The 57671-nt window shown below is 61.9% G+C and carries 52 protein-coding genes and 1 pseudogene (1 of these 53 only partly in view); 6 read left to right on the plus strand and 47 right to left on the minus strand.

Annotation, left to right across the window (positions count from 1 at the left end; genetic code table 11):
• The 4 genes from arc to thiS all read right to left on the minus strand — a co-directional run.
• Nucleotides 1-351: the 5' end (the start) of a proteasome ATPase gene (gene arc / locus AB1555_14155; GenBank protein MEW6247837.1), read on the minus strand. It extends 1323 nt beyond the left edge of the window; only the first 351 of its 1674 coding nucleotides appear in the window; it begins with the start codon at nt 349-351; its stop codon lies off the left edge, out of view.
• 298 nt (nt 352-649) lie between these two features.
• Nucleotides 650-1282, minus strand: a complete 633-nt coding sequence (gene thiE / locus AB1555_14160) for a thiamine phosphate synthase (GenBank protein ID MEW6247838.1) — start codon at nt 1280-1282, stop codon at nt 650-652.
• 92 nt (nt 1283-1374) lie between these two features.
• Nucleotides 1375-2160: a thiazole synthase gene (locus AB1555_14165; GenBank protein MEW6247839.1), complete on the minus strand. Its 786-nt coding sequence runs from the start codon at nt 2158-2160 to the stop codon at nt 1375-1377.
• A gap of 71 nt (nt 2161-2231) precedes the next feature.
• Entirely contained in the window at nt 2232-2492 is a 261-nt protein-coding gene (gene thiS, locus AB1555_14170; GenBank protein MEW6247840.1) for a sulfur carrier protein ThiS, read from the minus strand.
• A gap of 131 nt (nt 2493-2623) precedes the next feature.
• Here thiS and AB1555_14175 point away from each other — a divergent pair, with 131 nt between their 5' ends.
• The gene (locus AB1555_14175; GenBank protein MEW6247841.1) at nt 2624-3085 is read left to right on the plus strand and encodes a helix-hairpin-helix domain-containing protein; all 462 of its coding nucleotides are present in this window, start codon (nt 2624-2626) and stop codon (nt 3083-3085) included.
• Between the two features lie 34 nt (nt 3086-3119).
• Here AB1555_14175 and AB1555_14180 read toward each other — a convergent pair whose 3' ends face one another.
• From AB1555_14180 to ffh, 11 genes and pseudogenes are all read right to left on the minus strand, one after another.
• Nucleotides 3120-4466, minus strand: coding sequence for a S41 family peptidase (locus AB1555_14180; GenBank protein MEW6247842.1), 1347 nt, complete (start codon nt 4464-4466; stop codon nt 3120-3122).
• 26 nt (nt 4467-4492) lie between these two features.
• A complete protein-coding gene (locus tag AB1555_14185; GenBank protein MEW6247843.1) occupies nt 4493-5692 on the minus strand; it encodes a peptidoglycan DD-metalloendopeptidase family protein in 1200 nt (399 codons plus the stop codon).
• Nucleotides 5689-6588, minus strand: a complete 900-nt coding sequence (ftsX, locus tag AB1555_14190; protein ID MEW6247844.1) for a permease-like cell division protein FtsX — start codon at nt 6586-6588, stop codon at nt 5689-5691. The genes AB1555_14185 and ftsX overlap by 4 nt, the downstream gene beginning before the upstream one ends.
• On the minus strand, nt 6585-7253 hold the full coding sequence (gene ftsE / locus AB1555_14195) for a cell division ATP-binding protein FtsE (protein MEW6247845.1): 669 nt from the start codon (nt 7251-7253) through the stop codon (nt 6585-6587). Before ftsE ends, ftsX begins: the two co-directional genes overlap by 4 nt.
• Before the next feature lie 117 nt (nt 7254-7370).
• The gene (locus AB1555_14200; GenBank protein ID MEW6247846.1) at nt 7371-7757 is read right to left on the minus strand and encodes a YraN family protein; all 387 of its coding nucleotides are present in this window, start codon (nt 7755-7757) and stop codon (nt 7371-7373) included.
• Nucleotides 7758-7806: 49 nt separating this feature from the next.
• Entirely contained in the window at nt 7807-8439 is a 633-nt protein-coding gene (locus tag AB1555_14205; GenBank protein ID MEW6247847.1) for a ribonuclease HII, read from the minus strand.
• A gap of 180 nt (nt 8440-8619) precedes the next feature.
• Nucleotides 8620-8949, minus strand: a pseudogene (gene rplS, locus AB1555_14210) (50S ribosomal protein L19).
• A gap of 4 nt (nt 8950-8953) precedes the next feature.
• Complete coding sequence (gene trmD, locus AB1555_14215) at nt 8954-9745, minus strand: tRNA (guanosine(37)-N1)-methyltransferase TrmD (GenBank protein MEW6247848.1); 792 nt, start codon at nt 9743-9745, stop codon at nt 8954-8956.
• Nucleotides 9735-10268 (minus strand): ribosome maturation factor RimM, encoded by a 534-nt coding sequence (rimM, locus tag AB1555_14220; GenBank protein MEW6247849.1) that lies wholly within the window; start codon nt 10266-10268, stop codon nt 9735-9737. The genes trmD and rimM overlap by 11 nt, the downstream gene beginning before the upstream one ends.
• Before the next feature lie 82 nt (nt 10269-10350).
• Complete coding sequence (gene rpsP / locus AB1555_14225) at nt 10351-10635, minus strand: 30S ribosomal protein S16 (protein MEW6247850.1); 285 nt, start codon at nt 10633-10635, stop codon at nt 10351-10353.
• Between the two features lie 113 nt (nt 10636-10748).
• On the minus strand, nt 10749-12095 hold the full coding sequence (gene ffh, locus AB1555_14230; protein MEW6247851.1) for a signal recognition particle protein: 1347 nt from the start codon (nt 12093-12095) through the stop codon (nt 10749-10751).
• 359 nt (nt 12096-12454) lie between these two features.
• Here ffh and AB1555_14235 point away from each other — a divergent pair, with 359 nt between their 5' ends.
• Entirely contained in the window at nt 12455-12715 is a 261-nt protein-coding gene (locus tag AB1555_14235; protein ID MEW6247852.1) for a DUF4321 domain-containing protein, read from the plus strand.
• Between the two features lie 3 nt (nt 12716-12718).
• Here AB1555_14235 and uvrB read toward each other — a convergent pair whose 3' ends face one another.
• Nucleotides 12719-14716, minus strand: coding sequence for an excinuclease ABC subunit UvrB (gene uvrB, locus AB1555_14240; GenBank protein MEW6247853.1), 1998 nt, complete (start codon nt 14714-14716; stop codon nt 12719-12721).
• A 158-nt stretch (nt 14717-14874) separates the two neighbouring features.
• Between uvrB and AB1555_14245 the strand changes: the two genes are divergently transcribed.
• The 3 genes from AB1555_14245 to groL all read left to right on the plus strand — a co-directional run bounded on the left by AB1555_14245 (nt 14875) and on the right by groL (nt 18177).
• Nucleotides 14875-15876: an RNA polymerase factor sigma-32 gene (locus tag AB1555_14245; GenBank protein ID MEW6247854.1), complete on the plus strand. Its 1002-nt coding sequence runs from the start codon at nt 14875-14877 to the stop codon at nt 15874-15876.
• A 254-nt stretch (nt 15877-16130) separates the two neighbouring features.
• Entirely contained in the window at nt 16131-16445 is a 315-nt protein-coding gene (locus AB1555_14250) for a co-chaperone GroES (GenBank protein ID MEW6247855.1), read from the plus strand.
• A 97-nt stretch (nt 16446-16542) separates the two neighbouring features.
• The gene (groL, locus tag AB1555_14255; GenBank protein ID MEW6247856.1) at nt 16543-18177 is read left to right on the plus strand and encodes a chaperonin GroEL; all 1635 of its coding nucleotides are present in this window, start codon (nt 16543-16545) and stop codon (nt 18175-18177) included.
• A gap of 88 nt (nt 18178-18265) precedes the next feature.
• On the opposite strand, the gene AB1555_14260 is transcribed toward groL, so the two are convergent.
• Nucleotides 18266-19969: a hypothetical protein gene (locus tag AB1555_14260; GenBank protein ID MEW6247857.1), complete on the minus strand. Its 1704-nt coding sequence runs from the start codon at nt 19967-19969 to the stop codon at nt 18266-18268.
• A gap of 164 nt (nt 19970-20133) precedes the next feature.
• Between AB1555_14260 and AB1555_14265 the strand changes: the two genes are divergently transcribed.
• Nucleotides 20134-22392, plus strand: coding sequence for a hypothetical protein (locus tag AB1555_14265; GenBank protein ID MEW6247858.1), 2259 nt, complete (start codon nt 20134-20136; stop codon nt 22390-22392).
• Nucleotides 22393-22401: 9 nt separating this feature from the next.
• On the opposite strand, the gene AB1555_14270 is transcribed toward AB1555_14265, so the two are convergent.
• The 30 genes from AB1555_14270 to urtA form a co-directional block, all read right to left on the minus strand.
• Nucleotides 22402-23205, minus strand: coding sequence for a CBS domain-containing protein (locus tag AB1555_14270; GenBank protein MEW6247859.1), 804 nt, complete (start codon nt 23203-23205; stop codon nt 22402-22404).
• 123 nt (nt 23206-23328) lie between these two features.
• Nucleotides 23329-24744 carry a multiheme c-type cytochrome gene (locus tag AB1555_14275; GenBank protein MEW6247860.1) on the minus strand — a complete coding sequence of 472 codons (1416 nt, stop codon included), beginning with the start codon at nt 24742-24744 and terminating at the stop codon, nt 23329-23331.
• 103 nt (nt 24745-24847) lie between these two features.
• Entirely contained in the window at nt 24848-25885 is a 1038-nt protein-coding gene (locus tag AB1555_14280) for a cytochrome b N-terminal domain-containing protein (protein MEW6247861.1), read from the minus strand.
• Nucleotides 25882-26391: a ubiquinol-cytochrome c reductase iron-sulfur subunit gene (locus AB1555_14285; protein MEW6247862.1), complete on the minus strand. Its 510-nt coding sequence runs from the start codon at nt 26389-26391 to the stop codon at nt 25882-25884. Before AB1555_14285 ends, AB1555_14280 begins: the two co-directional genes overlap by 4 nt.
• Nucleotides 26392-26478: 87 nt before the next feature.
• Nucleotides 26479-27645, minus strand: a complete 1167-nt coding sequence (locus AB1555_14290) for an ammonium transporter (protein MEW6247863.1) — start codon at nt 27643-27645, stop codon at nt 26479-26481.
• Nucleotides 27645-27878, minus strand: a complete 234-nt coding sequence (locus tag AB1555_14295) for a hypothetical protein (protein ID MEW6247864.1) — start codon at nt 27876-27878, stop codon at nt 27645-27647. Before AB1555_14295 ends, AB1555_14290 begins: the two co-directional genes overlap by 1 nt.
• A 256-nt stretch (nt 27879-28134) precedes the next feature.
• The gene (locus AB1555_14300) at nt 28135-28479 is read right to left on the minus strand and encodes a PilZ domain-containing protein (GenBank protein ID MEW6247865.1); all 345 of its coding nucleotides are present in this window, start codon (nt 28477-28479) and stop codon (nt 28135-28137) included.
• A gap of 535 nt (nt 28480-29014) precedes the next feature.
• A complete protein-coding gene (locus AB1555_14305) occupies nt 29015-30925 on the minus strand; it encodes a response regulator (GenBank protein ID MEW6247866.1) in 1911 nt (636 codons plus the stop codon).
• A gap of 151 nt (nt 30926-31076) precedes the next feature.
• Complete coding sequence (locus AB1555_14310; protein MEW6247867.1) at nt 31077-32399, minus strand: ammonium transporter; 1323 nt, start codon at nt 32397-32399, stop codon at nt 31077-31079.
• 80 nt (nt 32400-32479) lie between these two features.
• A complete protein-coding gene (gene cynS / locus AB1555_14315; protein ID MEW6247868.1) occupies nt 32480-32920 on the minus strand; it encodes a cyanase in 441 nt (146 codons plus the stop codon).
• 42 nt (nt 32921-32962) lie between these two features.
• Nucleotides 32963-33838: an ABC transporter ATP-binding protein gene (locus AB1555_14320; GenBank protein ID MEW6247869.1), complete on the minus strand. Its 876-nt coding sequence runs from the start codon at nt 33836-33838 to the stop codon at nt 32963-32965.
• Between the two features lie 33 nt (nt 33839-33871).
• On the minus strand, nt 33872-34753 hold the full coding sequence (locus AB1555_14325) for an ABC transporter permease subunit (GenBank protein ID MEW6247870.1): 882 nt from the start codon (nt 34751-34753) through the stop codon (nt 33872-33874).
• A 222-nt stretch (nt 34754-34975) separates the two neighbouring features.
• On the minus strand, nt 34976-36304 hold the full coding sequence (locus AB1555_14330; protein ID MEW6247871.1) for a CmpA/NrtA family ABC transporter substrate-binding protein: 1329 nt from the start codon (nt 36302-36304) through the stop codon (nt 34976-34978).
• A gap of 34 nt (nt 36305-36338) precedes the next feature.
• Nucleotides 36339-37532: a sigma 54-interacting transcriptional regulator gene (locus AB1555_14335; protein MEW6247872.1), complete on the minus strand. Its 1194-nt coding sequence runs from the start codon at nt 37530-37532 to the stop codon at nt 36339-36341.
• Between the two features lie 264 nt (nt 37533-37796).
• Complete coding sequence (glnA, locus tag AB1555_14340; GenBank protein MEW6247873.1) at nt 37797-39206, minus strand: type I glutamate--ammonia ligase; 1410 nt, start codon at nt 39204-39206, stop codon at nt 37797-37799.
• 56 nt (nt 39207-39262) lie between these two features.
• Nucleotides 39263-41950 (minus strand): [protein-PII] uridylyltransferase, encoded by a 2688-nt coding sequence (gene glnD, locus AB1555_14345; protein MEW6247874.1) that lies wholly within the window; start codon nt 41948-41950, stop codon nt 39263-39265.
• Nucleotides 41950-42288, minus strand: a complete 339-nt coding sequence (locus tag AB1555_14350) for a P-II family nitrogen regulator (GenBank protein MEW6247875.1) — start codon at nt 42286-42288, stop codon at nt 41950-41952. Before AB1555_14350 ends, glnD begins: the two co-directional genes overlap by 1 nt.
• Nucleotides 42289-42664: 376 nt before the next feature.
• The gene (locus AB1555_14355; protein ID MEW6247876.1) at nt 42665-44056 is read right to left on the minus strand and encodes an ammonium transporter; all 1392 of its coding nucleotides are present in this window, start codon (nt 44054-44056) and stop codon (nt 42665-42667) included.
• Entirely contained in the window at nt 44053-45831 is a 1779-nt protein-coding gene (locus AB1555_14360; GenBank protein ID MEW6247877.1) for an NAD+ synthase, read from the minus strand. The genes AB1555_14355 and AB1555_14360 overlap by 4 nt, the downstream gene beginning before the upstream one ends.
• A 257-nt stretch (nt 45832-46088) precedes the next feature.
• Nucleotides 46089-47012, minus strand: coding sequence for an urease accessory protein UreD (locus tag AB1555_14365; GenBank protein ID MEW6247878.1), 924 nt, complete (start codon nt 47010-47012; stop codon nt 46089-46091).
• An 18-nt stretch (nt 47013-47030) separates the two neighbouring features.
• Complete coding sequence (gene ureG, locus AB1555_14370; protein MEW6247879.1) at nt 47031-47714, minus strand: urease accessory protein UreG; 684 nt, start codon at nt 47712-47714, stop codon at nt 47031-47033.
• Between the two features lie 71 nt (nt 47715-47785).
• Nucleotides 47786-48472 carry an urease accessory UreF family protein gene (locus AB1555_14375; GenBank protein ID MEW6247880.1) on the minus strand — a complete coding sequence of 229 codons (687 nt, stop codon included), beginning with the start codon at nt 48470-48472 and terminating at the stop codon, nt 47786-47788.
• Nucleotides 48473-48565: 93 nt separating this feature from the next.
• Nucleotides 48566-50290 carry an urease subunit alpha gene (ureC, locus tag AB1555_14380; GenBank protein ID MEW6247881.1) on the minus strand — a complete coding sequence of 575 codons (1725 nt, stop codon included), beginning with the start codon at nt 50288-50290 and terminating at the stop codon, nt 48566-48568.
• Nucleotides 50287-50769, minus strand: a complete 483-nt coding sequence (locus AB1555_14385; GenBank protein ID MEW6247882.1) for an urease subunit beta — start codon at nt 50767-50769, stop codon at nt 50287-50289. The genes ureC and AB1555_14385 overlap by 4 nt, the downstream gene beginning before the upstream one ends.
• Nucleotides 50770-50817: 48 nt before the next feature.
• Entirely contained in the window at nt 50818-51120 is a 303-nt protein-coding gene (locus AB1555_14390; GenBank protein ID MEW6247883.1) for an urease subunit gamma, read from the minus strand.
• Nucleotides 51121-51585: 465 nt separating this feature from the next.
• Nucleotides 51586-52305, minus strand: a complete 720-nt coding sequence (gene urtE, locus AB1555_14395) for an urea ABC transporter ATP-binding subunit UrtE (protein MEW6247884.1) — start codon at nt 52303-52305, stop codon at nt 51586-51588.
• Between the two features lie 64 nt (nt 52306-52369).
• Nucleotides 52370-53137 (minus strand): urea ABC transporter ATP-binding protein UrtD, encoded by a 768-nt coding sequence (urtD, locus tag AB1555_14400; GenBank protein ID MEW6247885.1) that lies wholly within the window; start codon nt 53135-53137, stop codon nt 52370-52372.
• A 96-nt stretch (nt 53138-53233) separates the two neighbouring features.
• Entirely contained in the window at nt 53234-54355 is a 1122-nt protein-coding gene (gene urtC / locus AB1555_14405; GenBank protein ID MEW6247886.1) for an urea ABC transporter permease subunit UrtC, read from the minus strand.
• Nucleotides 54356-54478: 123 nt separating this feature from the next.
• Nucleotides 54479-56044 (minus strand): urea ABC transporter permease subunit UrtB, encoded by a 1566-nt coding sequence (gene urtB / locus AB1555_14410; protein ID MEW6247887.1) that lies wholly within the window; start codon nt 56042-56044, stop codon nt 54479-54481.
• A gap of 201 nt (nt 56045-56245) precedes the next feature.
• Nucleotides 56246-57613, minus strand: a complete 1368-nt coding sequence (gene urtA, locus AB1555_14415; protein ID MEW6247888.1) for an urea ABC transporter substrate-binding protein — start codon at nt 57611-57613, stop codon at nt 56246-56248.
• Between the last annotated feature and the right edge of the window lie 58 nt (nt 57614-57671).

A 57671-nucleotide genomic window follows, 5' to 3' on the forward strand; every position in this document is an offset into this window, starting at 1 on the left:
TTCGTTCAGGATCACTTCCTGCCCTTTGCGCAACTCCTTGCTCTTGATCGACGGATGAATGCTGACCTTCATCTTCCGGCCGGACACGTACACGTTTGCCGTGCCGTCTTTGTTCACGCTCGAGAAGATGGCGTAGGTGGAGGGCGGCGCGGTGAGTTTGTCCACTTCGGCCCGCAACGCTTCGATCTGAGCCTTCGCTTCCTGCAGCGTGGCGGCCAGTTTTTCATTTTGCCTGGTGGCTTGCTCGAGTTGATAACGGGACTGATAGAGGCGGCGCAGCTCCTCCTCCATCGACTGGATCTGGACGCGGAGTTTTTCGACTTCGCGAAGGTGCTCGTCGTTCTTATGCATGGCCTCCAAATCTCCGTCGGACAAACGCTTTGTAATTTTCTTCACGGAATCGCGGAGGGACCGCAGTCGGCTCCCCTTGGACTCGGCCATTGCAGCACTGTTTCGATCGCTCGAAACCCTTACCAGATCACGATGCGCGAATCTGTCGCGATTCTATCATCCGCTTCCCACACGGTCAACTGCGCCGCGTAACGGCGCGATGGAATCAGCGCGCGCCGCGCAGCGCGACTCACTCCTTCCCGCCACGCCGGAGTATGACCGGCCGCGCAGAAGCGAGACCCGCATCCGTCGCTCGCCTTCACACCGAAGATGTCACGGCGTTCGCGAGCCGACGGACGGCATCGCCGACATCTTCGGCTCCGAGCACGGCTGAAATGACCGCGACGCCGAATGCGCCGGCCCGCCGGACTTCAGACGCCCGCGGCGGCGTGATGCCTCCGATGGCAAAGACCGGAATCCGACACCGACGGCAGGCGTCCTCGAGCGTCCCGATCCCGATCGGCGGTCCGTACCCGCGCTTCGACGGCGTGTCGTAGATCGGGCCGAGCACGGCGAAGTCGGCGCCGTCGGCCTCGGCCCGCACCGCCTCGTCGGCCGAATGAGTCGAGACGCCGATCAACCGCTCCGGTCCCAGGATCCGGCGCGCGGCGGCCACCGGCAGGCTGCTGGCCCGCAGATGCACGCCCGCGGCTTCCACCACGTTCACAAGATCGACGCGGTCGTTGATGAATAATTTCGCTCCACGCTCCCGAGTGAGCGTATGGACTTCTTGTGCGAGTGCGAGAAGCGCGCGCGTGCCGAGGTCCCGCTCCCGCAACTGAACCGCGGACACTCCCGCGTCGATCGCCTGACTGAGCAGAGGAACCAGGGGACGACCGCCGGTCTGCAGGCGGTCGGTGAGCAGATAGAGGCGGAAATCAACGGAAGGCATGAGAGACACGCGAGGTGTCAGGGGTTGGGCGTGAGGTGACATTCCAGCTTCCTCTCACGCCTAACGCCTTACGCTTCACGCTTCACGAGGGGTCACAGCATGCCTTCGATCGGGCTGCTGGCGGTGGCGTACAGCTTTCTGGGGATCCGTCCGGCCTTATAGGCCAACCGGCCGGCATGAACGGCGTATTTCATCGCTTCGGCCATCACGATCGGATCTTTGGCGCCGGCGATCGCCGTGTTCATCAACACCGCATCGGCGCCGTATTCCATCGCCAAGGCGGCGTCTGACGCCGTCCCGACCCCGGCGTCGACGATCACGGGCACGTTCACCGTTTCCAAGATGATCTTGAGATTGTAGGGATTCCTGATGCCGAGCCCGGACCCGATCGGCGCGGCGAGCGGCATGACGGCGGGGCATCCGATATCCACCAGTTTCTTGGCCACGACCGGATCGTCGTTGGTATAAGGCAACACGATGAATCCTTCTTGAATGAGAATCTTGGCCGCTTCGATCAACCCGGCCGTGTCGGGAAACAACGTCCGTTCGTCCCCGATCACCTCCAGCTTCACCAGGTCAGAGACCCCGGCGGCTCTGGCCAAGCGCGCGTACCGTACCGCGTCCTCAACCGTATAACAGCCGGCCGTATTCGGAAGAATCGTGTATTTCTTCGGGTCCAGATAGTCGAGCAAGTTTTCCTTCGACCGATCGGTGATGTTGACCCGTCGCACCGCGACCGTCACCACGTCGGCTCCGGACACCTCGATGGCTTTCTGCGTTTCGATGAAGTCCTTGTACTTCCCGGTCCCGACCCAGAGTCGCGACTTGAATTCACGGCCGGCGATGATAAGCCGGTCACCTCGGTCTTCTGATCGCATGATTTTCACCTGTTCATGTTCGCATTATTAGGTACAGTAACGTTCAGCGTTCAGCTTTCAGCAATCAGCCGTCAGCGCAAATCCCATCCGCTGAGTGCCGACCGCTGATGACTGACTGCTCCCCCTCCGATAAAGCTGATGATTTCCACGCGATCGCCGTGCTGCAACCCGCGGCGTTCGAACTCCTGCCGGTCCACTATCTCAAGGTTCACTTCGACGGCTACCCGATCCGGCCTGATGGCGAGTTCGCGCAGCAAGTCGGCCACCGTTTGCCCGGAATTCACCCTGCGCACCTCGCCGTTTACCCGGATTTCAATGTCTGCATCCGTCATGGACCGTCGTGTAATCCTAGGTGACGCGCAAACCGCTTGTCAACAAACAGGCGGGCTGGAAGGACGACCGACTATCCGCTAGGATAGGGAGCCATTACGACCTTCCACATACGCGTGAAGATCTCCACATCATGTCGGAGAACAACCGTCGGCTCAGTTCACTGTTCCATTCGATCGCGGACCTACTCGCCGCGCATCGGGCGAACCCGTATCGAATCCGGGCGTACCGTCGCGCCGCCGACTCGGTCGCCGCTCTCCATGAAGACATCGCGGACATCGCGCAGCGGGGAGAGTTGAAGGAAATACCGGGGATCGGTCGAGACCTGGCGGCGAAGATCCGTGAATACCTTGCCACCGGCGCGATCCGGTCGTACGAGGATCTGAAAACCCCTTTGCCGGACGAGGTCGCCGATTGGTCAACGTTGCCGGGACTGTCGGAATCGGCGGTCAGTTATCTCTATTTCCGTCTGGGGATTCGGACGCTGGCCGATCTCGAATCCCTGGTCCGGTCCCATCTGCTGCGGACACTTCCCGGCCTGACCGTGCGGGAAGAGGAGTTGCTGAACGCCATCCGGGCGCGCCGACTGGACTGACGCGAACCGGCGGCAGCCTATCCTCGCGCCCGCCTCAGGTGGACGGTCGCAGCTCTTTGAAGATCTTCCAAGTCTTGAGCAACTCGACGGCCTTCTGGAGCTGCACGTCATCTTCCAGGGAAGTTTCCGTGCCGGGGTCTTGGCCGGGGTTCGACCCCCCCGAGCCGTTCTTGCGCGTCGGATCGTCGGGTGTTTTTGGTTGGGGCAGCGATTCTTTGCCCGCGGAGGGCTTCGCTTTGGGGTTCCCCTCCTCCTTCTCGGAGGCCTTGGCCACCGTCGTCGGCTGCGGCTTCACGATGATGTCGGGCGTAATCCCGGTCGACTGGATGGATCGTCCCTTCGGCGTATAGTACTTCGCAGTGGTGAGCCGCAACCCCGATCCGTCCCCGAGCGGCAGAATGGTCTGGACCGAACCCTTGCCGAACGTGGTGGTCCCCACGATGACCGCCCGCCCCCAGTCCTGGAGCGCGCCGGCCACGATCTCCGAGGCGCTGGCTGAGCCCTCGTTCACGAGCACGATCATCGGAGAGTCGTCGATCGGCTCCTTGATCCGGGAAAAATATTCGTCCTTGCGCCCATCGCGCCCTTTGATATAGACGATCAATTTGCCGTTGCCCACGAATTGCTCGGAGACGTCCACGGCCGTCGTCAGCAACCCGCCGGGATTGTTCCGCAGATCGAGAATGGTGGACTGCAGCTTCTGCTCCCGGAACTGCTTGAGGACACGGCTCAGGTCTTTCGCCGTCGATTCCTGAAACTGCGTCAAGCGGATATAGCCGATGTTGTTGTCGATGACCTTGGACTTCACGCTTTCGATTTTGATGATATCCCGGACCAACGTGAACACCAACGGGTCCTGGACGCCGTCGCGCTGGATCGTCAAGCTGACTTTCGTCCCCTTGGGCCCGCGCATTTTCTGCACGGCGTCCATCAGCGTCAGATCCTTGGTCGGCTCGTCGTTCACCTTGGTGATGAAATCGCCGGCCTTGATGCCGGCCCGATAAGCGGGAGTCCCTTCGATCGGGGCGATCACCGCCAGGCGGTTGTCTTTCACCCCGATCTGGATGCCGACCCCGCCGAACTCGCCTTTGGTCTCGACCTGCATCTCCTTGTACATTTCGGGCGTCATGTAGGCCGAGTGCGGGTCCAGTGTGGCAAGCATGCCGCGGATGGCGCCCTGCACCAAGTCCTTGACTTTCGTTTCTTCGACATAGTGTTTCTGAATCTGGGTCAGCACTTCGGAGAAGGTCTTCAACTCCTCATAGGTCTCCGTGGCGTGGCCGGTCCGTTCCCAGCCTTTCCCGATCAGCACACCCATTAAGAGTGCGACCACGACCATTGGCCCCAGATACCAAGATCGACGCCGCAGTTGCTGTTCCATAGTCATGTGTTCCTTTCCCTTGAAGGCTACGGTCGTTTCGCCAACCACAGGAGCGGATCGACAGGTTCCGCTCCTTCGCGCAGTTCAAAATAGAGCGTATTCTCTCCCGTCATTCCGGTATCGCCGGTCTCCCCGATCGTCTGCCCCGCCTCGACCCGTTCGCCGACGCCGGCCAGGATCTTGGAGGCATGGGCGTAGAGGGAAAAAAATCCGTTGGCATGGTCTAGGATAATGACAAGCCCGTACCCTTTCAACCAGTCGGCGTACGCAACCGTGCCGCCCATGACCGCCCGAATCGTACTCCCTTCCTGGGTTCGAATTTCGATCCCCTTGCGCTGAATGTACGTCTCGAAGGTCGGGTGTTTCTGCCGCCCGAAGAACGAGACGACTTGGCCGTCGGCGGGCCAGGGCAGAGTCCCCTTGAATCCCCGAGGCGCCAGCCCCCCGGCGGGCGGGCGGGCCGCCGCCGCTTTGCGGCGTTGCTCCAATTCCCGCAGGAGGCCGTCCACCCGGGCCGCCGACCGCTCCAGCTCTTCGACCGCCCGCTCATACGACTCTTTCTGCTGCGTGATCTTCGCTAGCAGTACGCGCTTTTCCTTCTGTAGCTCCCGGATCTCGTTCAGCTTGCGCTCCGTGCTTTCCTTATACGCCGCCAGTCCTGCCCTGGCCTCGGCGCGCTGACGTTCCGCCTGCTCGGTACGGGCGACATCCGCGCGATAGGTTTTCATCACCTCGTATTCCCGACGGGACACGGCCGACAGGTACTGAAAGCGCCGCTGCAAATCGCCATAGGAGTCGGCGCCGAGCAGCGCCTTGAGATACCCGAATCGCCCTTCGGTATATTGTACACGGAGTCTGGCGAGAATGGCGTCCCGGCGCTCATCGATCCTGGACCGCAGGTCGGCCAACTGCGCGTTGATCTCTTCCAACTCCCGATCCTTTTTTTTGAGCTTGCGGTCGATCTCCTGCCGTTCCTGACGATAGCGCATGAGCCGTTCGTCGAGGGTCTGAATACCCTGCAAGATCGACTCCCGCTGCTTCTCGGCTTCGTCCGCCCGCTTCCGTTTTTCCTCGATCTTACCCTTGAGCTGCTCCAGGGTTTTGCGTTCCCGCTCGATCTTTTGCGTGATGGGATCGTGTCGCTCCTTCTCGGCCGGAAGCGGCGGAGCCGCGATCACCGTCCACGCGAGCGCAATGGCGACCGGAACTGCAGGTCGTAGCCTCACGATCGCGTCTCCCCGAACCTCGACAGCGAGACGAAGCTGCCGGCAAACCCCAGCAGCACGCCCGCCAGCACGAGCAGCAGACAGAGATGAACGGGGAAGAAACTCAACCAGGATTCCACCTTCAGAAAGCGACCCGTCGATTCAACCTGGTGCCGGACGAACTCGAACCCCGCCTTCAAGATCGCCAAGGACAACGCGCTGCCGAGGCCGCCCAGGAAGGCCCCCTCCAGGAGATAAGGAATTCTGATAAACGCCCGCGTGGCCCCGATCAGCCGGAGGATTTCGATCTCGTCTCGGCGCGTGTACAGCGTCAACCGGATCGTGTTGGCGATGATCGTCACGGACGCGGTGGAGAGAATGACGCCCGCGGCGATCGCCGCCAGCTCGATGTGGCGAATGATGCGCGCCAGCGTCTCGATCAAGTCCCGGCTATATTCGACCTGGGCGACGCCGGGGAGCGTCTGGATGCGCTCCGCCCACCGTTTCACCGAGTCCGACGAGCGGAATTGCGGAGCCAACGTGATCTCGAAAGACGCCGGCAGCGGGTTCTGGCCCAACCCTTCCAGCAGATGGGATTCGGACGGAAATTGGGCTTGAAACTCGGCCAAGGCCCGCTCCTTGGAGACGTAGGTCAGCGACGCCACCGCCCGGTCCGCCTTGAGGCGTTGTTCGAGCTCGGACAACGTCTCTCCGGCGAGACCGTCGTCAAGGTAGACCATCACCCTGATGTCTTCCTGGAGGGAGCCCGCGACGGTGCGCAGATTGACGTAGAGCAGCAGAAACACCCCGACGCACGCCAGCGTGAACGCCGTGGTCGCCACCGCGACCACGGTGGTCGTTCGATTGATGCGCACATTGGCGAAAGCCTCTCTGAGGAGATAGAGCGCCCGCCTCATGTTCCGAGCCGCTGGTCCGCGACCAGCTTGCCCTCCATCAGCGTCACGATCCGCCGGTTGACCTGTGCCATGACCTGGGGATCGTGGGTCGCCACCATGACCGTCGTTCCTCGCGCATTGATCAACTTGAACAGCTCGATGATCTCGCTCGTCAACTCCGGGTCCAGGTTGCCGGTCGGCTCATCCGCCAACAGAATGATCGGACCGTTGACGATCGCGCGCGCGATACAGGCGCGCTGCTGCTCTCCGGCCGACAGGCTGCGCGGAAATTGCTCTCTCTTGTGATCCACTCCGACGGCTTTCAGCGCTTCCGTGACCTTGCGCCGAATCTCAAACCCCGCGGTTCCCTGCACCATCAGCGGCAGCGCCACGTTCTCAAACACCGTCTTCTTCGGCAACAACCGGAAATCCTGAAAGACAATCCCTATTTTCCGCCGCAGATACGGGATCTCCGACGCCCTCAACTTGGCGACGTTCCGGCCTTGAACCAAAATTTGCCCTTCATCCGGTCGCTCCGCAGCGATGAGCAGCTTCAACAAGGTCGACTTCCCCGCCCCGCTGGCGCCCATGAGCACCACAAATTCGCCCTTCTCGATTTCAAGACTGACATTGGAGAGCGCCGGCCGCCGGTCGTAGTATTTGGAGACATGGAAGAGTTGGATCATCTTGAAGCCACGGCGCGAGGCGAGTGGCAAGCGGCGCGAGGAGATCTAAAGCAGAGGCTGAACAGCGGCTTTTCTCCGCCACCCCAGGCCCCTCGCCGCTCGCCTCTAGCCATCCATTTACCACCGCAGATCCTCGCCGGGCACCTCGAACGCACTTTCGATGTGTTGGATCTGTCCGTCTTCATGTTCTCCATCCTGCAGAAGCACGACGTCGAACCGACAAGCCGGCTGTCGCAACCGGTGCCGAGCGAGATACTGCGCCGCCAGCCGCACGAGGCGCATCCGCTTCCGCTCATGCACCGCATAGACCGCCCCTCCGAAGGCGGACGTTCGACGAGCTTTGACCTCGATGAAGACCAACACAGGGCCGTCCTGCGCCACGAGATCGATTTCGCCGCCCGAAGACCGAACGTTCCGGGCGAGGATCCGATATCCCTTCCGTCGCAAGTACCGTTCGGCTTCCGATTCGGCATGCTGGCCGAGGCTGCGTCGCCCGTCGTTCATCTCGATCCGTGAGAACCGCCGGCCTCCCGCGCCCGATGCGTCTTTACATTCATATGCGGAGAGCGGAAGTCCGTCCCGCCAGACAGTCCTGGACAGGACGAAAGGTCCGACGATGGATCTCGCATGGCCCGTACTCCGCAAGCAACCGCAGATGCTCCGACGTGCCGTAGCCCTTGTGGGCCAGAAAATTATACTGCGGATAGGCCCGATGATAGTCGGCCATCAGACGATCTCTGGTGACTTTGGCGACGATCGACGCCGCCGCGATGGAGAGGGATAACCCGTCGCCCTTGATGATCGGACGCTGCGGCAGCCCCACGAGCGGAAGCGCCACGGCGTCGATGAGGAGAAAATCCGGAGACGGGTCGAGCGCGCAGACCGCGCGCGCCATAGCCAGCCGGGTCGCCTCCAGTATATTCAGAGCATCAATTTCGCGCCCGCTAGCCGAGCCGATGCCGACGCCGACCGCGCGGCGGAGAATGTCCTCGCACAGTCGTTCCCGCTCGGACGCGGGAACCTGTTTGGAGTCGTTCAGACCGGGGACCCGACAACGACAGGGAAGGATGACGGCGGCGGCCACAACCGGACCGGCAAGCGGTCCTCGGCCGGCCTCATCCAGACCCGCGATGCGGCGGTAGCCGCATCGCCGAGCCTCCGCCTCAAATTCGTCGGTGGGTCCCACCGATGGGATACTCCAGACCGGCAACGCCGGAAACGGGCGGCGCCGCGAGGACGATCGTCGAGTCGAACGCTTTCAGCCCTTGACGGCTGCGACCGGCTCCGGTTCGGCGACGGCTTCTGCGGAGCCGGGGGAACGGGCCCCGCTTCCGGGAGATTTGGATTCCCCCGAAAACTCCCGCTCCTCGACTTTCGCCGTCTTGCCCTTCTTGTGCCGCAGATAATACAGCTTCGCCCGGCGCACCTTGCCTTGACGGACTACATCGATACGCGTGACGACCGGCGAATGGATCGGGAAAATCCGTTCCACCCCGACACCGTATGAAATTTTCCGTACCGTGAAGGTCTCGCTGTTCAACGACCCCTTCCGGCCGATCACCACGCCTTCGAAAACCTGGATGCGTTCTTTTTCGCCTTCGACCACTTTCGCATGAACGCGAACGGTATCCCCGATCTCGAAGTTGGGCACCGTCTTCTTGGTCAGCGATCGTTGGATCCGTTCCAACCGATTCATGGCGCTATCCCTCCTCCCCGCACCGCACCGGCGCCGCTTTGGCGCTTGCGCGGACGATTTCATCAAGCAATCGTTGATCTTCTTCGTTGAAGACTCGGTCCCGCAGCAGGTCCGGACGCTTCAAATAGGTGCTCCGCAAGGCTTCACGCCGCCGCCAGATCCTGATCGCCTCGTGGTGCCCGGACAGCAACACCTCGGGCACGGTCAGTCCACGCACCTCCGGCGGCCGTGTGTACTGAGGATAATCCAACAACGAATCGGCGAACGACTCGTGCGCCGCCGACTCCGGATCGCCCAATACCCCGGGCACCAGCCTGGCCGCCGCGTCGATGATGACCAACGCCGGCAGCTCTCCCCCCGTCAGCACATAGTCTCCGAGCGACACTTCCTCGGGGTTTAACCCCAAGCGAACCCTCTCGTCGATGCCTTCATAATGGCCGCAGAGGAAGACGAGCCGTCGCCGCTCGCCCGCGAGGTTTCGAGCGTAGTCCTGCGTGAACGGTCGTCCCTGGGGCGTGGGCATGAGCACACGAAGGGCGACGCTTCCGTCGCCGGCTTGGCCGTATTCCTCCCGGAGCGCGTCGACGGCGCGGAAGATGGGCTCAGCCTTCATCACCATACCGGCGCCACCTCCGTACGGGACATCGTCGGCAACCTTGTGCCGATCGAACGTATAGTCACGCAGGTTACGGACACGGACTTCCAACAGACCTTTCTCTTGGGCCCGTTTGAGGATGCTCTGGCCCAGTACAGGCGTCACCATCTCGGGGAACAAGGTGAGAATGTCACACCGCATCCTGATACTCCACAAGTCCCTCCATCGGACGGATCGTCATGATCCGGTCGGCGACGTCCACCGACGCCACGACATCCGTCGTCGCGGGAATCAGAACCTCCCGGCCCTGCCGGCGGACGACAAGGACATGGTTTGCGGGCAATTCCCATACCTCTTCGAGTGTTCCCAGGGGTTCGCCCAGTTCGGTCTTGACCTGCATGCCGATGAGGTCATGTTCGTAATATCGACCCGCAGGCAAGGCGGGGCTTTCGCTCCGAGGAATTTGAATCAGGCCGCCGCGAAACGCCGCGGCTTCTTCCGGCGTCGTCAGCGCCTCGAAACCGATGATATATGACCCGCCACCGGTTCGTACCCTTTTCACCGCGGTTGCGAGCACCTGTCCGGACGGCGAGCGCAGAATCGCCCGGGAAAGCGTTTCGAATCGACCGGGAACATCGCTCAACGACCGCACCCGGACTTCGCCGCGAACGCCGAACGGCTTCTCGATTTTGCCGATCGTGACAAGATCCAACGAGTCATTCATCGCCGGCTCCGGCGAGTCGCTGACAATCAACAGCTATCGGTCTTCAGCGTTGATGGCCAAGCGGTGGCCGCTGACCACCTTTTTACGACGCCTTCTTTGCCGCGGCTCGTTCACTTTCGAACTGCTGCCAGACTCCGGAACGACGGAGCAGGGTTCGGACCGTCACGGTCGGCTGGGCGCCCTGTTTGAGCCACTTGAGCACCCGATCCTGCTTGAGTTCCGGCAAGGCCGGATTTTTCAATGGGTCGAAGGTGCCCAAGATCTCCAGGAACCGTCCGTCCCTGGGCATCCGCGAATCCGCCGCCACGACTCGATAGAACGGACGCTTATGTCGGCCGGCCCGCGCCAATCGCAAATGAACCGCCACGTGAATTCCTCCTCGAGATTAGGATTGAAGTAAGATGGCTATCAGACTTCAGCCGTCAGTTTTCAGCGGAGATTCTTTCATGCTGACAGCCGACCGCTGACAACCTGCTCGTGTCACATCGACCGCATCAACCGCGCGAGATGCCGCCGGCTTCCTGCGCCGGTCATCGCCTTCATCATTTTTCGCGCGGTCAGGAACTGCTTCAACAATCGGTTGACCTCCTGCACGCTGGTCCCGCTGCCCCGGGCGATGCGCTTTTTTCGGCTTCCGTTAATAATGGTGTGGTCACGGCGCTCCCGAGGCGTCATGGAATCGATCATCGCGACCACGCGCTTCAATTCCCGCTCCGGCAACCCGTCCTGCGCCAGATCCTTCAACCGCTGACCGCCCGGCAACATGCCGAGGATCTGCTCGAACGATCCGATCCGATTCACCTGCCCGAGCTGCTCGCGAAAATCCTCCAGCGTAAAACCGCCGCCGGTCAGCTTCTTCTCAGCCGCCTCCGCCTGTTCGCGCGTGTAGGCTTCCTGGGCCTTCTCGACGAGCGACAGGACGTCCCCCATGCCCAGAATGCGCGAGGCCAGCCGGTCCGGGTGAAACGCTTCCAGCGCATCCAGTTTCTCCCCTACACCGAGGAACTTAATCGGTTTGCCGGTCACCGCACGAATGGAGAGCACTGCGCCGCCCCTCGCGTCTCCTTCGACCTTCGTCAGAATGACGCCCGTCAACCCGACCCGCTGGTCGAATCGGCTCGCCATGTTCACCGCGTCCTGACCGGTCATCGCATCGGCGACCAACAACACTTCATGCGGTTCCACCGCCTGCTTGACCGCGGCCAACTCGGCCATCAACTCGTCGTCGACGTGCAACCGTCCGCCGGTGTCCAGGATGACCAGGTCGTAGCCCTGGTCACGGCCCCGCTCGACTCCCTCCCGGCAGATTCGCACCACATCGGCCTGAGACGCGTCGGCTTGGTCGAACCGATGGACGTCGACGCCCAGATCACGGCCCAGGATAGCCAACTGATCGCCGGCCGCTGGCCGCCTGGGATCGGCCGCAACGAGCAAGACCCGCCGGCCTTGCTGCTTGAACAGTCGCGCCAGCTTGCCGCACGTCGTCGTCTTCCCGGCGCCCTGCAACCCGACCATCATCACGATCGTCGGCGGAACCGAGGCGAGGCTGAAACCGGATTTCTCCCGGCCCATCATCTCGCGCAACTCGTCCCAGACGATCTTCACCACCTGATGGCCGGGCGTGAGACTCTGCAGCACCTCCCGGCCGACCGCCTTCTCGCGGACCCGGTCGATGAATTCCTTGACGATCTTGAAGTTGACGTCCGCTTCAAGCAGCGCCAGCCGGACTTCTTTCAGCGCCTCCGCGATATTCTGTTCGGTCAGGACACCATGACCGCGGAGCTTGCGAAGAATCTTATCGAGTTTTTCACTCAGCGCGTCGAGCATGAGCAGGAACCGTTGGAGACCAGCTTGGACGATGCGTCCGGTAGGGCTTCGATCGCCTCGAAAGATTTACAAAAAGAGCATCGGGGCAGTCTAAACAACGGCCCGGGAAGAAGTCAAGGTATTCTCTGTGTGAAGGCGTGTCTTCGCCGGCCAAACCGGCTTCGGCGTCGGACGGGAGTCGGGACCTCTCTTGAGCGCGAGGAGCGACCGAAGCCGTCGTTCCTCGGTCGCTTCGCGTGGGACTCGTTCTTCGCACGAGGCCGACCTCGGTCCATTTTATTGACTTCACCCAGGGGTTTCGCTATGGTGCCAGCCGCCGGCTCCGTGCGACTACGCAGACCGAAGCCAGGAGGGGAGGGATGAGAAAGTCACCGTGGGTGCTGATGATCTTTATCCTCGTCGGAGGATTGCTCGGCGGCATTCTCGGAGAGATTCTGCACGTCATGGCCCCGCACGGAGCCATTCAAAACATTTTCTCGACCGCTCTCACTCCCGGAATCAACCCGCCGGTGACGGTCGATCTGGTGTTGCTCAAGATTACGATGGGCTTCACGATCAAAATGAACCTGCTGACGTTCCTGGGTATTTTCCTGGGCATTTACCTCTACAAACAGGTCTGAGTCTCACGGCTTGACCTCGAGCTCTTTCATCCTCAAGGCCCGGATCCGGTTCCGCAGTTCCGCCGCCCGTTCGAACTCCAATTCCTTGGCGGCCGCTTTCATGTCCGCTTCCAGACGCCGGATGAGTTGCTCGACGTCGCGCTCCTCCTGATAGACGGCTTCGGGCTCGGCTGCCAGGTCTCGCGTGAGATAGTCCATCTGAGCCACCGCGTACTCCAGCGACGGGATGCCCTTCTTCACGCTTTCCGGCGTGATGCCGTGCGCCTCATTGTACTCGGCCTGAATCCTCCGCCGCCGCGCGGTCTCTTCGATCGCTAACCTCATCGAATCCGTGACCGTATCACCGTACAGAATCACGCGGCCTTCGACGTGCCGGGCCGCGCGGCCGGCGGTCTGAATCAGCGACCGGTGCGACCGCAGGTAGCCTTCCTTATCCGCGTCGAGGATCGCGACGAGGCTGACCTCCGGAATATCCAGCCCCTCGCGCAAGAGGTTGATTCCCACCAGCACGTCGAACACGCCGCGCCGCAGATCGCGCACGATTTCGGCCCGCTCCAACGTTTTGATGTCGGAGTGCAGATAGCGAACTTTGACGCCCAGATCATGGTAGTACTCGGTCAGGTCTTCAGCCATCCGCTTGGTCAGCGTCGTGACCAACACGCGATTGCCTTTGGCGGCTTCCGCCCGCACTTCGCCCAGCAAATTGTCCACTTGCCCCTTTGCGGGACGCACCTCGATGACCGGATCCATCAAGCCGGTCGGCCGGATGATCTGCTCGACCACCTCCCGGCCGGCATGTTCCAGTTCGTATGGTCCCGGCGTCGCCGACACGTAAATGACCTGGTTCAAGCACCGTTCGAACTCCTCGAATTTCAGCGGCCGGTTGTCGATCGCCGACGGCAGCCGAAACCCATAGTCCACGAGGGTCTTCTTGCGCGAATAGTCGCCTTCGTACATGCCTCCCACTTGCGGAATGGTGGCGTGCGACTCGTCGACGATCAGGAGAAAATCCTTGGGGAAGTAGTCCAGCAACGTCGGCGGCGGCTCGCCCGGCGCGCGACCGCTCAGATGCCGTGAATAGTTCTCGATCCCGTGGCAGTAGCCCATCGCCCGTATCATCTCCAAATCGAAGCGCGTCCGTTGCTCGATCCGCTGGGCCTCGAGCAACTTGCCCTCCTGCTTGAAGAACGCGATCCGTTCCTCCAGTTCCTGTTCGATTCCGCTCAAGGCACGCTCGTAACGGTCCGGCGCGATCAGGTAGTGGGTATTGGGGTAGATCGGCACCTTCGGCAACCTGCCCAATGACTCGCCGGTGAGCGGATCAATCTCGTGAATCGCATCCACCACGTCGCCGAACAGCTCGATGCGCACCGAGACGGCGTCCGAGGAGGCCGGAAAGACCTCGATCACGTCGCCTCGCGCACGGAAGGTCCCACGGTGAAAATCGGTATCGTTGCGCGCATATTGAATCTCCACCAACTTGGACAGGATCTGTTCGCGCCGGATCTCCATGCCTTCTTCGAGATAGAGCAGCATGCCGTGATAGACCTCCGGCGAGCCGAGGCCGTAGATGCACGACACCGACGATACGATCACCACATCGTTCCGCTGCAACAGCGCCGTGGTCGCCGCGTGCCGCATCTGATCGATGGCGTCGTTGATCGACGCATCCTTCGCAATGTAGGTGTCGGTCTGGGGAATGTAGGCTTCCGGCTGGTAGTAGTCGTAGTAGCTGACGAAATATTCGACCGCATTGTGCGGGAAAAACTGTTTGAATTCCTGGTAAAGCTGTCCCGCCAAGGTCTTGTTATGGACGAGCACAAGCGTCGGCTTCCGCACCCGTTCGATCAGGTTCGCCATCGTGAACGTTTTGCCGGAGCCGGTGACGCCGAGCAAAACCTGGTGCTTCTTTCCGGCCTTGACCCCGGCGGCCAATTTCTCAATCGCCTGGCCCTGATCTCCGCACGGCTTGAACGGCGCCTCGAGCTTAAACGGCTGCATATCCCCGATCTCCTCCGGAACCCATCTTAGCAAATCACATGACCCGTGCGCGAACCCGTGGCCATGAAGACTTGTCGCCGGTTGAACTTTGTCCTCCGACCCTGTTCTGTTTATAATGTTCGAACGTGCGCGCGCACGGCGAGAGCGCATAGGGATCGATGAGCGAATCCGAACCGCAGATTCAGCAGGACACCTGGGAAGCCGAGGACGGCGAACCGGCGGGCACCGATATCGCTGAAGAAGGCGTCTTCCCCGAGCCGACCGGGTCATCTTCCTCTCAGGAGCGCGACCACGCCGAAGCGACGACGTCTCTCGTCCCGGTCACGGCGCTGCAACAGTATCTGGCCGAAGTCCGGCGCTATCCCTACCTGACCAAAGAAGAAGAACTCCGGCTCTTTCACGAGTACCGCGTGATGGGCAGCCGCGAAGCCGCCGTCAAGCTCATCCTTTCCAATTTGCGTGTCTCCGTGGCCATCGCCGCCGAATACCTCCATACCGGCGCCGACCATATGGACCTGATTCAGGAAGGCAACGTCGGCTTGATGCAGGCGATCAAGAAATTCGATCCGACCAAAAACGTCCGCTTTTATGCCTATGCCGCCTGGTGGGCCCGCGCCTATATTCTCCGCTATCTGCTGAACAACTTCCGCCTCGTGAAGGTCGGCACGACCCAGGACCAGCGCAAGCTCTTCTACAACCTCAAGAAGGAGAAAGCCAAACTGGAGCGGGAAGGCTTCGTGCCGGACGCCAAGCTGTTGGCGGATCGCCTGAACGTCCGAGAACGGGACGTGATTGAAATGGATCAACGGCTGGGCAGTTGGGAATTGTCCCTGGACCAGCCGCTGGGCGAGGACAAAGACGGCACGCTGCTCGACATTCTGCCCTCACAGGATCAGCCGGCGGACGAGCAAATCGCCGATACGGAACTCAGGGCGCTCTTTCGGCGGAAATTGGCTGAATTCATCAAGACTCTGGACGAGCGAGAAGAGGACATCCTGCGGAACCGCGTCCTGTCCGAGACCCCTCTGACCCTGGAAGACCTCGGCGCCAAATATGGAATCACCAAAGAGCGGACCCGGCAGTTAGAGGCTCGGATCATCAAGCGCCTCCGCGACTACATCAAAAAGGAGGTGAAAGACTTCGATCGGTTACGCGCCTGAGTCTCCCGGACTAATCGCCACCATTCTTATGCAATTTCAACGACTTAGAGTCAAGGACTCACGCGTTGCGGTGGCCGCCAAGAAATTCTGGCCCCGCCCCCTTGACTTGCCTCCGACCGGCGCTATCTCTCCTAGCAAATTTTGCTAGCCGCCGCCTCCTCTGGGGAGGCGGAATCCGCTTTTTAAACAACCGGCTTCAAAAGCAGTAGTCGCGACCAATCGCAGACCAAAACCAACAGGAGGAGGGTGTTCGTATGGCCACGGAGACCAAGGAGAAGGAAAAGAAAGCCTCGACCGCAGCGAAGAATTTTCAGCCGCTCGGCGACCGTGTCTTCATCACATACACGGAGGAGATGGAGCGGACCGCGGGCGGCATTTACGTGCCGGACTCCGCAAAGGAAAAGCCCCAGAGAGGCATCGTGCAGGCCGTTGGGAAGAAGGTCGAGAACGTGAAGGTCGGCGATCACGTATTGTTCGACAAATATTCCGGAAGCAAGCTGCGGATCGACGACGAAGAATGCCTGATCATCAAGGAAGAAGACATTCTGGGCGTGTTCACCAATACCTGAGCCTGGACGTTGCCCCGTCACGCGCGAACCGTTGTCCACAATGACACACTGAGACACACTGAATAATCAACGATAACGACGCAGAGGGAGGATCACGATGGCAAAGCAATTACTGTACAGCGAGGCGGCGCGGGCCGCGATCCTGAAGGGGGTGAATCAGCTCGCCGACGCCGTGAAGGCTACGCTCGGCCCCAAGGGTCGGAACGCGATTTTGGACAAGAAGTTCGGCGCGCCCACCATCACAAAGGACGGCGTCACCGTCGCAAAAGAAATCGAGCTGAAGAACCCGTATGAGAACATGGGCGCCCAGCTTGTCCGTGAAGTCGCCAGCAAGACCAGCGACACGGCCGGTGACGGCACCACGACCGCGACCGTGCTAGCCCAGGCGATCTTCCGCGAGGGCGTCAAGAACATTACCGCGGGCGCCAACCCGATGGAGATCAAGCGGGGCATCGACCGAGCGGTGGAAGCGGTGGTGCAGGAGCTCAAGAAGCTCAGCAAACCCTGCCAGACGAAGACTGAGATTTCTCAGGTCGGCACAATCTCGGCCAACAATGATCAGACCATCGGCGACCTGATCGCCGAGGCCATGGAGAAGGTAGGAAAGGATGGCGTCATCACCGTCGAGGAAGCCAAGTCCATGTCCACCTCTCTGGATGTCGTCGAGGGTATGCAGTTCGACCGCGGTTACATCTCCCCCTACTTCGTCACCAACGCCGAGCGGATGGAAGCCGTGCTCGAAGAGCCGCTCATCCTCATCAACGAAAAGAAGATCAGCAGCATGAAGGACCTGCTGCCGATTCTCGAGCAGGTCGCCAAGATGGGCAAGCCGCTGGTGATCATCGCTGAGGAAGTGGAAGGCGAAGCCCTGGCGACCCTGGTTGTCAACAAGCTGCGCGGCACGCTGAACGTGGCGGCCGTGAAGGCGCCCGGCTTCGGCGACCGGCGCAAGGCCATGCTGGAGGACATCGCGATCCTGACCGGAGGCCAGGTGATCTCCGAGGACCTCGGCATCAAGCTCGAAAACGTGAAACTGACGGATCTCGGCCGGGCCAAACGGGTGACGATCGACAAGGACAATACCACGATCGTCGAAGGGTACGGCGACCCGAAGAAGATCGAGGGCCGCGTGAAGCAGATCAAGTCTCAGATCGAAGAGACGACATCCGATTACGATCGGGAGAAACTGCAGGAGCGGCTGGCGAAGATCGTGGGCGGCGTGGCGGTCATCAATGTCGGCGCGGCCACCGAGACCGAAATGAAGGAGAAAAAGGCCCGCGTCGAGGACGCGCTGCACGCGACCAAGGCGGCCGTCGAGGAAGGCATCGTGCCCGGCGGCGGCGTCGCCTATCTGCGTTGCATTCCGGCGCTGGACCCCCTGGTGAAGGACGTGCCGCCCGAGCAGAAAGTGGGCGTCAACATCGTCCGGCGCGCGCTGGAAGAGCCGATCCGCCAGATCGCGGCGAACGCCGGCGTGGAAGGCTCGGTCGTCGTCGAGAAAGTGCGGGGCGATAAGAACCCCAGCTTCGGCTTCAACGCGCAAACCGAAGAATACACCGACATGCTCAAAGCGGGGATTATCGATCCGACCAAGGTCACGCGTTGTGCGCTCCAGAACGCGGCCAGCGTGGCGGCCTTGATGCTGACGACCGAGGTGATGGTCACGGAGATCCCGGAGGAGAAGAAAGAACCGGCCGGCGCCGGTCATGGTCACATGCACGACATGTACTAAGAACAGAGCGAACGGCTGATAGCGAATAGCCGTCAGCGGTCAGCTTTGGCGGACGGGCCAAGCGGGCACCCGCTTGGCCCGTCGTTTTTCACCCCCGCTTCAGGGCCCGCACGGCCGCCCGCAGCAGGCGAGAGCGGCCCGGCGTAAAGAAGAGTCGGCGGAACATGGCGTTGACGCGTTCCGTGTGGCGGCGATAGTCCGCAGTGAAGCGATCCACGGCTGTCTTTCGGTCGCGTCCGGCGTAGCCGAGCCGGATCGCGCAACGCTGTAACTCTTCTTCGGTCTCCGGCAACGCATGGGTTTGGAGGTCATGCACCATCTGCAGTTTGTGTTCCACATCGCGTAGAAAGACATAGGCCGCCGCCAGCGCCGACTGCTCCGTCGCCGACAACAACCCCAGTTGCCGGAATCGACCCAGCGCTCCCAGAGTGCTGCGGTCCAGAATGCGCGGCAGGACTTTCCCGCATATCACCTGGACCGTTTGGACGAGAAATTCGATTTCCCGAATCCCTCCAATGCCCAGCTTGACATTCCGCCGCTCATGACCGCGGTCGGCCATTTTCCCGTCGATCAGATCTTTGACCGCTCGCACCTCTTTCAGAACAGCCTGGACGTCCGCGCCGCGCTGTGAAGGCTCGGGACCGCCAAGAACGAAGGGCCGCGTGAGGCGCAGAAAGGCGCGCCCGACCTCTCGGGAGCCGGCGACCGGCCAGGCCTTGAGCAGCGCGAGACGTTCCCACACTTCCCCCCTCGTCCGATAGTACCGGGCATAATCCTCCAAGGATCTCGCCAACCGCCCGACTGATCCCTCGGCGCGAAGCCTCAGATCCACACGAAAGACATGGCCTTCCCGCGTCGGAGCCGCAAGCGCCTGCGTCAGACGACGTGCAAGCTGTTCGAAATACTCTTCGTTGGAGAGTTCCTGCCGCACTCCTCGGGCGCTTCCGGCATCGGATGCATACACGTAAATCAGATCGACGTCGGAGCTGTAGTTGAGCTCTCCCCCGCCGAGTTTGCCCATGCCGATCACGGCAAATCCGGTTTCCACCGTCCGTCCCTTGGCGTCGCGGTGCATCGGGACTCCGTATTTCCGTCGCAGGTCCTCCTCGACGATTTCGTATGCAGCCTGGATCAGAACCGCGGCGAGATCGGAGAGGGCGGCGGTGGTGTCCGGCACATCGTCCAGGCCCAGCAAATCGCGCACGCCGATGCGCAACATCTCCCGGCGACGGAACCGCCTGAGGGCTTCCAGCTTGAGCTCGACCGTCGTCAGGTTGGCCAAAGTCCGGCGCAGCGCTTGGTCCAAGGACGCGCGCGTCGGCCGTCTTGTCAGGACCTGCTCCTCTATCAGCCAATAGACGAGCAGCGGATCGCGGATCAGCGTCTGGGCGAGCGAATCGCTGTTGCCGAAAATCACGCACAGAAGATGCAACATGCGGGGCGAGCCATGCAGATATTCGAACAGCGCCGCACGGTTGATGCCGGACTGTAGAAATCGCTCCCAATGATTCAATGCCTGGTCCGGATCGGCGGTCCGCGCAACGGATTCCAGCAGATCGCCCAACATCTTCGCCAAGAGATGCCGCGTGCGGGGTTCTCCGGCCATCGCTTGGATGTTGGCGTCGGCCTGCGCGACATCGGTCAGCCCGTAAGGCTTGAGGATGGCAGCGACTTCGCCGGAATCGAGTCTGGGCGCCAACAGGAGCGCGCTCGGGTCTGATGATCGCGCGTCGAGTTGAGACACCACCGGTCCTGTGCGCAGAGGGCGGGACACCGAAGCCTTCCGTGTCATGCGGCGGCATTATACCGGCGCGGATAGAGACGCACAACGAATCGCCGTTCAGGTATACTGGCGCAAGAAAGCTGTCAGCTATCAGTCATCAGCTCTGAGCTTTATATCGAACGCTCTGTTCTTGGCTGAACGCTGAGAGCTGACGGCTAAGAACTTTTCCTTTCATGACGATTGAAGAACGCATCAATGCGCTCAAGCTGCTGTGCCCCGATGTAGCGGAAGATATCCTGCGCGATTTCGTGTCGCGCATGGACCCCGACTACTTCGCGCACGTCCGGCCCGACGACATGGCGCGACACGTCCGGCTCGCGTCGCGCCTGGACCCGGACCGCCCCTGCCAAGTCCACATTCAGCCCAAGGAAGACCCGTCGTTCGAGGTCGTGGTCGTCGCCTACGACTACTTTTCGGAGTTCGCCACGATCTGCGGGCTGCTGTCCGCTTTCGGGCTCGACATCCAGGAAGGGCGTATCTACACGTTCTCCGACGCGGCGCCCGCCGTTGCGCCGCACATCGGATCGACATGGCCGTCGCGCCGCCCCAAAGCGCGTCCCGGCCTTGCGCGAAAAAAGATCGTCGATCTCTTTCGGGTTCGCCCCATGCCCGGCGTCGCGTTTTCTCCAGAGGAGCAACGCCGCCTGAGCGACGAATTGGACCGCATGATCCGCCTGCTGGATGCGCGGCAGTTCGAGCAGGCGCGCCAGCACGTGAACCGGCAGTTGGTCGAACGGCTCGGCAAACAGCGGGGCACCTTCACCGGCCTGCTGCAACCGGTTCAGATCACCTTCGACAACAGCCAGTCCGCGACCGACACGATCATGGACATCCGCTCGGACGACACGCCCGCGTTCCTGTATGCGTTCGCCAACGCGCTGGCCATGCGGAACGTCTACATCACCAAAGCCCAGTTCGAGAACGTGGGTCCGAAGCTCCATGACCGCTTTTACGTCCGCGACCGTAACGGGCAGAAGATCGTCGATCCGGATGAACAGCAGAACCTCCGGATCACCGCGGTCCTGATCAAACAGTTCACCCACGCGCTCACCTGGGCCCCCGACCCTGCAAAAGCGATCGAAGCCTTCGATCAGTTTCTGGACTTGATCCTCAAAGACGAGCGGGGTTCCAAGCGTCAAAAGGGCCTCGACTTCGTCAAAGACAAGAGGTCCTTTCCCCTGCTGGCCCACCTGCTGGGCGCCAGCGATTTCCTGTGGGAAGATTTCCTGCGCCGGCAGCATACCAATCTCCTGCCGATGCTGGAGACCTATCGGGTCGAGCCGCTCATCAAATCGAAGCAGGAGCTGGACAAGATCCTTCGGCGGCGCTTGGCGACCTGCAGAACCGACGAGCGGCGGCGGCAGGCGTTGAACCAGTTCAAGGACGAAGAGCTGTTCCGGATCGACATGAAGCATCTTCTCGATCCCTCCACGAGCCTTGCCGACTTTTCGTTGGCCCTCACCCAGTTGGCCGAAGCCATCGTAAGTCGGAGCGTGACGGACTGCCGCGCGAAATTGGATCGTCTTCACGGCCGGCCGAGGCTCCCCGACCGCCGCCTTTGTCCATTCACGGTGCTGGGGATGGGCAAATTCGGCGGCCGTGAACTGGGCTACGCCTCCGACATCGAAGTGCTCTTCGTCTATGGAGGCCCCGGCCGGACCGACGGCAGACACCCGCTGGACAACAGCGAGTACTTCGAACGGCTGGTCCAGGAACTCTTACGCTGGATCGAAGCCAAGCAGGAAGGGATTTTCCACCTGGATGTGCGCTTGCGGCCGCACGGGAGCAAGGGATCGCTGGTCAACGCCCTCGACGAAGTCCGGACGTACTACAGTCCCGCGGGGCTGAGCGCCCCGTTCGAGCGGCAGGCGCTCATCAAGCTGCGCTACGTGGCCGGAGACGAGGGCTTGGGACGGCAGGTCGAAGCGCACCGCGATGCGTTCGTGTACAGTGGAGCGCCGTGGGATCTGGCGACGGCCCTCGACCTTCGGCGGCAGCAGGTGAAGGAACTGGTCGAACCGGGACGGATCAACGTGAAATACAGCCCGGGCGGGCTGATCGACGTGGAGTACGCCGTCCAGTATCTCCAACTGATGTACGGCCATCAGCATCCGACGCTGAGAACCACGAACACGATGGACGCGCTGGCGGCCTTGGTCGAGACGGGACTGGTCGCCCGCGACGACGGTCTGCGTCTGCGCAAGGCCTACCTGTTTTTCAGAACTCTGATCGACGGGTTGAGGATGGTGCGGGGAAATGCAAAGGATCTGGTGCTGCCCGAGCCGGAATCGGACGACTTCGTATTCCTCGCCCGGCGCGTCGGGTACACCGCCGAGGACTGGCAGGCCGGCGCAAGCCACTTACAATCCGACCTCGCCCGCCATATGGCCGACACCCGGGCGTTTTTCGAGCGACGGTTCGGCGCGGTCTGATCAGACCGCTCAGTCCTCGTCGACCACTCCTTCCAACGCCAGCCCGGACAACTCGTCATAGGCCCGCAGCAGATCGGAGACCGAGAGCACGCCGATGATCGTGCCGTCCTCAGTAACCGGCAAGTGCCGAATTCCGTTCTCCTTCATAAGGCGGATCGCCTCGGTCATCGGTTCGGTGTCCTCAATCGTGAGGATCGACTTGCTCATGCACTGCTTGACGGTTGTGGTATTGGGATCGAGGCCGCGCGCCACCGCTTTTCGGCTGAGATCGGTGTCCGTGATGATGCCGATATATCGAAGGCCGTCATCGACCAGGAGGGACCCGACTTTCCACTTTTGGAGCAGCCGGCCGGCCTCCTTGATCGTCGCATCCCGATGGATGCTGCGGACATCGTGCGACATGTAGTCCGCCACCTTCACCCCGGCCAACACACTCGTTCGCCCGTTCCTGGAAGCCACCGCCGCCTTTTTCGCCTCCAGCTCCGAGATACAGCTTTCGATGACGCGCTTCCGCTGCTGAAGGCTTTCGCGATAGATATCCTGCGCCCCCCCTTCCTGCGCCTCTTCGGGCAAATTGACCAAGCCCGCCGCCTCGCCCAACTTGGCGTACTGGTAGGCTTCCAGTAGATCGGACGCCTCGCCGAAGACCCGGCTGATCAGTTGTTCGGTGGCGACGTCGAACTCATCGATGGAGGCGGACGACTTTTTTCTGGAGAGAAACGGCTGGAACTTCGCGAGCTGCTGGCGGAACCGTTCGAGGTCCCGGTCAAGAAACAGACCCCTGCTTAAGCTGGTCTTCATGGGCTTCTGCATATCCGCTCCCTCACCTCGTCATTGGGAGCCCAAGCATACTCCAACGCCATGGGCCGCTCAAGAGGGGAGGGAGGCGCGGAGAAAGCGCGGGTCTTCCGCCAAGCAGCCCGTTCGGCCGCCGCCTCATCCTCCTCCCCGCTTGCCTTGCATCTCTTTCTCATAGAATTCCAACATCTGGGCGATTTCATCCTTGGTCATCCCCTTCTCGATCCACTTATGGCCCTCCTTGCGAAGCATCTCTTCCGCCGCCTCGGGCGACAACTCCCGCACCAGCGGCAGGAACTTGGTATAGAAATGCTTGGCCACTTCGTAGAAGCCCTGCCAGTGGACGTAATCCGGCGCGACCTTGGAAAGCCCGTGTCTGGCTCTCCGGCCCTCGTGGTGCCACAGTTCGTAGAACACCCATTCGATCTTTTCGTCAAACGGGGTCGGCGTGATCTTCTTCATTTCTTTAAGCCTGTCCATCGCCGCCTTGGCCGGTTTTCCAAATTTTTCGTTGTACAGCGTGATCCCCTGGTCCATTTGCGTGAAAAATCGCTCGACAATCTCGGGACTGTGGCACGAAGAACAGACCTGCTGCATGGCTTTCCGCCGGACTTCGTAATTCTCCAGCCGCGTCGAGATGACCGGACGTAAGGTCCAACTGATCCGGTCGCCCACATCGTGGGTCACCTCCTGCGTCGTCGTCGCGCTCATATGGCAGGTTGCGCAAGTGGGATACAAATAATCTCTGCCCGGGTGCCACTTCTCCGCCGGTTCAGCGAGCTTCATCTTGTCCTTGTTCGCGCTGAACATGACGCCGTGCTTGCTCTCGTAGTACGCCTCAATCTGGGGATGATCCGGTCCCATGTGACAGCGGCCGCAGCTTTCCGGTTGCCGGGCCTGGGCGACGGAGAAACTATGTCGCGCATGGCAGGCGGAACAGGTCCCCTTTGATCCGTCCGGATTCACGCGGCCGATTCCGGAATTGGGCCAGGTAGCCGGATGGAGCTTTCCGTTTTCCATCACCTTGACGACGCTTCCGTGGCAGCCGGCGCATCCGGCCGTGACTACTTCGGGCCCCTCCACTACGTTGCCCAGGAAATTGTCCAATGACCCGATGAACTGCGCACCCTTGGCGTGGTGGGACCTCGCAAACTCCTGCGCTTCCTTGTCATGGCAGCGCATGCAGTCTTTCGGCGTGACCAGGGTCGAGACCACCGTGCCGTAGTGGTCAAAGGCGTCAGGTTCGCCCTTCTCCGCCCGGTGGCATTCCACGCACCCGATGCCTTTCGGCGCATGCCTGCTGACCTTCCAGTCGTTGATGCCCCCGATCGACACGTCTTTGGCCAGATGGCAGTCGATACACTTCTTGTTCTCGGCCGAGATGAACGGCCGCAGGCCGCCGCCTCGCCGCTCTTCCACCTGAACGTATCCGACGCCGGTCAGCGCGAGGAACAACACCAAGCACAGCCCGCCGATCAGGTAGCGGGTGAAATTCAATTTGCCGTTCGGCGCCGGCTCCTGGTATCGGCTCAGTTCGCCGTCTGTCTCGTCCACGGGTTCCTCCCACAACAGGCGATGGGCACGAGGCAAGTGGCTAGATGCGGAGAACGATTGCTTTTTCCTCTAGCCTCTAGCCCATCTCGTCCCTAGCCTCCCATCACATTCTTGTATCCAGAATCATCAGCGTCGCGACCGCGACCACAACCAGGGTTCCGACCACCGCATTGACGATCGCCATCGGCCAACCCCGTTTCGACAATTCCTTGTCGATAAACGGGTACACGACGAACACCACCGCTCCGCCGAACAGGCTCCAAAGCGCGACCGGTCCGGGCAGCAACGTGATCCACATGTACGGCGCCGAGAAATACCAAGGCGGCGAAACATCCACAGCGACCTCCTGGAGATTGGCCGGCTGGCCGAGGGTCGGAGGAAAGATCATGACCAGATCCACAATCAAGACCAGCAATCCGACCGCGATCGCACTCATCGTCAACGTATGCTCCGGGTAGAACGGATGGTACCCCCGGCTCCCCTGCACATCCGCAAAGCCAATGAGTCGGACCACCAGCACGTGACCCAGGACGAGGCACGCCAGCAAAACGGGCAAGAGTTTCGTGTGCAAATCGTAGAGCCGCAGAAGTGTGTTGGCTGAGACCTCTTCCCCGCCGCGCAGGAGATGGAGCAGCGGCGTCCCGACAATCGGCAGCGTCCCCAGCATGTTGGTCACGACCGTCATCCCCCAGTATGAGACGTTGTCGTACACCAACGAATAGCCTGTGAATCCCATCGCGAAGGTCACGAACAGCACGATCGAGCCGGTGACCCATTTCAGTTCACCGGGTGCCCGGTAGGCGCGTGTCAGGAAGACGCGAATCACATGAAAAAGCAAAAACAGGATCATCAGGTCGACGGAAAACTTATGCAGACCGCGCACGAACCAACCGAGATAGATCTCGTTCGTGATCTGCTCGACGCTCTCGTAAGCCTTCTCCGGCGACGGCACGTAGTAAAACGTCAGCATCAGACCGGTTGCCACCAGAAGCCCGAACAGGGTGAGCGGAATCGCCCCCAGCGTATAGGGCCACCAGTCGAGGTGTTGCGGCAGGTCCTTCTGGATGTAGTCGATCCACGTCTTGGTCTTGCCGTCTTGCTCGGCCGATTTGACGTGAATCTGCGATACCAATGACTTCATCCCGTCCACCAGCTCTTAGCTATCAGCCTTCCGCTGCCAGCTTCCCCTACATTCTCCTCCTCCTTCATTTGAATATTCACGTACAACTGACCGTTGCGTCTCACGACCTGATAGCGATCCAGCGGGCGCGGCGGCGGGCCGGCGATGTTGCGCCCGGTTTTGTCGAACACGCCCTGGTGGCACGGACACACGAACTGCCCGCGTTCCTTGCTCCAAGAAACCAGACAGCCGAGATCAGTGCAGCGCCGGGAAAAGGCCGTGATCCCTTCCTCGGTCTTGAGCACCATGATCTTATGACCGCCGAGATTCATCGGCACCGGTTCGCCCATCGGCACGCGCGCTTCGGCTCCGATCAAGACCGCTTCGTACTGTCTCGGCTTTTGGCTCGGCACCAGGAACTGCATAAAACGCAGCGCCAGCGCGCCCATCCCGAAGAGCGCCCCGAACGCCATCACGGCCTGGCTCAGAAACCGGCGCCGCCCGATGTCGTTGTGAATCACAGCCATGGGAACCGCCGGGAATCGTTCATCGTGAATCGTGAATCGGAGAGGCCTTTCTTACGTTTAACGAATAACGTTTCACGTTTAACGTCGTCACGAATACGCCTTCTCCCCATGCTGCGCCAGATCGAGGCCCAGAATTTCGGCCTCCTGGTCGACGCGCGACGGCATCAGCCGCTGAAGGGCTTTGATCAAGAGCATCGTCATCACACCGGCGTAGGCCCAGGCCACGACAGCGGCAACCACCTGGGCCACGAACTGATAAGGATAGCCGTAGAACAGGCCGTCGCTCCCGTCGGGATTGACTGCCGTAGAGGCGAACAACCCGGTAGAGATCATGCCCCACGTCCCGCCGACGCCGTGCATGCCGAACACATCCAGCGAGTCGTCGTACCCCAAGATCGGCTTCACAAAGTTCACGGCCATATAACACAGCCCTCCGGCCCCGATGCCGATCACCATCGCCGACAGCGGACCGACATAGCCGGCCGCCGGCGCGATCGCCACCAGGCCGGCCACGGCCCCGCTGACCGTGCCCAACGCCGTCGGCTTGTCCCGTTGCAGCCACTCCGCAGCGGTCCAGGCCAATGCAGCGGAAGCCGCAGCCAATTGAATCGCCACGAACGCGCCGGTGACTGCCGTCATCGATGCCGCACCCGGTCTGCCTGCAAAACCCCACCACCCCACCCACATGAAGCCTGCGCCGCAGATCGAGAGGGGAAGATGATGCGGCATCATGTCCGTCCGTCCGAATCCCTTCCGCGGTCCGATCAGGATCGCAGCCACCAGGGCCGCCACCCCGGCGCTAATGTGGATGACCGCCCCTCCGGCGAAGTCCAGGCTGCCCAGATTGGCCAGCCACCCGCCGCCCCAGAGCCAGGACGCCAACGGCGCGTAGACCAGCGCCATCCATAACGTCCCGAACAGCAGAAAGAACGGCAATCGGATCCGCTCCACCACCGCGCCGGCTACCAGTGCGAGCGCCAACGCCGCGGCCACGGCGGAAAAGATCGACGGCAACGAGCCGGCATCCTGCCCCGAATCGGGTGCCAACCCGACCGCACGGCTCACACCCGACGCGTCGTCGGCACACAGCCATCCGATCGACGCCAGCAAGAGCGCCGAGAGGGGAAGCGCCATGGCGTTGAGCGCGTTCTTCCTCCGCACCATCCCGCTGTAAAACAGCGCCACGCCCGGAATGGTCAGGAGGGTGAACGTGTTGGCGACGAGCAGCCAGAGAATCTGGTCGGAACGAGCCATTAGGCTGCGGCTCTCTTGAGAGAGACTCGATACTCGCAACGCCGGACCGGCTGAAGCGAGACCATCCCGGCTCGGCTCAGCCGGTCGACCGCCAGAAATACCTGCGACCAACTGGCATCGGTCAAAAAATAGGCGAGTGCTTCCAACGTCTGCGGGTTTTGCGCGCGCAAGGCCTCAAGAACCCGCTCCTCGGTGGACGTGCAATGGATAAAGTCGTGGGCTGACGCGCTCATGATGACCTCCCTTGCAGAGAGATCAGCAACTCCGGTGCCAGGACGCATCTGCCGAAAACTCCCACGAATGCAGACCATCGCGCCGAAAGGCGACACCGGCACGACAATTTTGTCGGAAAACAGACAAAAAGGAAGGGAGGCAGACAGAGGGTGGCCCCGCTTTCCGCTGTGCTCGCGCAACGCGCGCAAGATCCATTTTCCGAAAGCGGGCGGTCCGGGGGGCCCATTGCGCTTCAAATGCTGCCGGGAGCGTCGGTCAGCAGGTGGGAATGGACCTTGTACGGGCCAGGTAGGAAGCCACGAATTCGTTGAGGCGCGCCTCGGCTTCGGGAGCGATCCTGACGATTTGCAGTCCGAATTCGAGGCCGTTCATCCAGCGGACGGCTGCTCGTTCCACGTCCAGAGGCCTCGGGTCATTCGGAAGAAACACGCGCAGGGTGAGGTTCATATCGAGGTAGATCGGGTGGTTGCCTTCGATACGATAGCCGTTGATGGACAGGTCGGACACGGTTCCGGTCCCCATGAAATCTTCAGCGAGGTAGTAGACGAAGCATCGCACGGGGATTCGACGGTACAGCCGCTTGCTTGGGCGGTCGCCCATGCCGTCGTTCTGTCTCTCTGATCCGGAGGTTGAGCCCATGGTCATGATTTCCCGGCCTACTTAAACTTAAAGCGTTTCGGCAGCGGTTGGACATCCGTGTGGACGAGCAGATGTCGCCGCAAGGCGGCTTGTGCGACGTCGATCATCATTCATCATTGCAACCCCGTTAGGCACAGGTCCCGGCTAAAACGGCCAGGGTCACGAACTCCACAAGACTGAACATATCCACGGTCTCCTTGCCTGGCATACGGTCATCGTTTTGTCCCTCATCACAAAGCATAGAAGGAACCGAGACGGGACGGTATTCCCCGAAGAACCTACCTCCAAAGGAGGGATACGGGTTCCAATCGCCTTCTGCCACACCACCAAAGGCTCACGAATTACCTAGACAACCTCATTAGTTACAAACTTATCCCCAGGGGAACACTATCAACCGTTCCGGAGTGGAAAAGAGGAAGGACTGTGTGCTCCAAAGTAGGGATGGACGGCGGGTCATAAAGGAATGCCCTGGATCGCCCTTAGGCGAAGTGGCAGGCTAGAAGGGCGAGTCAAGAACCGCGCGGACTTTCTCCAGCAGCACGTCCGGCGTGAACGGTTTCTGGACGAAAGCCGGAACCGGATCGGATGGATCCCGACGGAGTGCGACGTGATCGGTGTATCCGGACATATACAGCACTTTGATCTGCGGACGGATCGACTGGGACAGTGTCGCCAATTCCCGGCCGTTCATCCCGGGCAGCAACACATCGGTCAGCAGCAAGTGAATGGGACCCGAGTGCTCGCGACAGAGCGACACCGCTTCTTCGCCGCTTTGCGCTTGAAGGACGGCGTAGCCGTTGGATTCCAGGATCGTGCAGACCAGGGCGCGCACCATGCCGTTGTCTTCGACGACCAGCACGGTTTCGGATACGCTCGGGGCACGGCTGCGAACCGCTGCTTCCTCCCCGATGCGAACGTCGGTAACGCGCGGAAAGTACAGTTTGAAGGTCGTGCCCCGACCCAGCACGCTGTCGACGGTGATGAACCCGCCGCTTTGCTTGACGATCCCGTATACGGTCGACAACCCCAGCCCCGCGCCCTGCCCGGGCTTGGTGGTAAAGAACGGATCGAACACATGCGCCAGAGTATGGGAGTCCATACCCATCCCCGTGTCCCGGACCAGCAGGCGAACGTACAGACTCGGCTCGATATGCGGACCTGGTCCGATATCGGCGGCCACCACGTTGGCCGTTTCCAATGTCAGCGTACCGCCTCCGGACATCGCTTCACGGGCGTTGACTGCCAGATTTACCAGCACCTGTTCAAGTTGGCCGGGATCGATTTTCACGCCGCCGACGCCGGAACCGGAGACCACGACCAAGGCGATGTCGTCGCCTAACAACCGGCGCAACAGGTCGGCGTAGTCGGCCAGGACCGCGTTCAAGTCCAGAAGTTTGGGTTGCACCACCTGCTTCCGGCTGAACGTGAGGAGTTGATCGGTCAGCTTGCTCGCTTGTTCACCGGCTTTCTTGATCTCCGTGACATATCCGCGAAGCGGGTCCGGCCGGTTAAGCCGGCTGAGGATCAGTTCGCAATAAGCTGTGACGACGGTGAGCAGATTGTTGAAATCGTGCGCCACCCCTCCGGCAAACCGCCCCAGCGCTTCCATTCGCTGAGCGTCACGCAGGTGCTGCTCCAATTGCCGCCGCTCCGTGATGTCCACCAACATCGTGACCATCGGGGAATCAGCCGCCGCACCAAGGACCTTCATGAAGACGAGGGCCGCGCGGATGTCGCCGCTCCTGCGCCGGAATGCGCATTCGACGTTTGAAACCGCGCCTTCGTCGCGCAGTCTCTTGAGGATCTTGTCCCGTTCAGCCGGAACGGCCCAGAGGTTCAGCTCCTGAACGGTCTTCCCGATCATCTCCTCCGGTGCATATCCGAACAGCTCGGCATAGCGCTCGTTCACCTCGAGGAGCCGACCCTCGACCGTGCCCAAGCTGATCGGAATCGGACCTGCCCGGAACACGGCGGTGAGTCTTTCCCGGGCTCGTTCCTCCTTCGCTTGTTCTCGCCGGAGTTTGCCGCACTCGGCCGCCTCGTTCAGTTCCCGCTCAATCGTGGACACCAGCGACGAGAGGTCTTCTTTCAAACACAGGTTTCTGGCGCCGGCCCTGATCAGCGAAACCGCCGCCTTTTCGCCGATCCGATCGGAGACGATCAGGAGAGGCACATCGAGTCCTTTGCGCTTCAACACCGACAGCGCCCCGAGCGCGCTGAATTCCGGCAAGACGTGATCGGCGAGGATGAGGTCCCAGGGTTGGCGTTCCACAGCCTCTTCAAAAGCGGGTTCGATGGCCACTCGTTCCACCGACGGCTCATACCCCCCGCGCTGCATGGCCTGCGCCAGCCGTTCGACTTCTTCGTCCGATTCGTTGACGCAGAGGACGCGGAGGAGCCTGCCCATCGAAAAAGCCGCTTTCGAGGTGTGAGCGAAAGGATTACACACATACCCCCTTGCGCCTCGCGAACTCAACTGGAAAATCGCGCTCCCCCCAAAAGAGGAAGGGGGTAGGAATCCAGAGGGGGCCCGGGTGGGGAAACCAGACGCGGCTGCCTTACGAGTACGCGCGCTCGTTGTGTTGGCTGATATCCAACCCGATCGACTCCTCCTCGGGCGACACCCGGAGACCCACTGCGCGTTGCACCACCTTCAGAATCGCAAACGTTCCCGCACAGGAAAACGCCGCGACCGTGAGCGCAGCCAACATCTGGACCCCGAACAAGCCGGGGTTGCCGAAGAAGAGACCGTCGGCGCCGCCGGGGTTGACGGCCTTGGAAGCAAACAGTCCTGTGGCGAGAATGCCGAAGATGCCACCGACGCCATGGATGCCGACGACGTCCAGCGAGTCGTCATAGCCGAACTTCCCTTTCCAGATGATCCCGAGATAACTCAGAACGCCGGCCGCCAATCCGATCACCAGCGCGGAGAACGGCCCCACATAGCCGGCGCCCGGCGTGACCGTCGCAAGGCCGGCAATGGCGCCGCTAGCGACCCCCAAGACCGTCGGCGTTCCCCGATGGACCCACTCGATCAGCACCCAGGCCAACGCCCCGGCCGCCGCCGCGGTGTGCGTGGCGACAAACGCCGTCACTGCGGTTTGATTCGCCCCAAGGGCGCTGCCCGCGTTGAAGCCGAACCACCCGAACCAGAGCAGCCCCGTCCCTAAGAGCGTCATCGGGAGATTGTGCGGCGCCATGTAATCGGTTCCGTAGCCGTGACGCACGCCGAGCGCCAGCGCGCAGACAAGGGCGCTGACCCCGGAGCTGATATGCACGACGGCGCCTCCGGCGAAATCCAGCGCCCCCAGGCTCCCCAGCCACCCTCCGCCCCACAGCCAATGAGCGACCGGCGCGTACACAAACAGGGACCAGAGCGCGGCGAACAACACCAGCGCGCCGAATTTCATCCGCTCGGCGAAGGCGCCGGTAATCAAGGCCGGGGTGATCGCCGCAAACATGAGTTGAAACACCATGAACGCTTGATGGGGAACGGTGGGACCGTAGGTTGCGTGCGGCGCCATCCCCACCCCGTTCAACCCGACCCAGTCGAGCCCGCCGATGACGCCCCATAGATCGGGACCGAAGGCCAGACTGTACCCGACCGACACCCACAGCACACTGACCAGACACAGAATGACGAAACTCTGCATGATCGTCCCGAGCACGTTCTTGCTCCGGACCAGACCGCCGTAAAACAGCGCCAGGCCCGGCACGATCATCGCCAGCACCAAGGCCGACGAGACCAACACCCACGCCGTGTCCGCGGCATTGACCGCGGCTGCGCCGGCCGCAGACGATCCCTCCTGCGCCCAGGTTGTTTCTCCGACGATCAATGAAATCCCCCATAGGCACGCCGCCCTCCGTCCGGTCTTCTGCATAATTCTGTCCCGCTCCTTTCGGGGTCCGGAGCGCCACGCGGGACAAGTCAGCGCGGCGCTCCCGACTCGGTCGCGTCCGGTCAGAACGTCTTGTACTCGAGCCATTTGCCGTTCAGCGTGATCTTGCAGCGGGCCTCACCCTGGCTGCCGGTCACTTTCTCCATGTCGATCGTGAAGTCGATGGCGCTCATGATCCCGTCCCCGAACAGCTCATTGGCCATCTCGCGCAGGGCGTCGCCGTAGACCCCGATAACTTCCAGCAGCCGGTACTTGAACGGATCGGTCGTGTTGGGGAAATCCGTCCGCACCGGAAACCGGCTCAACGACTCCGTCGTCTCCTTGTCCAACCCCAACAACTTGCCCGCTTTTTCGGCTTCTTCGGGAGTCAACCGGTGATTGCCGTTCAGCGCAGCCGCGACGAACATGGGGCTTTTGCCGACGGTCTTCGCCACTTCGGCGATCGTCACCTTCTTTTCCAACCGCTTGGCTTTGATGATGTCCCGGGATCTCTTCGCTTCCATGTGCATCCCTCCTTCTGTGAATGGTCGTCCGCCGACGTCGAATCAGCGCAACACCAGCGAATCCTTTTCGAAATTCACCACCAGCGGTTCATTGCCGGCCGCCCGGTCCGAAGTCCCTTCTTCCCCGTCGTCCGGTCCATGCGCGGCGTGGCGAACCAGAAAATGGATGATGTGGTTTCTGATCTTGTAATAATGCGGGTGCTCGATGATGGTGGCCCGAGCTCGCGGACGCGGAATGGTCACATCGACGATCTCGGCGATCCGCGAGGACGGGCCGTTGGTCATCAGCATGATTCTGTCCGACAGCAGGATGGCCTCGTCCACGTCGTGCGTCACCATGAACACGGTGTTCCTGGTCGCATTCCACATTTGGATCAGCTCCTCCTGAATCACGCCCCGCGTCAACGCGTCGATCTGCGCGAAGGGCTCGTCCAGCAACAGGACTTTCGGCTCGATGGAAAACGCCCTGGCCAGCCCGACGCGCTGTTTCATCCCGCCGGACAGCGCCGCGGGCTTCTTGTTCTCGGCCCCAGTGAGCCCGACCAGCGCGACGTATTTGCGCACATGGGCGGCCACCTGCTCCCGGTTCCACTCCGGATAGGCGGACCGCACGGCCAGCGCGATGTTGTCGAACACCGTCATCCACGGCATCAACGCGAAGCTCTGAAACACCACCATCCGGTCCAGTCCCGGACCGGATATTTCTTTTCCGTTCAGGATCACGCCGCCTTCGGTCATCGGTTCCAGACCGGCGATGATGTTCAGCAGGGTGCTCTTGCCGCACCCGGAATGGCCGATGACCGTGACGAACTCGCCTTTTTCGACCCGAATCGTGACATCCTTGAAGATGCACACCTGGCCGGTCCCCGACGGGCTGGGAAAGTATTTACTCACGTGATCGACTTCCAGAAATGCCATGGGTTACCTCTGATGCTGATAGCTGATAGCTTCCTACTCCTGATATGTCACCGACCCCGCCAGCTTGTTGAAGCCCGAGTCCAGGATGACTCCGACGACGCCGACAACCAGAATGGCGAAGATGACGCCGGCGATATCCAAGTTGTTCCATTCAATCCAGCTCAAATAGCCGACCCCCAACTCGCCCAACAGCATCTCGGCCGGCACCACGGCCACCAACGCGCTCCCGAACGAGATACGAAGCCCGTTCACGATCGTCGGCGCCGCGCCTGGCAAGATGACCTTGAACAGCCGTTTGAACCAGGAGAGTTGCAGAATCGCGGCCACGTGGAGGTACTCCTTTTTGAGCGAGTTCACGCCGAAGGCGGTGGTCGCCAGGGTCGGCCACAGCGATGCCATAAACACCACCAGGACGGCCGTCCACTTCGGGTCCTTGACCGTGTAGAGGAGCAACGGCATCCAGGCCAGAGGCGAGATCGGCTTGAGAATCTGGATATATGGATTAATCGCCTGAAACAGCACGCGGTTGAGCCCCAACACCACGCCGAGAACGATCGCCGCAACCGACGCGGCGAGGAACCCGCCGGCGAACCGCGACACGGTATAGAGCACCAGGTAGCCGATCCCGTGGTCGTTCGTGCCTTTCTTCACAAACGCCTCGCCCAATTCAGTGAGGGCCTTGTTTAGAACCGCCAAAGGGCCCGGCACGCCCTTGACCTTCTCTTTTTCTGGGTTCCAGACGTAGCTCCCGTCCTCGGTCCGCACGATGTCTCCGTTGAACTCCATCAATTGAAGCTGCTCCTCGGTCATCCCTCGCGGATCAAACGACGGCCGCAGCGTGAAGAGATGCCACGCCAGCAGAAACACAACGAGCAAAAACCCTGAAATCACCCACGGATTGCCCTTGCCCACCATAGCTTGATCCCTCTTTACCTACTGCTTCCCTGGTCTACCCTCTTACCCTTGATGAGGGCGGTCTGGGCTACCCTCACTGCGCGCCTCACGACCCGTTGCTCAGGCCCATTGCGACACAAAGAGCAACGGGCCCCCGGCACCGCCCGCAACTGAGAAACGAGATGGGTCTTGCGTGCGCGTTCTGCGAGCACAAGGGCAGCCCAGACCGGCCCTCATTCCCCCTCACGCCATGCTGTGAATCTTGAAACTCTTCAAATACGCCTCCGGCTGCTCCGGATCGAAGACCCGACCCATGATCGTGTGTTTCGTCATGGTCGCCTGGTGCGTCGGATAGCCCAATTCTTTGGCGATCTTGTCGCACTCGGCGGCCAGATAGACCTGCTCGGCCACCGCCTTGTAGTTCACGTCGCCTTTCAGATGGCCCCACCGTTTCATCTGCGTCAGAATCCAGATCGCCATCGAATGCCAGGGATAGGGATCGAAGTCGATCCGGTCCGGAATTTTCTGAATCTTGCCCAACCCGTCGGCGTAGGTGCCGGTCAACACCTGTTCCAGCACGGTGACAGGCTGGTTCAGATAATTCGCCGGCGCGATCGCGGCCGCGATTTCCTTCCGGTGCATCGGGTTGGACGCATAGTGCGTCGCATCCACGATCGCCCGGAACAACGCGCCGAACGTGTTGGGATACTTGGTGGCGAACTCCTTGGACACCGTGAAGGCGCAACAGGGATGACGATCCCAGATCTCCTTGGAGAGCTTGTAGATAAAGCCGACATTTTCGTACACGGCCCGCTGGTTGAACGGATCGGGCGCCAGATACCCGTTGACGTTGCCGGCCTTCAGGTTGGCCACCATCTCGGGAGGCGGCACGACACGAATCTGCACGTCCTTGTCCGGATGCACACCGCCCTCCGCGAGGAAGTAGCGCAGGAGATAGTTGTGCATCGAGTAATCGAACGGCACGCAGAACCGGAACCCCTTCATATCGGCGGCGGTCTTCACCTCCTTATGCTTGATGTGCAGGGTGATCGCCTGTCCGTTGATGTTCTCCACCGCCGGCATGTAAAACGGAACCGGCAGTGATCCCGCGCCGAGCGTGATCGCCAGAGGCATCGGCGTGAGCATGTGGGCGGCGTCCACTTCCTTGTTGATCGCCCAATCTCGGACCATGGCCCAGCCTGCCGCGCGCTTCACGGTGGCATTCAAGCCGTACTTCTTGTAGAACCCCAACGGCTCCGCCATGATGATCGGCGTCGCGCAGGTGATCGGGATGAAGCCGATGCTGAGGTCCTTTTTTTCCGGCTTGCCGACCGGATCCGCCGCAAAGGCCGCGATCTTGTCCAGCGGGAGCACTTCGTTGATCAGCGCGGTGAGCGCCGCAACCCCCAGACCGGCCAGGAACTGCCGCCTCGACGGTCCGGCCGCACGCAACACGGCCTCGACCACCGACCGCCCGACGGTCTGCTCGAAGTGCTCGCCGGACGAGAGCGTCTGTTGCGGATGGGTTGCCACAGTCTCAGGGTAGGTTCCTTTCTTCCTCTTGTTTTTCATGATGTTCTCCTTCGCCGCATGAGTCGGCCTTGTCTCATCGGTCTCCAACCGGCTCGCTGATCCGATACTTCCTCATCTTATAGGCGACCTGCCGAGGGGTAAGCCCCAGCGCCCGGGCCGCGCGGGCTTGAACCCATCCCGCCCGCTCCAGCGCCTCCAGAAGCCTTTGCCGCTCGATCCCCTGCAAACTCTCCCCCAGCGGGAGCCGCTCTTTGCCCGCCGCCATCCCGTCGCTCCGGTCGTCGCGCGCCACATGTCGCATATCCGCGAAATAGCCCCGCAGCGACGGCGGCACGGTGTCGATGGTCATCCGGTCCCGTTCGGCCATCACGACCAGCCGCTCGACGCAGTTCTGGAGCTCCCGGACATTGCCCGGCCAGTGATAGCTGGACATCAAGGCGAGGAGATCGTCGCCCAGCGAGACCCGCCGCCGGTTTTCACGGTTGAAGCGAACCAGAAAGTGAGTGATCAGCAGCGGCACGTCCTCGGCCCGCTCGCGCAACGGCGGCAGCGTGATCGGAACGACGTTCAGCCGGTAGTACAGGTCCTCCCGGAACGTGCCGCTCCGCACCATGGCCTCCAGATCCCGGTGCGTCGCGGCGATGAGCCGCACGTCCACCGAGATCGACCGGTTGCCGCCGACCCGCTCGAAACACCGCTCCTGCAGCACCCGTAGCAGCTTCACCTGCGTCGCCGGCGGAATGTCGCCGATCTCGTCCAGAAACAGGGTCCCGCCGTCCGCTTGCTCGAAGCGCCCCTTGCGCGTCTCGACCGCGCCCGTGAAGGCGCCCCGCTCATGTCCGAACAGCTCGCTTTCCAACAGCGTCTCGGTCAAGGCCGCGCAGTGGAGTCGAATAAACGGGCCGTTCGCCCGCGGCCCTTCGACATGGATGGCTTTCGCCACGAGCTCCTTGCCGGTTCCGCTCTCGCCGCGCAGCAGCACGGTCGCCTGACTGTGGCTCACCCGCCGGATCGCTTGGTAGACCTCCAGCATGGCCGGGCTTTCTCCGACAAGGCTGGCGAACCCAGCCTCATGGGTCGACAACGGCTCGCCGCTCTCGCCTTCCGAGAATACCTTCGCGCGAAGACGCCGGAGACGGTCCCGCGTCAAATCGAGCGCCTGCGTGAGTTTCTGCTGGAGCGCACCGGCGCCGGCCAGGACGGTTTCGATCGCTTCGAGCGCGGCCAACTCTTCCCGCAGCCGTTCTTCCTCGGTCAGATCCGTCACACTCACCACGTGTCCACCGATTCGATCCCTTCAGCCGAACTTTTCCAACAAACAAAAAGGCGCCGAACGTTTCATCGAGACAGACATTACCCCTCTCCCTCGATGGCGCTGGCGCCTTTGCCATTTCGCCCGACGACGTTGTCGGGCTTAGCGTTGAGCGAATAGCAAACAGCTAGCAGCGACTCAGCAACTCACCCTCAGGTGTACGTTCTCTGCTATCCGTTTCGGCTATCCGCTATTTGCTGCTCGCTGTTCGCCTATCGCTTACACGTCGTAATACATGAAATATTCGTACGGATGGGGACGCAGGCGGAGCTGGTCGACTTCCTTGCTCCGCTTATAGTTGGTCCAGGTTTCGATGAAATCCTCGCTGAACACGCCGCCCTTGAGCAAAAACTGATGATCCCGCTCCAGATTGCTGAGTGCCTCATCGAGACTGCCCGGCATGGTCGGAATCTTCGCCGCCTCTTTCGGCTCCAGATCGTAGAGATCCTTGTCCGCCGGCTCGCCGGGATTGATCTTGTTCTCGATCCCGTCCAGTCCCGCCATCAACATGGCTGCGAACGCCAGGTACGGATTGCACGCCGGATCGGGGAACCGCACTTCGATCCGCTTGGCCTTGGGGCTCGGCGAATACATCGGAATCCGGATGCCGGCCGATCGGTTGCGGCTCGAATAGGCCAGCAGCACCGGCGCCTCGAAGCCCGGCGTCAGCCGCTTGTAGGAATTCGTCGTCGGATTCGTGAACGCGGCGAGCGCTTTCGCGTGTTTCAAAATGCCGCCGATGTAATACAGGCACGTCTGGGAGATTCCTGCGTACTCCTTGCCCGCGAACAGCGGCTTGCCGTCCTTCCAGATGCTCTGGTGCGTGTGCATGCCCGACCCGTTGTCGCCGAAGATGGGCTTCGGCATGAAGGTGACGGTCTTGTTGTGGCGACGCGCGACGTTCTTCACGATGTACTTATACATCATCATTTTGTCGGCCATACCGACCAGCGTATCGAAGCGGATGTCGATCTCCGCCTGGCCGGCCGTGGCGACTTCATGGTGATGCTTCTCCACGAGCATGCCGACCTTCTGCATCTCCAGAATCATTTCGCTGCGGATGTCCTGTTGCGTGTCGGTCGGCGCCACGGGAAAGTAGCCTTCCTTATGCCTGGGCTTCGAGCCCAGATTGACGCCTTCTTTGCCCGCGTTCCAGATGCCTTCGTCGGAATCGATGAAATAGTACCCGCTGTGGCTGTTCTGATCGTAGCGGGCGTGGTCGAAGATGAAGAACTCGGCTTCCGGTCCCCAGTACGACGTGTCGCCGATCTTCGTGCTCTGCAGATACTTCTCCGCCTTTTGCGCGACGAAACGCGGATCGCGGTCGTAGTTCTCACGCGTGATCGGGTCGACGACGTTGCAGATCAGGCTCAAGGTCGGCACGGCCGCAAACGGGTCCAGACAGGCGGAGGCCGGATCGGGAACCGCCAACATGTCGCTGTTCTGGATCGCCTTCCAGCCCCGGATTGACGAGCCGTCGAATCCCGACCCGTCCTTGAACAGACCTTCGTTCAGTTCTTCGACCGGAATCGAAAAGTGCTGCCAGGTCCCCAATAGGTCGCAAAACTTCAGATCCACCACCAGCACTTTGTTCTTTTTCGCAAACTCTAAAACCTCCCGCACGTTCATTCCCGTCCCTCCTTTCAGACTCGTCTCAACAATGCCGCCGTCCTTGTCGCCCGTTCCTATGTGATCTTCCTGCCCAAAAACGCGTCGATCTCCGCCTCCACTGCGGCGCGGATGGTCTCCAACTGCGCGTGGTCCACGATTTTCCGGCCCTGCAGGTCCGTCACATAGAAGACGTCGGCGACCTGATCGAGCCGGGTGGAGATGCGGGCCGCGTGCACCGACAGGTTGAGCCGGAAGATCGCGTTGGTGATGACGTACAACAAGCCCTGGCGGTCGTCGGCGAACACGTCGATGATCGTGAACCGGTCGGACGTCTCGTTGTCGAGCCGCACTTCGGTCGACTGCCGGTTCGACGGAAACGGCCGGCTCGCGGAGATCCTGGTGCTGCGCCGCATCAACTCATCGATCCGGACCTCGCCTTTCAAGGCTGCTGCGATCGTGCGGCTGATCGCCTGAAGCCGCTCGGCGGGCGGCGTGCCGTTGTAATCCGGATCGGCCACCTGAAACGTGTCGACCACGACGCCGTCGTGGCGGGTGAGAATCTGCGCGTCGAGAATCTGCAGCCCGCTGGCCGCCATGACTCCGGCGATCTTGGAAAAGATCCCGGGAATCAGATCGTTGAACGTCACCACCGCATATTCGCAGGTCCCGAGCGACGGATTGAATTCCGCCTCCACCAGCACTTGCCCTTCTTTCAGCCGGTTGATCGCCGCCAGATGGGCCGCAATGCGATTCGGCGGCGTGCCATAGGCATACCGCAGAGGAAATTGGCGCAGTTGCGCCTCGATCCAGTCGGGAGCCGCCGCGTCCAGTCCCGCAAGCGGCGCCTGTTGCGCCACGTCGCTCACCACCCGCTTCCACCGCTCCGGCTCGTCCGTGGTCCCCCGTTCGCCCGACACTTCCGGCATCGTACGCAGATACAGTTCGATCAACAGCGATTCTTTCCACTTCGTCAACACGCCGGGACCCACCGCCGCGATGTCGGCCGCCGTCAGCACCAGCAGTTTCCGCAACACCTCGGGCGTCCCCACTTCGCGGGCGAACGGCAGGAGCACCTTTTCGTCATAGGGATCGCGCCGGAACGCCGTGTGGGCCATGAGCAGATGCCGGTGCACCAGGAAGACCAGCGTGCGCGTTTCCTGTTCATCGAAGCCGAGCAGCGCCGCCGCGTCCTCCGCGATCGCCCTGCCGACTTCGCTATGGTCCTCCTCCTGCCCCTTGCCCAAATCATGGAGCAGCACGGCCAAATGCAGGATGTCCTTGCGCTTGATCTGCCGGTAGACTTCCCCCAGCATCCCCTGATCCGACGTCAACGCCTCAGCCTTCGCCACGGCCAACAGGCTGTGCTCGTCCACCGTGTACTTGTGATACTGGTTGAACTGCATCAGGCCGCGCACCGTCGCGAAGGCGGGAATCAGCTTCTCCAGCAAATACGCCCGATGCATGGCCTGCAGCGTCTGCGCCGCCCCGGGACCGGACAGAATTCGTAAAAAGCTCCGGCTGACGTCCGGGGTGCGAAAGGCCTCGCCTGACAGGTGCTCGACGTGCCGGTGGATGTCCTCCAGCAAGGACGGGTCGATCACCAGCCGCCGCTCCCGCGCCAGGTCGAAGAGCTTGAGCAGCAGCGCCGGGCTGTCCAGCACGCGGGTCCGCCGCTCGGCCGGGACGCTGAGCGCGTCGCCGATCACGACAAAATCCTCCTCCAAGCGGGGCGCCGGCAGGAGCCCGGCCAGCCGCTGCCGGAACGGCACGCTGCGGCAGCGGTCCACGAACCGCATGCACCGCTCGTGCAGCCCCATCGTATGCCGGTAGTACAGTTGCATGAACTGCTCGACGGCCAGCAGGTTCGGCCTGTCGCGGAATCCGAACTTTTCGGCCAGCCACATTTGTTCGTCGAACGTCAGGATTTCCTGCGCCATCCCGGCGCGAAAGTGCATGAACGCCCGCACGCGCCAGAGAAACTCGCGGGCGTCGCACAGCGCCGCATAATCCTGCCTGGAGATGAGGCCCCGGTCGGACAACTCGCGGATCGTCGGCGCCTGATAGCGGGCCATCCCCGCCCATTGCAGCACGTGGAGGTCCCGCAACCCGCCCTTGCTCTTCTTGACGTTGGGCTCCAGCAGATACACCGTTTCGCCGAACTTCTCGTACTCGCGGCGCCGTTCGGCGAGCTTGTGATCCAGATATCTGTCCGCGCCTTTGGAGACCACTTTGCGCAGGTACTTCCCGTGGAATTCTTGGAACAGCTCGGGGCTGCCGGCCAGGAACCGCGCTTCCATCATGGAGGTCCGAATCGTCAGATCGGCGGTGGCCAGTTCGATGCAATCCTGGATCGTCCGCACACTGTGGCCGACTTGAAAGCCGATGTCCCAGAGCGGGTGGAGCACCCGGCGAACCAACTCCGGCACCAGCCGGCCGGATTCCGGCCGGAACAGGAACATGAGATCGATGTCGGAATGGGGCGCCAACTCGCGGCGGCCGTACCCGCCCAGCGCGACCAGACAGCAGTGTTGGGAACCGGCCAGGACGAAGTCGTCTCCGCCTTTGCGTATCGCGTTCCGGTACCGGCCGGCGATGAGGCCGTCCACCAGATCGGTGATCGCCGAGACCACCTCGGCACCGGATGCGCCGTCTTCCAACCGCTGATGGATCGCGCAACGCTGCTCGGCCAACATCGTCCCGACGATCCCGACCTCGCCGTCGCGCAAGGCGCCGATGGATGAGTCGCCGCCGGTCGCAAACATCACAATGCACTCTCTCCCGTTTCTCCGGTCCGGATACGGACCGCCGCGCTGAGGTCCCGCACGAAAATCTTGCCGTCGCCGATGCTGCCGGTCTTGGCCGTCCGGGTGATCGTTTCGATCACGCGGGGCACCTGGCTGTCCGTCACCGCGACCTCGATCTTCACTTTGGGCACGAACTCGATCGTGTACTCCGTGCCGCGGTACGTCTCCTTGTGGCCCTTCTGCCGCCCGAATCCCTTGACCTCGGTCACCGTCATCCCCTGAATGCCGATCTCGAGGAGCGCATCCTTCACTTCGTCCAGTTTAAACGGCTTGATGATCGCTTCGACCAGCTTCATGTCTTCTCCTCACAGGCTAGAGGCACGGGGCTAGCACGCATAATTCATGAACGCTTCTGCTGCAATCGCGGATTCGCCGCTGGGCACCCATTGCTCCGGGATGCAATGGGTCCCGGCCGGCATGCGCCTGAACGGCATGCCGGCGGGCAGGCTCGCCCCGCGCGGCCTCTACGTACTGTTGCAAGTACGCCTCGGCCCCGCGGGGCTCCACGTACCCGTCTCGCTTGGCGACCGCCGGGTACCCGTTGCTCTTCTCGATGCAACGGGTGTAACGCGACGAACCGTCATGAATTATGCACGTTTGAGGCCAGGGAGGGACAGGCTGCTGTTCTTCGATCTTTCGCCTCTTGCCGCGTACCACTTGCCTCACGCCTGGTTATGAATACGCCCGCTCGTTGTGCTGCGTCAGGTCCAACCCGGTGGCTTCTTCTTCCTGCGAGACGCGCAGCCCCATCGCGTTCTCAACCAACTTCAGGATGACGTAAGAGCCGACGAAACTGAACACCGCAGCCGACACCACCGCCACGGCTTGAACGGCCAATTGGGAGGAATTGCCGAAGAACAGGCCGTCCGCCCCGGCGGGATTGATCGCCTTGGACGCGAACAACCCGACCGCCAACGTCCCCAGCACGCCTCCGATGCCGTGCGTCCCGACGACGTCGAGCGTGTCATCATAGCCGATCCGCCCCTTCCACACAATTGCGAGATAGGAGCATCCACCAGCTACGAGACCGATCAGGATCGCGGCGCCGGGACCGACGAATCCGGCGCCGGCCGTGGACGTGGCCAAACCGGCGACCGCGCCGCTGGCGACTCCCAGGACCGTCGGTTTGCCGCGATGTTGCCATTCGACGACCATCCAGGACAGAGCGGCGGCCGCCGCCGCCAGGTGCGTGGCCACCAGCGCATTGACCGCCACCGCATTGGCGCCTCTCGCGCTCCCGCCGTTGAACCCGAACCAGCCGACCCAAAGAAGGCCCGCGCCGAGCAGAACGTACGGCAGATTGTGGGGCGCCATATAATCCGTTCGCCATCCCCGGCGCCGCCCCAAGACCAGCGCGCAGGCCAGCGCGCTCAACCCGGAGCCGATGTGGACGACGGTGCCGCCGGCGAAGTCGACGGCGCCCAACTTGCTCAGCCATCCTCCGCCCCACATCCAATGGGCCAGGGGCACATAGACGAACAGCGACCAGAGCACGGTGAACATCAACATGGCGCTGAATTTCATCCGCTCCGCAAAGGCGCCGGTAATCAACGCCGGGGTGAACGAGGCGAACAGCAATTGGAACAGCATGAAGGCCGCATGGGGAATCGTGCGGCCGTAAGCCGGTGCGGGCGCCGTCCCGACGCCGCTCAGAGCGGCCCAATCGAGCCCGCCGATCACGCCGCCGCGGTCCGGCCCGAAGGCGAGGCTGTAGCCGCAGATCGCCCAGAGAAGGCTGACCGTGCACAGGATGGTGAAGCTTTGCACCATCGTGCCGATCACGTTCTTGCTGCGCACCAGCCCCCCGTAAAAGAAAGCGATGCCCGGCACGATCATCGCCAGCACCAGGGCGGACGCGGTCATCATCCAGGCCGTGTCGCCGCTGTCGATTCCTCCCGCCGCGGGTGCGGACGCCTCGGCCCACACGTCGGTCGTTACACCCACGAGACCAATGATGGTCCCCGCGATCAGCGTCGCGCACCGATTCGTCGTTTCCACTCTGGCCTCCTTCTTGGCGTCCACGTGCAACGCTCCCGTCGGCTGCCGGCGATCAGCCGGTCTCACACGCTCCGGTACCCGTTCGTGATCGGCATCCGCCGATCTTTGCCGAACGCCCGGTGTGTAATCTTGATCCCGATCGGCGCCTGCCGTCGCTTGTATTCGCTGCGGTCCACCATCCCGATCACCCGCGCGACGGTCTCGCGGTCGAATCCCATGGCGACGATTTCCTCCAGCGACCGATCCTCTTCCACGTAGGCTTTCAGAATCGGGTCCAGCGTCGCATAGGGCGGCAATGTGTCCTCGTCCTTCTGGTCGGGTTTCAGCTCGGCCGTCGGCGCGCGATCGAGGATGCCCTTAGGAATCACCGCGCGCTCCCCGCGACGATTGCGAAGCCGCGCCAGCTCATAGACCATCGTCTTGGGCACGTCTTTGATCACCGCAAAGCCGCCAGCCATGTCGCCGTAGAGCGTGGCATACCCGACGCTCATTTCGCTCTTGTTGCCGGTGGTCAGAACGAGATGGCCGAACTTGTTGGAGAACGCCATCAGGATGTTGCCCCGGATACGGGCCTGGAGGTTTTCTTCCGTCGTGTCGGCCGGCCGGTTTCCGAAGGCCGGCGCCAATGCCTTGAGATAGGACCGGAACGGGCTGGTGATGGGAATCGTCCGCAGCGCGATACCCAACCGCCGGACAAGATCGGCCACGTCGTCGCGGCTCTCCCTCGACGTGTACGGGGACGGCATAAAAACGCCCAACACGTTGGCGGGTCCCAGCGCATCCACCGCAATCGCCGCCGTCAGCGCCGAGTCGATGCCCCCGCTCAGCCCGATCACCACGCGTTTGAAGCCGTTCTTGCGCACATAATCGCGTACGCCCAGCGTCAGGGCCCGATAGACCTCTTCGATGGAGTCAAGCGGCAAGACCAGCGGCGGAATGGCCGGGACCCGCTTCCGGCCGCCGGTTGCGACCGCGAGATCGACCCGCTCGATCGCTGAAGCGAATTGGCCGGCCGGCGCCTTCCGCCGGCCGTGAGCCATCCGGGACCGGGCCACCGCCTCGATGTTGAGATCGGCCACGAGGAAATCCTCCTCGAATGCCTTGGCCCGCGCGATCACGTCGCCCGTCTGATCAAGAATCAGGCTGTTCCCGTCGAATACCAGCTCGTCCTGTCCGCCCACGGTGTTGGTGTACGTCAGGATCACGCCGTTCTCGCGCGCGCGGGTCGCCAGCATCTGCTCGCGATAGCGGCTCTTGCCCACGTGAAAGGGGGAGGCGTTGATGTTGACGATCACCTCCGCGCCGGCCCACGCCTGGATTCTGGCCGGTCCCTCCGGCAACCAGATGTCTTCGCAAATATTCACCCCCAAAACCGTGCCGTTCAGCGTCACGACGGGGAGCCTGCGGCCCGGATGAAAATACCGGCTCTCGTCGAACACGCCGTAGTTCGGCAAGAACCATTTGCTGTAAGTGGCTGCCACGCGCCGCTCCCCGATGACGGCGGCCGCGTTGTAGAGCTCGTGGCGTCCGGCCGGGACGACCGTCGGCGACACGCTCTTGTGATCCGACGCTCCACCTTGTCCCACATAGCCGACGACCGCCGCCAGACCTCGACACTCGCGGGCCACCTGTTGCAACGCCAGACGATTGTCTTCGACGAAACGGGGCTTCAACAGGAGGTCTTCGGGCGGATAGCCCGTCACCGCCAATTCCGGAAATGCCGCCAGATCCGCTTTGGCCTTTCTGGCCTCGCGAAGCCACCCGATGATCCTCTTGACGTTGCCGTCCAGATCGCCCACCGTGGGATTCATCTGGACCATGGCGATACGAAACGAGCGCATATCTGCTCTCGGGGATATAGTCTTCAGTTTTCAGCTTTCAGCTATCAGCAAAAAGGGATGCACTCCTCTCTTTTTAAGCTGACGGCTTCCATCCAAAAAAAAACGCCCTCAATCCCGCCGGGGGACCGAGGACGTCGTTGTCCGTCGACCAGTACGTTGTCTTCGCTGATGTGGAGACTCCGTTGTCTCCAAAAAACGGCGCCAGGATACCACCGGGCCCGCACGGCTGTCAAACCCCCTTTGGCAGGAAAATCCGGTCAATATTTGCGCCACACAACGGGCGGCAGGTTCCACAGTTCCCGCCGCACGGCCGCCCACAGTCTCTGCTGCGCTGCGGCGAGATCCGGCGCGGACCGAGCAACCAGTTTGACGGCCAGTCCGGGAACAGCCGGCTGCGAGACTCCGCCGAGGATTCGCCCGGACCGCTCATCAAGGATCAGTGCCAGCTTCTCTTCCAGTCGCTTCCAGGCCTCTTCGCCGATGGCATCGCCGACCGCATAGAACGAAGCGACATAGTTCCACGGTTCGACCAGCCCCACCCCGCCGGAGCGGTCGTCTGGACAAAGCATGTACCGCTCCAAGACCGACGCGCCTGATGCCGTCCTGATTCGAATCTCGTTGTCGAGACTTGCGAACGCCCATCGCTCGCCGCCGGCGATCCGCCCCGACGCGATCGCGTCCCAAAGCACGGCCGTCGCCCCCGGCTCAAGAGTGACCTGAACGGCCTGGCGAAACCGTGAACCGGCAAAAGGAATGGTCGGTTCCGGTATCCACTCGAGGATCGCGTCCGGTCCGACTGATATCTCGATGACTTGCGCGGACGGCGCTCCCAGCGAGCGGTAGACCTTGTTCGCGGAAGGCGTGGACATGAGCACGTGTGCGCGCGTCCCCAGGGACAGGTCGATGGCCAGATGGTCGCCGCCGACCAAGCCTCCGGAGGGATTGAGCAGCAGCGTATAGGCGCATCCCGTCTCATCGAGATAGATGGGCGGGAAGAGATGCCAGGGCGTGCGGCAGGATGACCGGGAAAGCACCGTCCGCGGCCCCTGTCGCACATACATGAGCGTGAGCTTCCCCTTCCGGCCGACGGATGAGAGTTCGGAAAAGTTCAAGATTCGAGGTTCGAGGTTCGATTCAAGCAGAGAGCCGCTTTTCAACTTCGAACTTCGAACATCGAACATGTGAGACAGCCTCTCAACCTAAACTTCAGCCTTAGCCTTTCTCTCCAGCCGCTGCTCGACCCAGTCCACGACGCGATCCAGTCCATCGCCGGTCAGGAGATTGGTAAAGACGAACGGCAGGTCGCCGCGCATGCGGCGGCTGTCCCGGTCCATCACCGTGAGATCGGCCCCGACGTACGGAGCTAAGTCGATCTTGTTGATCACCAGCAGATCCGACCGCGTGATGCCCGGCCCCCCCTTGCGCGGGATCTTGTCGCCTTCCGCCACATCGATCACATAGATGACATAATCCACGAGTTCCGGGCTGAACGTGGCCGCGAGGTTGTCGCCGCCGCTCTCGACGAAGAGCAGCTCCACGTCCGGATGGCGCCGTATGAGGTCGTCGATGGCTTCCTGATTGTGCGACGCGTCCTCGCGGATAGCGGTATGCGGACAGCCGCCGGTCTCCACACCGAGGATGCGGTCCTGCGGCAACACGCCGCGTTTGGTCAGAAACTCCGCGTCTTCTTTCGTGAAGATATCGTTCGTCACGACGGCAAGGCTATAGCGATCGCGCAACCGCTTGCAGAGCGCCTCGACCAGCGCGGTCTTGCCGGACCCCACCGGCCCGCCGATGCCGATGACCGGAATGTGCTTGGCGCGGGCCTGCGTCGGCTTTCCACCGCCGTGATGACCGTGCTGGTGATGATGCTGGCCGCCCATGGAAAAGCTCTCAGCTATTAGCTCGCCCCCACCCTTTCCTCCCCCTACTAAGGGGAGGGCTAGGGAGAGGGTCACGATCGAAAAAGCCGCGACTCCAGCCGGCTGTGCCGCATGGCGTAAATGTCCTGCACCGGCGACCAGGACATCAGAACGGACCGGCCCTGCACCTGCCGGCTCAGCTCCGTCAGAAGGAGAGCCCAGCTCTCCAGCAACCGCTGGCCTTCGCGCTGGCCCACCGGCAGCAGCTTCATCGCGGCGGAGACGAACCCGACGGCCGTCTGATAGAGATAGGCCGCGATCGTGTCGGTTCGTGTCCACCCGCAGGCGGCCAGTGCCAATCCGATGCTTACGGGCAAGTGTCCCGGAGTGCGATCCTCTTCAATCGCCGTTCGGAATTCCTCAAGAAGCCGGTGTTCTCTGAACTGGTCCGCCGCCACCCGGATCACCTGCCGTCCCATTTGCCGGCTCGCCATCCGTGACTCACGCCCAATCTTCATCGCGTCTAGTTCACGATCAACCTTTAGCGCGGCCTCCAACCTGCCGGTCGCGACCGCCTGGTGAGCGACCGCCACGGCGACCGCTTCACGGCGGCGTATGCCTCCGCGAAACAGATCCTTGACATACCGGGACAGGTCATCGACATTGCGCACCGCCCCACCCTGCACCGCCGCTTCCAACCCCGAAGAAAACGCATACCCCCCGGACGGAAAGAAGCTGTCGATAAAGCGGAGGCCACGCAGGAGTGAAAGAGTATCCATGAATAACAGCGCGTCGCTATGCGTAAGGCGTCATGCGCGAAGCGTAAAGCCCCTCCTTCTCAGCCTCTTACGTTTCACGTTTCACGCTTCACGTCAGAATAAGAAATACCGTTGCGCCATCGGTAGCACCACCGCCGGTTCACACGTCAACCGGACGCCGTCGGCCGTCACGACATAGGTTTCCGGATCGACTTCGATCTTGGGCAGGGCGTCGTTCAACTTGAGATCGCGCTTCGTGAGGCCTCGGCACTGTTTGACCGGAACGATCCGCTTCTGCAACCCGAGTTTCTTGGGCACGTCCCGGTCCAGCGCGGCCTGCGACACGAACGTGACGCTCGTGCTGCAGATCGCCCGGCCGTAGGACCCGAACATGGGCCGACTCAGGACCGGCTCCGGCGTCGGGATCGAGGCGTTCGGATCACCCATCGCCGCCATGGCGATGAACCCGCCCTTCAGGACCAATTCAGGTTTCACGCCGAAGAAGGCTGGTTTCCAGATCACCAGATCCGCGAACTTGCCCACCTCGACCGATCCCACCTCGTGCGCGATGCCGTGCGTAATGGCCGGATTGATCGTGTATTTGGCCACGTAGCGCTTGGCCCGGAAATTATCATGGCGGGGCGAATCCTTGTCTCCGTTCGGGAACAGGTGGCCGCGTTGGATCTTCATCTTGTGGGCCGTCTGCCAGGTCCGGATGACGACTTCGCCGATCCGCCCCATCGCCTGCGAATCGGACGACATCATGCTGATCGCGCCGAGATCGTGCAGCACATCTTCCGCCGCGATGGTTTCGCGCCGGATGCGGGATTCCGCGAACGCCACGTCTTCGGGCACGTTTTTGTTGAGGTGGTGGCAGACCATCAGCATATCCAGATGCTCGTCCATGGTGTTGACGGTGAACGGCATGGTGGGATTGGTGGAGGACGGCAAGACGTTCGGCTGGCCGCAGACCTTGATGATGTCGGGCGCGTGGCCGCCGCCCGCCCCCTCCGTGTGGAAGCTATGAATCGTCCGGCCGGCGAAGGCTTTGATCGTGTCCTCGACGAAACCGGCCTCGTTCAACGTGTCCGTGTGGATGGCGACCTGCACGTCATACCGTTCGGCCACGCTCAAACAGGTGTCGATCGCGGCGGGTGTCGTCCCCCAATCTTCGTGCAGCTTCAGCCCGATGGCGCCGGCTTCGATCTGCTCGTTCAGCCCCTCCGGCATCGAGGCGTTCCCCTTGCCGAGGAATCCGAGGTTGATCGGGATGCCGTCCGACGCCTCCAGCATGCGGTGAATGTTCCAGGGGCCCGGCGTGCAGGTGGTGGCGTTCGTGCCGGTGGCCGGCCCTGTGCCGCCGCCGATCATGGTCGTGATGCCGGCGGACAGGGCCTCCCAATATTGTTGCGGGCAAATGAAGTGGATGTGGGTCTCCACGCCGCCGGCCGTGACGATGCAGTGTTCCGCGGAGATCACTTCCGTTCCCGGCCCGATCGCCATGCCCGGCGTGACGTTCGGCATCACATCGGGATTGCCGGCCTTGCCGATGCCGACGATCCGGCCGTCCTTGATCCCGATGTCCGCCTTGACGATCCCCCAGTAATCCAGAATCAGCGCGTTGGTGATCACCGTGTCCAGCGCGCCGCCGGCGCTGGTCACCCTCGGCGATTGCCCCATCCCGTCGCGGACGACCTTGCCGCCGCCGAACACCACCTCGTCGCCGTAGGAGGTGAAATCCTTTTCCACTTCGATCACTAGATCGGTGTCGGCCAGCCGGACCCGATCGCCGACGGTGGGGCCGAAGAGGTCGTGGTATTGCCGTCTGGAGATCTTCACCGCCCGCCTCCTTTCCGGAGAAAACCGCGTTCCGCCGCGCGAGCCAGCGCTCCCGCTTTGGTGCTCGGATCGCCCAGCGGCCCTTCGGTCAACCCGTTGATGCCGCGCGCGATCCTGTTCCCGGCCAGAGCCACAAGCGTGACCCGCTTCTCTTCCCCTGGCTCGAACCGTACGGCCGTGCCGGCCGGAATGCAGAGCCGAAATCCGTACGCCCGCTCACGGTCGAATGTCAGCGCCCGATTGACCTCGAAAAAATGGCAATGCGACCCGACCTGAATCGGTCGATCGCCGGTGTTCGTCACCGCGAGTTCTCTGGTCTCACGCCCCTTGAAGGCTTCAATGTCTCCGACTCCCGGCAGGACTTCGCCTGGAACGATCGGCTTTGCAAGCTCGGCTTTGATCGCGGCGGACAGAGAGTCTCCTCCGGCCTTCATTTTCTTGGGAGCCTTGGTCGGGGACCGCGTGGTCTTCGTCGGCATGCCATCCCTCCCTGGAATAATCAAACACAGCGCCGGCGATGAAGGCGATCAGCGAATCGGCTGATGGACCGTGACCAACTTCGTACCGTCGGGGAAGGTGCCTTCCACCTGGATCTCCGGAATCATCTCCGGCACGCCGGGCATGACATCCTTGCGGGTGAGCAGCGTCGCGCCATAGGTCATGAGATCGGACACCGAACGCCCGTCGCGGATGCCTTCCAGAATCGCCGCCGTGATATAGGCCACCGCTTCGGGATGATTCAACTTCAATCCCCGGGCCTTCCGCTCCTTCGCTAACTGCGCGGCGATATAGATCAGGAGTTTTTCCTGTTCTCTTGGCGTCAAATGCATAGCAACCCCGTCGCTCGTCAATGGTCAATCGTCAATCGCTTTACTCGTGCGTCCCCTCCCTCAGCCGGGCAATAGAGCTAAAGACTTCGGCGGGTGACGCCAGCCTGGGAGCCCGGCCGCCCCGCAGCGGGGCCCCTACACCGGGCGGGGTGCGAGCCTGCACCCGGTGCAACCGGGGCGGAGCACCGGGTACCCGGCTGGTCGGCGGCAGGACCCGCCTCCTAAGCCTCTATATCATCACCAAATGCTGCCGCACCTGTTCCTGGCTCAGTTCCGATGTCTTGCCCGACGCCACCACCGCTTTTTCGTGAATCTTCTCTCTTCTCCTTCCCTTCTCGACGGGCAAGCGGACTTCAATGGGATGGCCGGGGTAGGGTCAACTGGGCGCATCGAGCGAGCACTTTCCGAAGTGGGCGCTCTGCGAGCAACTGACCCTGCCCCGGCCGTCCCATCTCCCACCATCTCTCACACGACCAAATGCTGCCGCACCTGTTCCTGGCTCAGTTCCGACGTCTTGCCCGACGCCACCACCGTCCCTTTGGCCATAATCACATACCGATCCGCCAACCTCGCCGCGAACTGCAGGCCCTGCTCCACAAGCAGAATGGCGAACCGTCTTTGGGCTTTGAAGCCGATGATTACCTCCTCAATGAGATCCACGATCGAGGGCTGGATCCCCTCGGTCGGTTCGTCCAACAACAACATCTTGGGCTGGGACAGCAGCGCCCGCGCGATCGCGAGTTGTTGCTGCTCGCCGCCGCTCAGTACCCCTCCGGGCCGCTCCAGCAGCATGGTCAACTTGGGGAACAGGGAGAACACCTCGTCGAATGCCGCGGTCTCGGTGGTCCGATCGCCGACTGCCGATCCGGCCCACAGACCGAGTCGCAGATTCTCCCGGACGGTCAGGTGAGGAAAGATCTCCCGCCCCTGCGGCACGTAGGCCAGGCCGCCGCGGACCCGCCGATCCGGCGAGTCCTTCGTGATCTCGACCCCATCAAACCACACCCGGCCGGACCGGACCGGCAGCAGGCCCATGATGGCCTTCAGCGTCGTCGTCTTGCCGACCCCGTTCCGTCCCATCAGACAGAGCACCTGCCCCCGCTCGACCGTGAACGACACGTCTCGCAGGATATGGCTTTCGCCGTAATACACGTTCACGCTCTCGAGCTGCAGCATTGCATTCATCGCGCCGTTCGCCGCATGCATTTCACTAGACGCTTCACGTTTCACGCCTCACGCTTCACGTTCTTCAGGCATGGGCGATCTTGTGATGCCCCAGGTAAATTTCGACCACGCGTGGGTCCGACTGCACTTTCTCGACCGGCCCTTCGCAAATGACCGTGCCCTCGTGCAGCACCGTCACGATGCGCGCGATCTGCCGTACGAACTCCATGTCGTGCTCGATCACGACGATCGCGTGTTTGTCCGCCAAGGACTTGAGCAACACCCCGGTCTGCTCGGTCTCTCGATCCGTCATGCCGGCCACCGGCTCGTCCACCAATAAAAGCGCCGGGTCCTGCAGGATCACCATCCCGATCTCCAGCCACTGCTTTTCCCCGTGCGAGAGCGCGCCGGCGCGGAGATGGGCCTTGTCCTTGAGCCCGATCGTCTCCAACGTCTCGGCGATTCGCTCCCGCTCCGCCGGCGTGGATCTGCCCAACAGCGTGGCGAAGACGCCCTTGCTGGGACGCCGCAGGGACAGGTCGAGATTTTCCCAGACCGTGAGGTTGCCGTAGATTGACGGAGCCTGGAACTTCCGGCCGATCCCCAACTGGGCGATCTCGTGTTCCGGCAAGCCGATCAGGTCGGTGTCCTTCCCGAAAATCACCCGGCCGGCGACGGGCTGGACCTTGCCGGAGATCACATCCAGCAGCGTCGTCTTGCCCGCCCCGTTCGGACCGATGACGACCCGCAGCTCGTGATAGTCCACGATGAAATTCAGGTTGTTCAGCGCCTTGAACCCGTCGTAATCGACGGTCACGCCCTCGAGATAGATGATGGAACCGCGGTCGGTCACAAACCACCTTCGGTGGAATTATGAACGTGGAATGGGGAATTGGACCGTCTCAACATCTGCCATTCCTCATTTCACATTCCTCATTCCACATTGTCGCTACCCCTTACTCGCCGGTTCCGGCACAGCTATCGGTTTATGCAACCCGCGCCAGCCGACCCGGAGCTTTCGGCCCAGCCCGACCAGGCCGTCCGGAAACAACAGCACCACTGCGACGAAGAGGCCGCCCAAAAAAAACGGCCAGAGGTCGGGAAAATGGTTGGTCAGAATACTGCGCGCCCAATTGACCCCGACCGCGCCGATGATCGCCCCGATCAGCGTGCCGCGCCCGCCGACCGCCACCCAGATGACCATTTCCAACGACGGCAGCACCCCGATTTGCGCCGGCGTGATGATCCCGACCTGCGGCACGTAGAGCATGCCGGCGAGTCCGGCTAAGGCCGCCGAGACGACGAAGACGAACAGCTTGTAGTTGGCCGGCGAATAGCCGGAGAAGAGCACCCGCTGCTCGCTGTCACGGATGGCGACCAGGACCTTGCCCGTTCGGGATCGGACGATCCAGCGACACAGCAGATAGGCCGCCCCCAGGCACAGCACGGTGATGACATAGAGGGCGCGCTGCGTGCCCGGTTCGCTCAGCCGGAAGCCGAGCATCTTCTTGAAGTCGGTCAGACCGTTGGTGCCGCCCAGGTTGGTCTCGTTGCGATTGAAGACGAGCCAGGCCGAGAGCGCCAAGGCCTGGGTGATGATGGCGAAGTAGACGCCCTTGATCCGGCTGCGGAACGCCAGGAACCCGAACACCAGGGCGAAGAGCGTCGGGACAAGAAGCGCGGCGGCGAAGGCAAACGTGAAGCTATAAAACGGCTTCCAAAAGAGCGGCAGCTCCTTCACCTGGTTCCAAACCATGAAGTCCGGCAGCTCGCTGCCGTACACGCTCTCCGTGCCGATCGCCAGCATGAGATGCATGCCGATGGCATACGCCCCCAGTCCGAAGAACACGCCGTGGCCCAAGCTCAGAATACCGGTGTAGCCCCAGATCAAGTCGAGGCCCAACGCGAGAATAGCGAAGGCGAGGAATTTGCCGAAGCGGTTGAGGGTGAAGTCCGAAACACGGAGCCAGGAATCTTCCGCCGGGAGGACGTTCAGCAAGGGCAGGATCACCAGGAGCGTGAAACCGACCAGCCAAAACGCAAGCCCTTCCCGTTCATGCCTGTCACCCATCGGTCGCTCTTCATTCATGCCGCTCCCCGACAGCGCTTTCACATTGCGAATGCTGAATCCTGAATGTTGAATTCTGAATTGTGGTTTCAATTCATAATTCAGAACTCAGAATCCAACAATTGCCTATTCGACGTATCGCCCTTTGATCGCAAACAGCCCGGAAGGCCGCCACTGCAGGAACAGGATCACGAGCACCAGGATCAGGACTTTACCGTAGACGGCCCCGAAACTGGGCTCCAGCAATTTGTTGAGCCCGCCGATGCCGAGCGCCGCGACGATCGTGCCCATCAGCTTGCCGACCCCGCCGGTGACGACCACCATGAAGGAGTCCACGATGTAGTTCTGGCCCAAGCCCGGTTCGACGTTGCCGATCAGCGTGAGCGCGCAACCGGCCAATCCCGCCAGGCCCGACCCGAAGGCGAAGGTGTAGGCATCGACCTTTCGGGTGGGGATGCCCAGACACGCGCTCATGTTGCGGTTCTGCATCACGGCCCGTACCCGCAGGCCCAGCCCGGACCGGAACAGCAGGACATAGATGCCGGCGACGCACACGATGGACAACGCAATGATGAAGAGCCGGTTGTAGGGCAGATAGACCCCGACCATGATCTGCACGCCGCCGCTCAGCCAACCGGGGGCGACCACCGCGGTCAGGTCCCCGAAGTACACACGGGCGGCTTGGATCATGACGAGGCTGAGCCCCCAGGTCGCCAACATGGTTTCCAGCGGACGCCCGTAGAGGAACCGGATGACGGCGGCCTCCAGGATCAGTCCGAACAGCGCCGCAACCACAAACGAAATGGGCATGGAGAGAAGGAAATAATAGTCGAAGATGTCCGGCGGAAGATAGGCCTTGAAGCATTCCTGCGTGATGAACGTGGCGTAGGCCCCAACCATCATCAATTCGCCGTGGGCCATGTTGATCACGCCCATCAGTCCGAAGACGATGGCCAGGCCTAAGGACATGATCAACAAGATAGAACTGAGGCTGATTCCTCTGAAGAGGGTTTCAAAGGCGCTGGACCAGGTCGCCCAAACTTCGATGCGCTCGATAGCCTCGGTTGCGGCCCGCGCGAGAACTTTCTGTTCATCGGTCGCGCCGGGATCGGCGGCGGCCCGCGCGAACTCCTTCAATGCAGGCAACGCGTTCTGACTCCGCAGCTCGCCCAATTTGACGACCGCGGCGGCCCGGGCATCCGCATCACCCGAGGCCAGTTTCAACAGGTGCGCCGACTCCTCCATCGTGTAGCGCACCCAGCGATTCGGCTCCCGGGCGGCGGCTTGCTCCAGCCAGGGGATCGCCGCCGGCCGGCCGAGCGTCCCCAAGTCCGTCGCCGCGGAGCGGCGCTCATCCGGCTCGTCGCTGGCCAGCTTGGCGCGGTTCTTCAGCAGATCCATCACCGGCTTGATGGCCAGCCGGAGACTGCGATCCGCGTCGGCTCGAATCGCGTCCAGGCGAGGCAGCAGGCGTTCATCGCCCTGCTCGATGAGCGTGCGGATCGCCGCCTCCCGCACCGCCTCATCGTTGCTCGACAGATTCGCCAGCGCCCGCTCGACCGCAGGCGGCGGAGACGGCGCCGCCGCCCCCTCCGCCGCCGTCGCCCCTTCACTTCCACACACTGCAAGCAGCCCGAGAAACATCAAAGACGGTAGCGTTCTGAACTTCGAGATGATCACGATATTTTTCACAGTCTGAATGAGCCTTCGGGGCACCACTATAAGAATGAAGATGCGGGTGGCACCGACCTGGGCGCCCGTCCGCGCGGAGCGGGGTCCCTACACCGGGCGGGGTGCGAGCACGGACGGGCTGGCCGGTGACGGGACCCGCATCTTCATCCCAGCCTGCAAATAGAGTAACACGCTGGTGACGTTGACCCGCTTATTCTCCGATCAGGCTTTCTTCTGATACGTCCCCTGATGCTTCACCCAATCGCATCCTTTGTCCGGATTGGTGTACTCGCTCCAGGGCTCGGGCTTGACCAACCCTTTGCTCTGCCACACCGTCTTGAACTGCCCGTCCTTCAGGATCTCCCCGATCAGGACCGGCTTGTACGTGTGGTGATTGGCCTCGTCCATCTTCTTCTTGCCGCCCGGCGCCATGAACTCCATGCCGTACACCGCCTTGCGGACCTTGTCGACCTCGGTCGACCCGGCTTTCTCCACCGCCTGCTTCCAGACGTGGACGCCGAAATAGGCCGCTTCGATCGGATCGTCCGTCACGCGCTTGTCGCCGTCCGGCAGGTTGTTCCTCTTGCAGTACGCCTTGAAGTCGGCCACGAATTTCTTGTTCTCCGGCGTGTCGATGCTCTGGAAGTAATTCCAGGCCGCCAGGTGTCCGACCAGCGCCGTGGTGTCCATGCCGCGCAGCTCATCTTCGGCCACGCTGAACGCCATGATCGGCGCGTCCTCCGCGCGCAATCCCTGGTTGGCGAATTCCTTGTAGAAGGGCACGTTGCTGTCGCCGTTGATCGTGCTGATCACGCAGGCCCCGCCGCCGGCCGCGAACTTTTTGATCTTGCCGACGATGGTCTGATAGTCCTGGTGATGGAACGGCGTGTATTCCTCCATGATGTTGGCCGGCGGCACTTTCTTGGCCAGCAACATCGCCCGCAGGATCTTGTTGGTCGTGCGGGGATACACATAGTCCGTCCCCAAGAGATAGAACTTCTTGAACCCGCCGCCTTCCTTGCTCATCAGGTAGTCCACCGCCGGTACCGCCTGCTGATTCACCGCCGCGCCGGTATAGAACACGTTATGCGAGCACTCCTCGCCTTCGTACTGCACGGGGTAGAACAGCAGGCCGTTGTTCTTCTCGAACACCGGGAGCACGGACTTGCGGCTGACCGAGGTCCAGCAGCCGAACACGACCGCCACCTTGTCCTGCAACAGCAACTGCTTGGCCTTCTCGGCAAACAGATCCCAGTTCGAAGCGGGATCGACGACGACCGGCTGGATCTTGCGGCCCATGACGCCGCCTTTGGCGTTGATCTCCTCCACCGCCATCAGCACCACGTCGCGCAGGGAGACTTCGCTGATCGCCATCGTGCCGCTCAACGAGTGCAGCACGCCGATCTTGATCGGCTCCCTGTCCGCCGCATAGGACAGAGCCCAGTGGCCCAGGTTGCCCAGCAACGCGGCAATGCCCACCCCGGCCGCGGCCTTCGTGCCCTGCGCCAGGAACTCGCGGCGGGAGGGGTTCTGGTCGGCATTCGCGTCCTGCGGCCCATTCATCGATTCATTGGTCTTCGTCTCGTCCATGTTCACGCTCCTTTTGCTATCAGCTATCAGCCGCCAGCTTTCAGTTTTCAGCTTTCGG

This window comes from Nitrospirota bacterium (genome assembly GCA_040755395.1).
Classification (GTDB): domain Bacteria; phylum Nitrospirota; class Nitrospiria; order Nitrospirales; family Nitrospiraceae; genus DATLZU01.

Bases quoted from the DNA above. Each gene is read 5' to 3' on its own strand.
- AB1555_14375 (MEW6247880.1), bottom strand. From the start codon at position 48,472: ATGGATACTCTTTCACTCCTGCGTGGCCTCCGCTTTATCGACAGCTTC.
- AB1555_14280 (MEW6247861.1), bottom strand. From the start codon at position 25,885: ATGAAGTCATTGGTATCGCAGATTCACGTCAAATCGGCCGAGCAAGAC.
- AB1555_14325 (MEW6247870.1), bottom strand. From the start codon at position 34,753: ATGGTGGGCAAGGGCAATCCGTGGGTGATTTCAGGGTTTTTGCTCGTT.
- trmD (MEW6247848.1), bottom strand. From the start codon at position 9,745: ATGCGGTGTGACATTCTCACCTTGTTCCCCGAGATGGTGACGCCTGTA.
- ureG (MEW6247879.1), bottom strand. From the start codon at position 47,714: ATGGGCGGCCAGCATCATCACCAGCACGGTCATCACGGCGGTGGAAAG.
- AB1555_14175 (MEW6247841.1), top strand. From the start codon at position 2,624: ATGTCGGAGAACAACCGTCGGCTCAGTTCACTGTTCCATTCGATCGCG.
- AB1555_14200 (MEW6247846.1), bottom strand. From the start codon at position 7,757: ATGAACGACGGGCGACGCAGCCTCGGCCAGCATGCCGAATCGGAAGCC.
- thiE (MEW6247838.1), bottom strand. From the start codon at position 1,282: ATGCCTTCCGTTGATTTCCGCCTCTATCTGCTCACCGACCGCCTGCAG.
- AB1555_14250 (MEW6247855.1), top strand. From the start codon at position 16,131: ATGGCCACGGAGACCAAGGAGAAGGAAAAGAAAGCCTCGACCGCAGCG.
- AB1555_14285 (MEW6247862.1), bottom strand. From the start codon at position 26,391: ATGGCTGTGATTCACAACGACATCGGGCGGCGCCGGTTTCTGAGCCAG.
- AB1555_14290 (MEW6247863.1), bottom strand. From the start codon at position 27,645: ATGGCTCGTTCCGACCAGATTCTCTGGCTGCTCGTCGCCAACACGTTC.
- AB1555_14320 (MEW6247869.1), bottom strand. From the start codon at position 33,838: ATGGCATTTCTGGAAGTCGATCACGTGAGTAAATACTTTCCCAGCCCG.
- rimM (MEW6247849.1), bottom strand. From the start codon at position 10,268: ATGAATGACTCGTTGGATCTTGTCACGATCGGCAAAATCGAGAAGCCG.
- AB1555_14310 (MEW6247867.1), bottom strand. From the start codon at position 32,399: ATGCAGAAGACCGGACGGAGGGCGGCGTGCCTATGGGGGATTTCATTG.
- ftsE (MEW6247845.1), bottom strand. From the start codon at position 7,253: ATGATCCAACTCTTCCATGTCTCCAAATACTACGACCGGCGGCCGGCG.
- AB1555_14365 (MEW6247878.1), bottom strand. From the start codon at position 47,012: ATGTTCGATGTTCGAAGTTCGAAGTTGAAAAGCGGCTCTCTGCTTGAA.
- AB1555_14245 (MEW6247854.1), top strand. From the start codon at position 14,875: ATGAGCGAATCCGAACCGCAGATTCAGCAGGACACCTGGGAAGCCGAG.
- AB1555_14390 (MEW6247883.1), bottom strand. From the start codon at position 51,120: ATGCATTTGACGCCAAGAGAACAGGAAAAACTCCTGATCTATATCGCC.
- AB1555_14165 (MEW6247839.1), bottom strand. From the start codon at position 2,160: ATGCGATCAGAAGACCGAGGTGACCGGCTTATCATCGCCGGCCGTGAA.
- uvrB (MEW6247853.1), bottom strand. From the start codon at position 14,716: ATGCAGCCGTTTAAGCTCGAGGCGCCGTTCAAGCCGTGCGGAGATCAG.
- AB1555_14305 (MEW6247866.1), bottom strand. From the start codon at position 30,925: ATGGGCAGGCTCCTCCGCGTCCTCTGCGTCAACGAATCGGACGAAGAA.
- AB1555_14235 (MEW6247852.1), top strand. From the start codon at position 12,455: ATGAGAAAGTCACCGTGGGTGCTGATGATCTTTATCCTCGTCGGAGGA.
- urtC (MEW6247886.1), bottom strand. From the start codon at position 54,355: ATGGGTGACAGGCATGAACGGGAAGGGCTTGCGTTTTGGCTGGTCGGT.
- AB1555_14330 (MEW6247871.1), bottom strand. From the start codon at position 36,304: ATGAAAAACAAGAGGAAGAAAGGAACCTACCCTGAGACTGTGGCAACC.
- AB1555_14350 (MEW6247875.1), bottom strand. From the start codon at position 42,288: ATGAAGCTGGTCGAAGCGATCATCAAGCCGTTTAAACTGGACGAAGTG.
- ffh (MEW6247851.1), bottom strand. From the start codon at position 12,095: ATGCTCGACGCGCTGAGTGAAAAACTCGATAAGATTCTTCGCAAGCTC.
- glnD (MEW6247874.1), bottom strand. From the start codon at position 41,950: ATGTTTGCGACCGGCGGCGACTCATCCATCGGCGCCTTGCGCGACGGC.
- AB1555_14385 (MEW6247882.1), bottom strand. From the start codon at position 50,769: ATGCCGACGAAGACCACGCGGTCCCCGACCAAGGCTCCCAAGAAAATG.
- ftsX (MEW6247844.1), bottom strand. From the start codon at position 6,588: ATGAGGCGGGCGCTCTATCTCCTCAGAGAGGCTTTCGCCAATGTGCGC.
- urtA (MEW6247888.1), bottom strand. From the start codon at position 57,613: ATGGACGAGACGAAGACCAATGAATCGATGAATGGGCCGCAGGACGCG.
- urtE (MEW6247884.1), bottom strand. From the start codon at position 52,305: ATGAATGCAATGCTGCAGCTCGAGAGCGTGAACGTGTATTACGGCGAA.
- AB1555_14270 (MEW6247859.1), bottom strand. From the start codon at position 23,205: ATGCAGAAGCCCATGAAGACCAGCTTAAGCAGGGGTCTGTTTCTTGAC.
- cynS (MEW6247868.1), bottom strand. From the start codon at position 32,920: ATGGAAGCGAAGAGATCCCGGGACATCATCAAAGCCAAGCGGTTGGAA.
- AB1555_14260 (MEW6247857.1), bottom strand. From the start codon at position 19,969: ATGACACGGAAGGCTTCGGTGTCCCGCCCTCTGCGCACAGGACCGGTG.
- AB1555_14180 (MEW6247842.1), bottom strand. From the start codon at position 4,466: ATGGAACAGCAACTGCGGCGTCGATCTTGGTATCTGGGGCCAATGGTC.
- thiS (MEW6247840.1), bottom strand. From the start codon at position 2,492: ATGACGGATGCAGACATTGAAATCCGGGTAAACGGCGAGGTGCGCAGG.
- AB1555_14295 (MEW6247864.1), bottom strand. From the start codon at position 27,878: ATGAGCGCGTCAGCCCACGACTTTATCCATTGCACGTCCACCGAGGAG.
- groL (MEW6247856.1), top strand. From the start codon at position 16,543: ATGGCAAAGCAATTACTGTACAGCGAGGCGGCGCGGGCCGCGATCCTG.
- glnA (MEW6247873.1), bottom strand. From the start codon at position 39,206: ATGAACGTGCGGGAGGTTTTAGAGTTTGCGAAAAAGAACAAAGTGCTG.
- AB1555_14300 (MEW6247865.1), bottom strand. From the start codon at position 28,479: ATGGGCGACCGCCCAAGCAAGCGGCTGTACCGTCGAATCCCCGTGCGA.
- AB1555_14265 (MEW6247858.1), top strand. From the start codon at position 20,134: ATGACGATTGAAGAACGCATCAATGCGCTCAAGCTGCTGTGCCCCGAT.
- AB1555_14360 (MEW6247877.1), bottom strand. From the start codon at position 45,831: ATGCGCTCGTTTCGTATCGCCATGGTCCAGATGAATCCCACGGTGGGC.